The organism is Lutibacter agarilyticus (genome assembly GCF_900188235.1).
GTDB lineage: Bacteria > Bacteroidota > Bacteroidia > Flavobacteriales > Flavobacteriaceae > Lutibacter > Lutibacter agarilyticus.
Map to the genome: position 1 here is coordinate 57,672 of NZ_FZNT01000002.1, position 57,671 is coordinate 115,342.

The window sequence follows — 57,671 nt, forward strand, 5'->3', positions numbered from 1 at the left end:
AAAGGATTTTTTATTTAAATGTGGAAGTAAATCTTTTGCGTACAACACTCCTACAATTTCATCAACATTCTCATGATATACAGGATTTCTAGAATAGCCTTTGTCTACAATTTTTGAAATCACATCCTCGTATAATTCAACATCAGAAAGTGCAAAAATATCAATTCGAGGTGTCATTATTTGTCCTGTTTCTGTATTTCCAAAACTTACAATTCCTTCTAATATTTTTTGCTCTTCTTTTGTAGTTGCTTCATCAGAAGTTAATTCTAATGCTTGTGATAATTTTTCAACAGAAAGACTTGATTGTTTTTTATCGAACTTCTTTTCAATAATATTAGTTAAAGTCATTAATGGTGTACTAATAACAGACAACAAGGCACTTAAAATATTAAGAGGTAGCGCCATGAAAGACGCGAATTTTAATGCATTTCTTGAGGCATATACTTTTGGCAACACCTCTCCAAACAATAAAATAAGAAAGGTCACCAATACAACTTCAATTAAAAACCGAAGCAACATAGACTCAATTTGATTGAAAATGTTTTCGCCTATATAAGCAAAAATAAGTACAATTAAAATATTAATAAAATTATTAGAAATTAATATGGTTGCTAATAATTTTTGTGGTTTTTCTAACAATGTAAATACTGTTTTCTGCTTACTAGATTTTGACTCAGCTGCTTCACCTAAATCCAGTTGGGATAAGGAAAAAAAAGCAACTTCGGCTCCAGAAATAAGTGCAGATAAAAGCAGTAATAAAAAAAGTACTGCTATACTTAGAAATAGCCAATAGTTAATAGATTGGACTAAAAAAATAAATAAAAACGTGGGTTCAGGATCCAATTATTTTCAATTTAATTAAACTTAAAACGGTAAATCGTCATCTTCTTTAACAGTGTTTTCAGTACTATTTCTTGTTGCAGTAGCACTTGGTTTTGGCTCAACTTTATTAGATGGTGTAGTTTCTTTTTTCGTACTCAAGAAAGTCATGTCAGTCACATGAATTTCGGTAGTATAACGCTTTGTACCATCTTCACCATCCCATTGACGGTTTTTAATGCGCCCTTCACAATACACTTTATCACCTTTACTTAAATACTTTTCACAAATTTCTGCTAATTTATTACGCACAACAATATTATGCCAATCTGTAGTTGTTACTTTTTCGCCAGTTTGCTTATTTGTATAGCTTTCATTTGTCGCCAAAGGAAAACGCCCTATAGCGTTTCCACCTTCAAAATAATGTACTTTTACCTCATCACCTAAGTGACCAATTAAGATTGCTTTATTTACTGTACTAGCCATTTTTTGTAATAGATTAATAATCAAAAGTACTAAAAATTTTAGTTGGTTTTATATTGCTTTAAAAAATTATCAATCAATGTTGAAACAGGGAAATTGTTTATTTCGCTCCAATTTAAATTAAACTTTGAAGAAGCTGGTGTTTTAATAACCCAAAAATTGGTGAAAATATGTTGGTGAGATAGTTTATGTGGCAGCATACTAGAATTAAAAAGCTGAATGGAAACGTTTAACTTATTAAAAAATTCTTTAAAAACCTCATGCTCAATAATTGCTTTTTCATCAATTGGCTGTAAACTTTCTATGAGCGGAAATTCATACAAGTTCAACCAAATACCTTTTTCGCGTTTTACCAATGTTGTTTTATCATCTTCGGTTTGAATGACTAAATAATTAAAATAGCGATTTCTAATTTTAATTTTATTTTCTTTTACTGGTAATTCTTTCACCTTATTATTAGCCAATGCCAAACAACTAGCATTTAACGGACAAATTTCACAATCTGGGTTTTGAGGTTTACACATACGTGCACCAAATTCCATAATAGCTTGGTTGTGCGTTCCTGAGTTTTTTGGATCAATTAATTCTTGCGCCAATATTTTAAACTCTTTTATTCCTTTTGTACTATTTATAGGAGTATTTATATTAAAATAGCGCGCTAAAACCCTATAAACATTCCCATCAACTACAGCTGTAGCTTCATTAAAACAAATAGATGCAATAGCTGACGCCGTATAATCACCTACACCTTTTAACTTTATAATATTATTATAGGTGTCTGGAAAATCTCCATTAAGTTCATTTACAATATATTTAGCCGAAAAATGCAAGTTACGCGCTCTTGAATAATAACCCAATCCTTGCCAGAGTTTGAGTACCTTTTCTTCACTGGCTGAAGCCAACTTTTCAACTGTAGAAAAATGTTCAACAAATTTAAAATAATATGCCATTCCTTGGTCAACTCTGGTTTGCTGTAAAATAATTTCAGATAACCATATATAATAAGGATTTTGGGTTTTTCGCCAGGGCAAATCCCTTTTGTTTTGTAAGTACCACTGTACTAGTGTCTTAGAAAATTTCATTATTGTAACATTAAAATGCAATGATACATTATTTAAATGATTAAATTTTAGTGAATTAACGTTTTGAAATTGATTATTATATACTATCTTTGCCGTCTTAAATTTATAATAACATATATAATTAAAATAGAAATGACGAAAGCAGAAATCGTATCAAGTATTTCAGATAAATCTGGGATTGAAAAAGCAGATGTTTTAGCAACTGTAGAAGCGTTCATGGAAGAGGTAAAAAGTTCTCTTGAACAAGGAGATAATGTTTACTTAAGAGGTTTTGGTAGTTTTATCATTAAAACAAGAGCTGAAAAGACTGGTAGAAACATTTCAAAAAATACGACAATTAAAATTCCTGCTCACAATATTCCTTCATTTAAACCTGCAAAAGTTTTTGTAGAAGGTGTTAAAACAAAAGTGACAGTAAAATAATTAGATTCAAAAGAAATTATTAACAAAAACAACATTTTATTATGCCAAGTGGTAAAAAAAGAAAAAGAGCGAAGATCTCTACTCACAAACGTAAAAAAAGAGCAAGAGCAAATAGACACAAAAAGAAAAAGTAAGCTAAGCTTACTTTTTCTTTAACTTTTAATTAAGTTCATTGAAATAAATATTTGCATACCGCAAATATTGTTGGGAAAATCCTGTAAAACTTATTATAAATAGTTTAAACAGTTATGTTTAAACATAAAAACAATTCAGAGTGAAAACAGAATTAATTATACGATCAAACTCCTCTGATATTGATTTTGCCTTATTAAAAGATGGTAGACTAACAGCACTAAATAATGAATCAAATGGCAATAATTTTTCCGTAGGAGATATTTTTCTAGCTAAAATTGGAAAAGTACTCTCAGGTTTAAATGCATCATTTGTAAATGTAGGTTATCCTAAAGATGGCTTTTTACATTATCATGATTTAGGAGCACAACTCACTTCTTTAAATAAATTTATTAAAGGTGTTAGTACAGGTAAAATTAAAGATTACACTTTAAAAAATTTTAAACTTGAAAACGATATTGACAAGAATGGGAGTATCGTAAACGTATTAAAAACAGGTCAAAGTTCATTAGTACAAATTGTAAAAGAACCAATATCTACCAAAGGACCTCGTATGAGTTCTGAAATATCAATAGCAGGTAGGTATTTAGTTTTAGTTCCTTTTTCAAATAGAGTATCCGTATCTCAAAAGATTATGGACACCGACGAAAAAGAACGTTTGAAAAGGCTCATAAAAAGTATCAAACCTAAAGGTTTTGGAGTTATTATAAGAACTGTTGCCGAAGGTAAAAAAGTAGCTGAACTTGATAAAGATTTACAAAATTCTTTAGAAAGATGGGTTGTTATGTGTAAGAAGATTAAAGATCTTAAAACACAACAAACACCTATAAAAGTATTAAGTGAATTAAACAGAGCTTCTTCTATTTTAAGAGATTTGTTTAATGATTCTTTTACAAGTATTGTTACAAATGACGAAATACTGTTTTTAGAAATTAAAGAATATTTACAAGAAATTGCTCCAGAAAAAGAGTCCATTGTAAAATTATACAAATCAAAAGTACCTATGTTTGAAAAATTTGGAATTGAACGTCAGTTGAAAACATCATTTGGACGTACAGTTTCAATGAGCAAAGGAGCTTATTTGGTAATTGAGCATACTGAAGCACTGCATGTAATTGATGTAAATAGTGGAAACCGTTCAAATAAAGCATCGTCGCAAGCCGATACTGCTTTAGAGGTTAATTTAATTGCGGCTACAGAAATTGCCAGACAATTACAACTACGTGATATGGGGGGTATTATTGTTGTTGATTTTATTGATATGCACACAGCTGAACATAGACAAAAGCTCTATGATCATTTAAAAGCTGAAATGGCTTTTGATAGAACAAAACACAAAATATTACCACCAAGTAAATTTGGTCTTGTTCAAATTACAAGACAACGCGTTAGACCTGAGTTGGTTATAAAAACACGCGAACCTAACCCTAGCGGTGAAGGTGAAGTTGAAGCTCCAATTGTTATCATTGATAAAATTGAAGCTGAACTAGATAAACTTATTATTTTAAAGGAGCATAAAAAGATTATTTTAAACACACATCCTTTTATAGCTGCTTATTTAAAAAAAGGCATACCATCCATTCAACAAAAATGGTTTGCTAAATACAAAAAGTGGATTAAAATTTTACCAAGAGATGCTTACCAATATTTAAGATTTGACTTTACCGATAATTCTGGTAAATTACTTAAATAGGCAATAAACAATATCTATAAAAGTCCTGCTTTATTGCAGGGCTTTTTTTTAAAACCAAAACCCAACATTAAAATACCAATAATTTTCTTTATGGTCTGGAGACCAAGCGTAATGTATTTCAACGGGTCCTAGGAATGTTTCTACTCCGTACCCAGCCATATATCCAGATTTGGTGTTTTCAAACAACCTTCCTTCATTAAACAAATCATTCTCCACCCTTGCAAAATTTCCTACTAAGGAAATATAGTTTTTTGGTATAAACTCATACCTTGCTGTTAAACCCGATCTTAAAAAAGCATCTTCATTTAATTCAGAAAAATCGTACCCGTAAAAAGGTATAAAATTATTAATAAAATTTTCACCATAACCACCCACATTATAATCTAGCGCTCTGTTGTCATTTTTCCCAATGGTAAAGCCTGCTTGAGATATAAAGTGAAAAGTTAACCTATCAAAAAAAGTAAAGGCTATACCAAAATCAGCTTTAAGCTGTGAGAAAGGACTGAAATTTTTATTATAATTTGTTGACGTTACGTAATATAACATACCTGCATCTAAAAATATACCTTCCTTAGGAAAATAACTTTTATCATACGTGTCAAATTTTATATATCCTAAAAAATTTAAATAACTGGACTTGTCAAAATAAAATTTCCCATTGTTACTTGTACTAGGTTGCCCAAATAATTCTGAAATAGTTTCTGTATCTGCAACCAACCTTTTAAATTCTATACCTGCACCAATTGCAAATTTTCTACTAAAAACTGTTTGCACATAAGCCTGATTGGTAAAATCTTCATAATTTAAATTAATTTTACTGGCTTCAACATCTTCAAATTTCACATTTGAATTGAAATTATTATACCTAAACCTTAAACCAAAACTCCAATAAAAACCATTGTCAATAAAATAATTGATATTGTATCTTAAATTGTCACCTAAAATTAAATCTGCTGAAAATATATCATTCTTAAACAATAAGTGTTTAGAAGTAAAGTTTACTAAAACTCCTGTTTTATATAAATCATCATAATGAATACCTAACTTTAGATAATCCTTAATATCGGTTTCTTTTACACTAAATTTAACGGTATTCCCAGTGCCATTTTCATCAATTTCATATTGTATCAATTCAAAATTGTCTGTAGAAGATAAATTATCAATACTCTCTACTAACCGTTTATAACTTGTAGAATCTTTCTTTTTTAAATTTAACTTCCCTAAAATATAGGCTCGTGTATAGTGCTTGTTTCCTGTTATTTGTATTTCAGAAATATGAATTTTTTTAAAATAATCTTTTTTAATGGTTAAAAACTCCTTTTTAATTTGACGCTTCGCAATGGCTCTAAATACATCCATATTAGCCAAACCAACAGAGTCACCTTGTTGCATTATTTCTTCTGCTTTATCAAATGAAACTACTGCATAATTATCAAGATTAGGCTTTAACAACACATCTACTTTTTTATGTTTATCTTCCAATGTTTTATACATTTGAAAACCTACTATTTGGTTCAATATTTTTAATGCCGAATTTAACTGCTCTTTATCATTTAAACCACTTTGAATATCTACACCAATAATTATATCAGCGCCCATGGCCTTTACCTCATCAACAGGGAAGTTATTTACAACACCTCCATCAGTTAATAACTTCCCATTAATTTCAACAGGAGCTAACAATGTTGGAAAAGACCCACTTGCTTTCATTGCCAAAGGCAAAGAACCTTTATCTAAAACCACCTGCTTACCAGTTTCTAAATCAGTTGCTATACATAAAAAAGGAATTGGAAGTTCGTTAAAATTGTGTATTTCTCCTACGTGTTGAGTTAATTTCGAAAATAAATTAAGTACATTTTGCCCTTCAGAAATTGCAACAGGAATACCAACACTTCTTTTTCTTATAGGCAAAGTTAATGCGTATTTTTCACCATCCTCCTTTTCGTAAAAAGGTTTTGATTTACGGGGAGAATCGTTAGATAAAATAGTTTCGTAATTTATAGATTTAACAATAGAATCTAACTCTGAAGCTTTGTAGCCTGAAGCATACAAAGCCCCAACAATTGCTCCCATACTTGTTCCTCCAATATAATCAATTCGCACACCTGCTTCTTCCAATGCCTTTAAAATCGAAATATGCGCAAAACCTTTGGCCCCACCTCCACTTAAAACCACACCAACTTTAACATCTTTTTTTTCAACAATTTCTTGTGAAAAAGCGATGTGAAAGCAGCATAAAAAGAATATGATGGCTAACCTTTTCATTATTATTTTTTCATTTGAAAATAATTATAAACTTTTAGTGCTCTTGAATTTCCTACTACTTTTTCTAAATCGTTAAATGAAGCTAAAGAAACTCTTTTTGTTGACTTAAAATGTTTTAATAAAGATACAACAGTTTGTTTACCAATCCCAGAAATTTGCTCTAACTCATTATTTAAAGCACTTTTACTGCGCTTATTTCTATGGTGTGTTATACCAAAACGGTGTGCTTCATTTCTTAATTGTTGAATAATTTTTAAGCTTTCAGATTTTTTATCTAAGTACAACGGCACTGGATCATTCGGGTAAAATATTTCTTCTAAGCGTTTTGCAATTCCAATAATTGCAATTTTATCTCTCAAGCCTAATATGTCTAAACTCTTTAATGCAGAAGATAATTGTCCTTTTCCACCGTCTATTACAATTAACTGGGGTAAGTCCTGCCCTTCTTCTTGCAAACGTTTATAACGTCTAAAAACAACTTCTTCCATAGAAGCAAAATCATCTGGACCTTCAACTGTTTTTATATTGAAATTTCGATACTCTTTTTTACTTGGTTTTCCGTTTCTAAACACCACACAAGCAGCAACGGGGTGTGTACCTTGAATGTTTGAATTATCAAAACATTCTATATGCCGTGGTTGTTTAATTAAACCTAAATCCTTTTGCATTTGCTCCATTATACGGTTAACATGCCTTTCTGGATCTACAATTTTTATTTGCTTTAACTTATCTTGCCTAAAGTATTTTGCATTTCTAATGCTTAACTCTACAATGCGTAATTTATCGCCTAATTTTGGTACTGTAACCTTTATATTTTCACCTAAATCAACTTTAAAAGGCACATAAATTTCTTTTGACTGAGAATTAAAACGTTGCCTAATTTCAATAATTGAAAGTTCTAATAATTGCTTATCACTTTCATCTAACTTCTTTTTAATTTCAGAAGTGTGTGATTGAATAATAGATCCGTTTGAAATTTTAAAAAAGTTAACATAACTATAGCTTTCATCTGAAACAATTGAAAACACATCAACATTTGTAATAGACGGATTTACAACCGTTGATTTTGCTTGATAATTAGCCAATAAATCTATCTTTTCTTTAATTTTTTGCGCCTCTTCAAACTCTAAATTGTTTGCAAAACGCATCATTAATTCTTGAAAAGAAATTATGGCGTCTTTAAAATTTCCTTTTACAATATTTCGAATTGCAGCAATATCTTTATTGTAATCTTCTTCAGTTTGCAAACCTTCACAAGGTCCTTTACAGTTTCCAATATGATAATCTAAGCATACACTATATTTTCCGGTTGCAACATTTTTTTCACTTAAATCAAAATTACAAGACCGCAATAAATACAATTCCTTAATTAAATCTAACAAGGCTTTAGCAGTTCTAACTGAGGTATACGGTCCATAATATTCTGAGCCATCTTTGATCACATTTCGGGTTAAAAACAACCGTGGAAAACGTTCTTTTTTAATACAAATCCACGGGTAGGTTTTGTCATCTTTCAGCATCACATTATATCGTGGCTGATATTTTTTAATCAAATTATTTTCCAACAACAAGGCATCGGTTTCCGTATTTACAACAATGTGTTTTATATTGGCTATTTTTTTAACCAGCACTCTTGTTTTGCCGTCATCGTGCGTTTTGTTGAAATATGAAGCGACACGTTTTTTTAAATTTTTGGCTTTACCAACGTATATTATAACATTATCCTTATCAAAATATTGATAAACACCTGGTTGATTTGGGAGTGATTTTATTTGTACTTCTAATTCCAATGTAAATTTCTATTTAAAGAATAAAAATAATCTTTTTATTTAACTTATTATTATACAAACCAGACGTTTAAAAACTATTATTCTAACAAAAATTATGTAATTTTGCGAAAAACTTAAAAAACACACTTTTTAAACGGTTATTTTATATATAATACAAAATAAGACACATGAAATATTGGAAAAAATTATCGAGACCCCAATTAATAAAAAAAATTGATACCGCTTTAGAATCAACAGTAGACTTTGAAAGCAGTAGGTATTTAGGGTATCCGGTTTCTCATTTAGATGAAAACGTTTTTAATACTAGCGGAACTTCTTTAGACAATGCCCCTATTTTAAAATCTTTTATTGCCAATCCAAATAATATTGGCTGCCATACTTTAGGTAAAAGTGAAGAGGCTTTTAAAGGTTCACAAGAATTAGAAAAAGAGGTAATTCGAGTGTTAGCTGTTGATATTTTTAAAGCCAAAGAAGATGAATATGATGGGTATATTGCTACCGGTGGAACTGAAGCAAATATTCAAGCATTATGGGTTTATAGAAATTTATTCAAAAAAGAATTCAATGCTAGCTTAGATGAAATGGTGATTTTATCTTCTGAAGATACACACTACTCAGTTCATAAAGGTTCAAATTTATTAAGTGTAGAAAATGTTTCAATTCCTGTAGATTTTAATTCGAGAGAAATCATTGCTTCAGCATTAGATACCATTGTTGGTAAATTAGCTTCCGAAGGAAAAAAATACTTTATGGTGATTTCAAATATGGCAACTACCATGTTTGGATCTGTTGATAATCCAGATGTGTATGCTGAAATTCTAACAAAACACAACGTTAACTTTAAAATTCATGTAGATGGTGCTTTTGGCGGATTTATTTACCCAATTACCAATAAACAATCTACCATTAATTTTGAAAATCCAAATGTAACATCCATCACTATTGATGCACATAAAATGCTACAAGCACCTTACGGAACTGGTGTATTTTTATGCCGAAAAGGTTACATTGAAAATGTATTAACAAAGGAAGCTCAATACGTTGACGGAATGGATTTAACACTCTCTGGAAGCCGATCAGGTGCAAACGCCATTGCTGTTTGGATGATTTTATTTAGTTACGGGTATTATGGTTGGTTCGAAAAAATAAACACTTTAATACTAAGAACCGAGTGGCTTTGTGATCAATTAAACACTTTAAATGTAGCCTACTTTAGAGACCCTTTTATGAATATTGTAACGATAAAATCAAGCTATGTTCCTGAAGATTTAGCACATCAATTTGGATTGGTGCCTGATACGCACGACGGTGAAAATAGCTGGTACAAAGTAATTGTAATGGATCACGTTGAAATTGATGATTTATTAAAATTTGTGGAAGAGTTAAAAGTTTCTCAATTGCAAAAGATTAATTAAAAATTTAATTTATATCCTAAAAAAGCCCGCTTTAAAGCGGGCTTTTTTAGGATATAAATTCCTATATTTTCAAACTCACTATTTACTATAAACCCCAGAAAATATGAGCACATAATACATTCCTGTTAAAATAAACACAATACCTGCAACCATTCGCATCCACTTTTCAATGGTTTTTATTTTATTATAAAACAAACCAATGCTACCGGTAGCAAAAGCTAATAAATAGGTAAAAAGTAGTACCGGTAAACCGGTTCCAACAGCAAACACAATAGGTAAATACAATCCTTCAACGCTAGAGATTGTCATTGGAATTAACATTCCAAAATACAAAGCACCACTATACGGACAAAAAGCCAACGCAAATATTGCTCCTATAACAAATGAACCTAAGATACCTTTGTCAGAAAATTTATGCGATAGTTTTTCAGTAAAATTACTTTTTCCTAGAAAGTTTAGTTTAATAACGTTCAACATAATTAAACCAATAACAATTAATAAAGGACCTAAATATTTTTCTCCATTTTGTTGAAAAAACTTCGCAATATGAAATTTACTCACTCCAAAATATAAAATCAGCCCAATTAAAGTATAGCTAAAAGCTCTTCCCAAGGAATACATAATTCCGCTTAAAAAAACTTTCTTTTTACTACTTATATTTTTTGAAATAAATGCTGTTGCCGTAATATTTGTAGCCAAAGGACACGGACTAATAGCCGTCATTAATCCCAAAACAAAAGCTGACAAAATTGGAATGTTATAATTTTCTAGAAGTGCTTTTAGAAATTCCATTTAGATTTTTGCTAACTCAGCTTCAAGTTTAGATTTCAATTCGGCAGAAAATTCTTCTTGGTTATTTCCGCTCATAAAGGCAAATTCAGTTAAATCAATTTGAGTTTCTTTTCCTTCAACTATTACATTTAAAAACAACGATGTACCAGTTGCTTCAAACTTTTCAGCAATTTTAACGTTTTCTTCCTCATCAACATTCACTGTTTTAAAAGTAATTTTTTGAGCTGTTAATTCCTTTGAAAAATAAGTATCTAATGTATATTTTGTATTTGCTTCAATGGCGTTGCAAGTCATACAACGATGTGTTGAGTGAAAATCAATCACTTCAATTTGATTGGATAACTGTTCAACTTTTTTGGTTTCTTTTTGAGCTTTTTCTTTACACGAAAACAATAACCCAATTACTAAAACTAATAAACTTAACTTTTTCATTTTTACTTTATTTATATTAAAAAATTATATTAAAAACATAACCTGAAATTATAATGCACACGGTGACTACCGAAAAAAAGATTCCGATCAACTTAACGGTCATTACTTTTTTTAACAACATAGCTTCAGGTAACGAAAGCCCTACAACTCCCATCATAAAAGCAATGGCTGTACCTAACGGAATTCCTTTTGCAACCAACACCTGAACAACGGGCAAAACACCTGAAGCTCCTGAATACATTGGCACTGCCAACAAAGCTGCTATGGGCACTGCAAACCAATTATCTTTACTTAAATACTGTTCAAAAAAACCTTCAGGAATATACCCGTGCATCAATCCACCAATAGCAATACCAACTATTACATACGGTAAAATTCCTTTTAAAATAGTTTTTGTTTCATTCCAAATTGAAGGTAATTTATCTTTAAATGAAGTGTGTTCAATTTCAAATTTTTGAGTTTCTTTTTTACTGTTTTCCAACACTTGTTGTACCCAAGGCGACAGATATTTCTCCAATTTTAATTTTTGAAGAATAGCTCCTGAAATTGTTCCTAACAAAATACCACTCACCACATAAATTATGGTTGTTTTTATACCAAACAAACCTATAAACAAGCCAATTGCTACTTCATTTACCAAAGGTGAAGTTACCAAAAACGCAAAAGTAACTCCTAATGGAATTCCTCCTTTTACAAAACCAATAAATAATGGAACAGATGAACACGAACAAAACGGAGTTACTACTCCAAATAAAGAAGCCATTAAATATTCAAATCCGTATAGTTTTTTACGCGATAAATAATTACGGACTTTTTCAACCGGAAAGTAACTATTTACAATTCCCATAAAGAAAATAATTACAAACACCAACAGTACTATTTTAATAGTATCGTAAATAAAAAAGTTAAGTGCTTCGGTTAAATGTTTTCCTTCTTCTAGCTTGAAAACACTAAAAACCAACCAATCTGCTAACTGTTGAATCCAATCGAACATTATTTTTTATTTTTTTATGTTCCGTCACTTCGAGTGAAATTATTAAAACTACGTTTCTCGAAGTGATTCATAATTTAGTATCGAGAAGTCATTGTAGCAATCAATAAGTTCTCGATACAATTTTTCTACATTTCATTTTGAAAAATCACTCGAACTGACGTAAAAATTATTTAGAGTAATATTTTTTCTTCAACCACAATGAAATATGCACCAAACCAATTAACACAGGCACCTCAACCAATGGCCCAATAACACCTGTAAATGCTTGTTGCGAATTAATTCCGAAGACTGCAATAGCAACAGCAATAGCTAACTCAAAATTGTTTCCTGTAGCTGTAAAAGCAACAGCTGCGTTTCGTTTATAATCTATTCCCATAACTTTCCCTGTAAAGAAACTCACAAAGAACATTATCACAAAATAAATTACCAACGGTACCGCTATTTTAATTACATCAAAAGGAATTTCAACTATTAAATCGCCTTTTAAACTAAACATTAGCACAATAGTTGCTAATAATGCAATTAAAGTAATTGGCGAAATAAATGGAATAAATTTTCTGTTATACCAATCAATCCCTTTAAATTTCACCAAGTATTTTCTACTTAAAAAACCAGCTAAGAACGGAATTCCTAAATAAATAGCCACACTTTTTGCGACTTCGTAAATAGAAATTTGTACATCAAAACCTTCTAAACCAAAATAACCTGGCAACACTGTAATAAACAACCAAGCATAAAAACTATAGGTGAATATTTGAAAAACACTATTTAAGGCAACCAACGTAGCTGTATATTCTCTACTTGCACCACCTAAATCGCTCCAAACAATAACCATTGCAATACACCTAGCCAAGCCAATTAAAATTAAACCCGACATATAACCTGGTTCATCTTTTAAAAAAACTACCGCCAATACAAACATTAAAATGGGCCCAACAATCCAATTTAAAAACAAGGAAATAGACATTAATTTAGTGTCTTTAAAAACCGTTGGAATTAAACTGTAATCAACTTTTGCTAGTGGCGGATACATCATTAAAATCAAGCCAATTGCTAGCGGAATATTTGTTGTACCAACCGAAAATGAATCGGTTACAGTAGCAATTTGTGGAAAAAAATAGCCCAAACTAACACCAATTGCCATTGCAAGAAATATCCAAAGAGTTAGAAAGCGGTCTAAAAATTTAAGTCTTTTTTTCATTATGTATATTTTATAGTATGATAAGATTCTGAAATAACACTTCGACTTTGCTAAGTGACCAATTCAAAATAATGTTTTCTAGCTTTTTTGAGTACTTATTTACTTTTTAATTTGAGAAAATACATATAACATTTCTGAAGCTATTTGATTACTTCGTTCTGTATATTTTTCAGCCTGCTGAGGCGTATTATCGTAAACTTTTGGGTCGTTATATCTAACAGCAATTCTACTTTCACAACCAGAAATAAACGGACAATTTTCATCCGCGTGATCGCAAGTCATTAACGCAGCAAATTCACTTTTTGGATTGAAAGCATTATCATACGTTTTTGAAAAACCAATAATTGGATGTTCGTTATCAGCATATTTAATACTGTAAACTGGGTTTTCGGCTTCAGCTAATTTCACAATTTGAAATCCGGCAGCCGCCAATGCTTTAGCTGCCATAGGAAACATAGCTGTAGCTTCGGTTCCACCTGAATAGCAATACACATTTTTAACACCGTGATAATGTGCCGCTGCTTGCGCCCAAACTTGTGACAAATGGCTTCTACGTGAATTATGCGTGCATATAAAATTTAGATTTATAGATGCATTTTCAGAAACTTTGGCTTGAATAAAATCTATAAAAGGTTGTAGCTCTAACTTTCGTTCAGCTGAAATTTGTAGATTTTTTACTACATTTATTGTGTTGGTTATTTCTTGATATACCATATTTTAAATATTATTTATATAAGTACCTAAAACCACGCTTCGACTCCGCTCAGCAACTAGTTTAGGTTAACAGGGAAAAATTTAACAACAACCTGAAGTTTTATCTTCAGAAGAACAACAAGCATCTGAACTATCATCAGAACAACATGAATCACCTGCACTTTCTTCAGAACAGCAAGCATTATTTGCAAAATTATCTATTAAAAGTGCCTGCATTTCATCTTTGCTTGGCACCCTACCTTTTAAAACCACTTTTTCATCAATAACAATAGCTGGTGTAATCATTACATCGTACATCATAATCTCAGTAATTTCAGTTACTTTAATTATTTTAGCTTCAATATTTAATTCGTTTACAACATCAACCACTACTTTTTCTGCGCTTACGCAACTTGGGCAACCTGTACCTAATACTTTAATTATTTTCATAATTTTTAATTTTATATTTTTTACTTACACGAAATTTCATTCATATTTCTACTGAAAAATTCATTGAATAAAGCCTTCGCTTTTATCCAGTTTTGTTGATTTATACAGTACTTAATTTTTGGTGGATTCACTGTTCCTTGTATCAAACCTGCATCTTTCAACTCTTTTAAATGTTGTGAAATTGTAGATTGTGCCAAAGGCAAAACCTCTAACAAATCACCTGTATAACAACAACTTGCATTATCTAAATGATTTAAAATTTTAATACGAGTAGGATGTCCTAAAGCTTTAGCAAATTTTGCTAATTCCTCGGTTTCAACTTGGTAAACAATATCTTCTTTTGTTCTTTTCATAAGTTCATCGCAAATATACGATTAGTATTTAAACTTCCAAATATTATTAAACCTTTCCTTTTTATTGAAGTCATACTAACAACCTTAAATAACTAAAATGCTAAAAATTAACAAAATGAATTGGACCTTCATGTTTCTATTAATTATTACCGCCTGTAGCAATAACGATAATCTTTTAAATGAAGACGATGAAGATAATGCAACCCTACCAACTCCAGATAAACCTTACGCAATTGTTGATACTGGAGTTACAGATTTTTATAGTGATGTTGCGCTAATTTCAAAACCAAGCACAAGTAATGCTTTTTATGGTCAAGATGCTTCCTATGCTGGAAATCAACCTTCATACACAAATAACAATAACGGAACTATAACCGATAATGTAACCGGTTTAATATGGGAACAAAATATGGAAGAAAAAATAACTTTTGAAGAGGCTTTTTTAAAAGCTGAAAATTCAACTTTAGGCGGTTATACCGATTGGCGTGTACCAACTATTAAAGAGCTATATTCACTAATTTTATTTACAGGTAAGGTAAAAGGCGAAGTTGCTATTGAGTTTTTTATTAACACCAATTACTTTGATCAACCACTTGGAAACACATCCATAGGAGAACGAGAAATTGATGCTCAAACTTGGTCATCTACCGAATATGTTTCTACTACAATGAATTCAGACGCAACAGTTTTTGGAGTAAATTTTGTTGATGGCAGAATTAAAGGGTATCCAAAATACCATCCTCGAACAAAAGCTGCAAACACTATGTATTTTAGAATGGTTAGAGGAAATACTAATTATGGAAAAAATAATTTTATAGATAATGGAGATGGAACCATCAGCGATTTAGCAACGGGTTTAATGTGGCAAAAATCTGACGATGGAACTTCAAGAGATTGGGAGGAATCTTTAACTTATGCCGAAGGTTTAACACTTAGAAATAAAACTGACTGGAGATTACCAAATGCTAAAGAACTACAAAGTATTGTAGATTATTCTAGGTCTCCAAAAACTACCAATTCACCAGCCATTGACCCACTTTTTGATTGTACTGAAATTTCAGATCCAGAAGGTAATACAGGTCATTATCCATTTTATTGGACAGGAACAAGCCATTTAGATGGCGCAAACCCATATTCAAGCGGTGTTTATATTGCTTTTGGAGAAGGACAAGGTGAAATGAACGGTACGTTAATGGATGTGCACGGAGCCGGTTGTCAACGTAGTGATCCAAAAAGTGGAAATATAAATGATTACCCTCAGTTTTTTGGCCCTCAAGGAGATGTAAGATATGTATATAATTATGTTCGTTGTGTTAGAACAATCCAACAATAAACCCTAAATCAAGATGCTTCATATTAAAAACAGTAAGTTTTTCACGTTTCTAACAACCATAATTATCATTTTTTCTTGTTCTGAAAAGAATGATGATTTGATTGATTCGGAAATAGAAGACGAAACCAATACTGAAATAGTAAACAAAAAACCAAACATACTATTAGTAATTGCAGATGACATGGGTTTAGATGCTTCTCCTGGATATTCCATAGGAGCTATAAAACCAGCAATGCCAAACCTTCAAACTTTAATAAACACGGGAGTCACCTATAATAACGTTTGGTCTAACCCAACTTGCTCTCCAACTAGAGCAACTATTTTAACAGGAAAATACGGTATTAATAATGGCGTGTTGGCTGTAAATAATATTTTAAGCACTACTGAAATAGCACTTCAAACATATATAGATACCAATTTAAATGGTGAATATGCTTCAGCAGTAATAGGAAAATGGCATTTATCAAACAATAAAAATCACCCCGAAAATATGGGGATTAAATATTATTCGGGCTTTTTATCGGGTGCATTAACCGATTATTGGAATTGGAAATTTACCGAGAATGGTATACAAACAACGGTAACAACTTACAACACTACCGCATATACAAATACAGCCATTGATTGGATTGAAAACCAAACAAAACCTTGGTTTGTTTGGTTAGCCTATAATGCCCCTCACGATCCTTTTCATTTACCACCTACAGATTTACACACACAAGGTAGTTTACCAACTGACCAAACAAGTATTGATGCAAATCCGCTACCCTATTATTTAGCTTCATTAGAAGCTGTAGATGCTGAATTTGGAAGACTTTTAAGTTCATTAAACAAAGAAGAAAAAGAAAACACTGTAATTATTTTTATTGGCGACAATGGCACACCAAATAAAGTTGCACAAGAATACAATACTAGAAGAGTTAAAGGTTCTTTATATCAAGGTGGAATAAACGTTCCAATGGTAATTGCAGGTAAAAATGTAACTAGAGTACAGGCTGTAGAAAATGCGTTAATTAATACAACCGATTTATTTGCTACCATAGCAACCATTTCAGGTATAGAAGTTGATAAAATTAACGATAGTAAGAGCTTTTATGAAACCTTCTCAAATTCAACTGCGCAAACAAGAGCGTATGCTTATGCGGAAGATGAATTAAATGTAACCATTAGAAACAATACTCATAAATATATGCTATTTAGTGATGGTTCTGAAGCTTTTTACAATTTAAAAGAAGATACTTTTGAAACCACCAATTTACTTAATGCAAGTAAGTTACCTTTAAGTAGTTTAGATGAAGAAATTAAAACACTTTTGATTGAAAAATTAAAAGAGATTAGGCCGTAACTTCCTCTTTTGGAAATGCTTTTTTATTAAAAATTATCAATAGTCCAACACCTATAGAAATAGCTGAATCGGCAACATTAAAAATAGCGTTAAAGAAAGTAAATGGTTTTCCACCCCAAAAAGGCAACCAACTTGGTAAATCTCCACTCCAAATGGGAAAATAAAGCATATCAACTACTTTCCCAAAGAATAACTCACCGTAAGGTTTTTCAGCAAATAGAGTAGCCGTTGCATTGTAAGGTGTATCAAATAGTACTCCGTAAAAAACAGAATCTATAATATTCCCCATAGCGCCAGCAAAAATTAATGAAATAGCTACCAATAATACTGTGTGTGCTTCATTTTTTATTGACTTATACAACCAGTAACCGATTCCTGAAATTGCAAATAACCTGAATATTGTTAAAAATAATTTCCCTGTTCTACCTCCAAATTCGGCACCCCAAGCCATTCCGTTATTTTCAATAAAGTGAATTCTAAACCAATCAAAAACCACCACTTCTTCACCATATAAAAAATTGGTTTTAATGTAAATTTTACTAATTTGATCAATAATTAAAATTAGAACAATAAGGAAGATTGATTTTTTCAATGGAATAAATTTTAAAAAATTTTTTATTAAAAAAGAGACGTTCTAAAAAGTAAATTCAAGTCAACCTGAACTTATTTTAGGGTATCACAAACATTGAAAGCCTATAAACATGATATTCTGAAACAAGTTCAGGACGAGGTTTATAATTTCACTTTAGCAAGTCTCTTTTTTATAAATAAGTTACTTATTTTGTAATTACTGCATTCTTTTAGCTTCAATACTTAAAGTTGCATGTGGAACCAATTTTAAACGTTCCTTTTGAATTAATTTACCTGTAACACGGCAAATTCCATAGGTTTTATTTTCAATACGCAAGATGGCATTTTTTAAATCTCTAATGAATTTTTCTTGACGGATAGCCAACTGTACATTTGCTTCTTTTGACATGGTTTCAGAACCTTCTTCAAAAGCTTTAAACGTAGGCGAAGTATCATCCGTACCGTTATTACTGTCGTTTTTAAAAGCACTTTTTATCAATGCTAAATCTTCTTCAGCATGGGCTATTTTTTTCTGAATTAACTCTTTAAATTCTGCTAAGTCTTTATCTGAGTATCTATTATTTTCATTCATAACTCACATTTTTTCAATTAATATTTTGGTCTGTACATCATCAAAGGTAATTTCAACACCTTTTTCTATTTCTTCAAGAAACACTAATTCGTTTGTTAGGGTTTCAGATTTTATATATGCTTCATTCGCTTTAATCGAACGCTCTAATATATCATTTTTTTGGACAATTAGCTTAATTCTGTCATTAACTTCTAAACCAGATTCTTTACGTAAATTTTGAACTCGGTTTATCAGCTCACGTGCATTACCTTCATTTCGTAAATCTTCAGTAATTGTAACGTCTAAAGCAACGGTTAAACCACCTTGATTTGCTACCAACCACCCTTCAATATCTTGTGAAGTAATTTCAACTTCTGCCTGAGTTAAATCTACAACTTTTCCATTAATTTCTAAAGAAATTTGTCCTTCTTTTTCAACAATTGCAATGTCTTCTTGTGTTAGTTTTTGAATCGCTTGTCCAACAAATTTCATGTCTTTTCCAAACTTAGGCCCAAGTACCTTAAAATTAGGCTTTATGGTTTTCACAAGAATCCCCGAAGCGTCATCAATCAACTCAATTTCCTTCACATTTACTTCCGATTTTATTAAGTTTTCAACAGCTAAAATTTCTTCTCTGTCTTTTTCATCTAAAACAGGAATCATAATACGTTGTAATGGCTGACGTACTTTTATCATCTCTTTTTTACGCAATGATAATACCATTGATGATATTTTTTGCGCTTGTTGCATTTTGTGCTCTAAAACACTATCAACCAAAGATTCGTTATACCCAGGGAATTCACCTAAATGTACAGATTCAAAGTTTTCCTTTCCTGAAACTGAAATTAAATCTTTGTACAAATTGTCCATAAAAAATGGAGCTATTGGCGCACCTAACTTTGCCACTGTTAATAAACAATTATACAATGTTTGGTAAGCTGAAATTTTATCTTGCCCGTACTCACCTTTCCAAAAACGTCTTCTACTTAAACGAACAAACCAGTTACTTAAATTTTCACCTACAAATTCTTGAATAGCTCTGGCTGCTTTTGTTGGTTCGTATTCTTCATAGAATTTTTCTACATTTTTCACCAATGTATTTAATTCAGAAAGCACCCAACGATCAATTTCAGGTCTATCTTCAATAGCTATATCATCTTCAGCATAGGTAAAACTGTCTAAGTTTGCATATAAAGAGAAGAATGAATAAGTATTGTACAATGTTCCAAAGAATTTTCTACGAACTTCATCAATTCCTTCAATATCAAATTTTAAGTTATCCCAAGGATTTGCGTTTGAAATCATATACCAACGTGTAGCATCAGCACCATATTTATCCATTGTTTCAAACGGATCAATAGCATTTCCTAAACGCTTACTCATTTTTTTACCTTCTTTATCTAACACCAATCCGTTAGATACTACATTTTTATAGGCAACAGAATCAAACACCATAGTTCCAATGGCGTGCAATGTATAAAACCATCCACGAGTTTGGTCAACACCTTCCGCTATAAAATCTGCTGGGAAGAATATCTTCTCGTCGATTAATTCTTTATTTTCAAACGGGTAGTGCCATTGTGCGTAAGGCATTGAACCAGAATCAAACCAAACATCAATTAAATCGCTTTCACGTTTCATTGGTTGTCCTTTTGGAGAAACCAACGTTACTCCATCAACTACATTTTTATGAAGATCTATTTTATCATAGTTTTCTTCACTCATATTTCCTACTTCAAACTCAGCAAAGATATCAGCTTCCATAACACCTGCTTCCACAGATTTTTTCATTTCAGCTTTTAGCTCTTCTACAGAACCAATCATAATTTCTTCGGCACCATCTTCAGTTCTCCAAATTGGCAAAGGAATTCCCCAGTAACGAGAACGAGATAAATTCCAATCGTTTGCATTTTTTAACCAGTTTCCAAAACGCCCTTCTCCGGTAGATTTTGGTTTCCAGTTAATTGTGTTATTCAACTCAAACATACGATCACGTTTATCTGTAACCTTTACAAACCAAGAATCTAATGGATAGTATAAAATTGGCTTGTCAGTTCTCCAACAATGTGGGTAGCTGTGACGGTATTTTTCTACGTGAAATGCTTTATTTTCTTCTTTTAATTGAATTGAAATTTCAACATCTAATGAGCGTTCTGGTGCATCACCATCAGTATAATATTCATTTTTAACATACTTACCTGCTAAATCGCCCATATGCTTGGTGAATTTACCTTGTAAATCTACCAAAGGAACTGGGTTTCCGTTGTCATCTAACACCAACATTGGCGGTACTTCAGGTGAAGCTTGCTTTGCAACTAGTGCATCATCTGCACCAAAAGTTGGAGCGGTATGTACAATACCTGTACCATCTTCAGTAGTAACAAAATCTCCAGCAATTACTCTAAATGCATTCTCAGGATTTTGATAAGGTAATGCATACTGCATTAATTGCTCATATCTTGATTCTAAAATATCAGCTCCTTTAAATTCTTGAACTATTATAAATGGAATTTTCTTATCGTTTGCTTTGTATTCTGAAAGTTGTGCTTCATTTTCAACAGCAAAGAATTTTTTCCCAAATTGTTTTCCAACTAAATTTTTAGCTAATACAACACTAATTGGTTCAAAAGTGTATTGGTTGAATGATTTTACCAATACGTAATCTATTTTTTTACCAACCGTTAAAGCTGTGTTTGAAGGCAATGTCCAAGGTGTGGTTGTCCAAGCTAGAAAGTGTACATCTCCATCAACTTTTTGTAAAAATGCTGGTAATGTATTTTTTATTGCTTTGAACTGCGCAACTGCTGTTGTATCTGTTACATCCTGGTAAGTTCCTGGCTGATTTAGCTCGTGAGAACTTAAACCAGTACCTGCTTTTGGCGAATATGGCTGAATGGTATAGCCTTTATAAATAAGCCCTTTTTTATACATTTGAGCTAGCAACCACCAAACAGTTTCCATGTATTTTGGTTTGTAAGTTACATATGGGTCTTCCATATCAACCCAATAACCAACACGTTTTGTTAGGTCGTTCCAAACATCAGTATAACGCATAACTGCCTTTTTACAAGCTTCATTATACTCTTCAACCGATATTTTTTTACCAATATCTTCTTTTGTAATTCCTAATTCTTTTTCAACACCTAATTCAATTGGCAATCCGTGTGTATCCCAACCTGCCTTACGTTTTACCTGAAACCCTTGTAAGGTTTTATAACGACAAAAAATATCTTTAATAGCTCTCGCCATTACGTGATGTATCCCTGGTAAACCATTTGCTGAAGGAGGTCCTTCAAAAAACACATAAGGTTTATTTTCATCTCGAGTAGTTATACTTTTTTCGAAAATATGCTCTGCTTCCCAAAACGCTAAAGTTTCATCTGCTACCTTAGTGAGGTTCAAACCCTTATATTCTCTAAATTTTTTGCTCATTTTTACCTTAAATTCAATTAGGACGCGAAATTACGTATTTTCTTGAAAATATCATTGCTATAAATGGCAAAAAATTATTAGGCTAAAGTGTTGTGTTTTGTAGTTTTATGTGCAATTTTTTGAAATCTTAAAAACCCTCTTTCAAAGTTTAAAAAATTGTTAGAAATATTGACTGTAAAATTCAATCAATAATTATAAAATATCTATTAAATCTAAGGGTTTGCATAATATATAATTTGCCCCGCTTAAAATTAATTCTTCTTTTGATCTATACCCCCACAATACCCCTACAGCAATCATATTTGCATTTTTTGCTGTTTGCATATCAACATCTGTATCTCCAACATAAAGTACTTCTTCAGCCTTTAGGTCTAAGTTTTTACATATTTCTAAGGCTCCAAATGGATGTGGTTTTTTAAGTGCTTCATCAGTTAAACCAAGTACTGGATTAAAATAATTTGGAAAAATAGCAGCTACAATTTTCTTAGTAAATTCATCGGCTTTGTTTGACAATACACTTAGTTTTAGATTGTGCGAAACCAAGCTATCAAGCAATTCACCAATTCCTTCATAAGGTGTTGTTTTATGCGTACAATTATCACGATACACTTCAATCATTGCATCAAAATATTTTTCAATTTGTGATTCATTTTGATGAGTTGATGGTAACGATTTAACAACAAGACTTCTAATTCCACTACCTATAAAATTCTGATAGTCTTTATAACTATGCGTAGGAAAATTAGCTCTTTCAAGCACCATATTCATTGCATCTGAAATATCATAAAGTGAATCTACTAGTGTTCCGTCTAAATCAAAAATAACTGCTTTATACTTCATCTTTTTCTTTTTTTATTTTATTGAAACAATATACTTACAGGTTGTTATAAACCTTACATACCTCTTTCCTTCTGAATTTGCTCGTAGGCTTTTTGAACTTGCTTAAATTTTTCTTCGGCGCCTTTTACATGCTCATCTCCCAAATGTTGTAATTTATCTGGATGGTATTTTTTAACCATTTTTCTGTAGGCTTTCTTCACCTCATCATTAGATGCTGTTTTTTCAATCTCTAAAATTTTATACGCGCTATCTGAGCTATCATAAAACATGGCTTTAATAGATTCAAAATCGTGCTGATTTACATATAAATACCCTGCAATGGTTTTAATTATATTTACTTCAGCTTCATTTACATTTCCATCGGCATTGGCAATTCCAAACAAAAAATGCACCAACTGCAAACGCGATGCATGCGTTAAATTTTGTCTAATTTGAACACATACTTGTCGTGTTGAAATTTTATTATTCTTAATAAATCCTTTGAATAATTTAAACGCATGATTGGCTCTTTCTTCACCATACATTTTTTTAAAATAATCTCTAACAAAGGCTAATTCTCGTTGATCAACTTTTCCATCAGCCTTAATAACTGTTGAAGACAGCAGCAATAAACTTATCTCAAAATCGCCCGACTGCACATTTCCTGCGGAAGAACTATACTGTTTTGCTTGCACGATATCTTCTTTTGAAAACCCATCAATAAAATTTCCAACAACAAATCCTAAAATACTTCCTATTGGTCCTGCAACTGCAAAACCTAATCCGGCACCTAACCACTTTATAAAATTCCCCATATTTTTTTAATAATTTTCAAAGATACATGTAATTGTTAGTATACCTAAATTGGGTTGTTGTTACAGCTGTTAAAATATTTATAAACTTTAATTTCTACTTCGCTATAAATAATACATATCAACTCATTTAAAAATCCTATAAAAACTAGCAATTTGAAAACAAAAAAATATGTAGGTTTGCATAACTAAATACGTCTAACAAAAAAAATAAAAATATGTATCCACCAGAATTAGTAAAACCAATGCAATTAGAATTAGAAAATGCAGGTTTTTCATCGTTACACACAGCACAAGAAGTTGAAGAAGCATTGCAAAAAGAAGGGACAACTTTAGTAGTTGTAAATTCAGTTTGCGGATGTGCTGCAGGAACTTGTAGACCAGGTGCTGTAGCTTCATTAGAATTTGACAAAACACCAACTAACTTAGTAACTGTTTTTGCAGGTGTTGATGCTGAGGCAACTCAAAAAGCACGCGAACATATGATTCCGTTTCCTCCATCGTCACCAGCAATTGCTTTATTTAAAGATGGGGTTTTAGTTCATATGCTGGAACGCCACCATATTGAAGGAAGACCTGCTGAAGCTATTGCTTCAAATTTAGCAGGAGCTTACGATGAGTATTGTTAAAAAATAGTATTGAAATTTCAGTACAAAGTATTGAGAAAAATCCATTCATTATTGAATGGATTTTTTATTTTTAGCCTATGAATAAAACAGCGATTATTGCCAATACTGAAGAATTTGTAAAGAAAAGATTAAAAAATGCCGAAGGTGGTCACGATTGGTTTCATATTTTACGCGTTTGGAACAATGCCAAATTAATTGCAAAAAACGAACGTGTTGATAAGTTTGTTGTTGAACTTGGTGCTTTACTTCACGATATAGCTGATTCTAAATTTCACAATGGAGATGAATCTATTGGACCTAAAGTAGCGCGTGAATTTTTAGAAAGCGAAAAAGTTGAAACAGCTGTAATTATTCATGTGGAACAAATTATTTCTAACATTTCTTACAAAGGTGGAAATTTCAACCAAACTTTTACTTCACCTGAATTAGATGTAGTTCAAGATGCAGACAGATTAGATGCTATTGGAGCCATTGGAATTGCACGCTGTTTTAATTATGGTGGATTCAAAAACAGAGCGTTATACGACCCAGAAATTCAACCAAATTTAAATATGACGAAAGAGGAATATAAAAAGTCTGATGCACCAACCATCAATCATTTTTATGAAAAATTACTATTGCTAAAAGATAAAATGAACACCTCAACCGGAAAAAAAATTGCTGAAGAACGCCACCAATATATGGAAACATTTCTTCAGCAATTTTATAATGAATGGGAGGGTTTAAAATAAAACCTCATCCAATTTATTTTATTGAATTCATTAAAATTCTAAATCTACTACTAAGTCAAAATCATCGTAAATAGCTTTGTCTTTTAGACCATCAAAAAAACTAGCAGAACCATATTTTACATCGTATTTAGTTCTATCAATTTTTAAAGAAGCGTTGGCTTTATTTCCATATACAGACATTGTAAAAACAATTGGGTTTGTTTTACCTTTAATAATTAAATCTCCTGTTACTTCATAAGAATTTTTACCTGTAGCTTTTACATTTTTAAAATCTAACGTTGCTGTTGGATTGTTTTCAACACCAAAAAAATCATCAGATTTTAAATGTCCTTCAAGCTTTCCTTTGTATTCACCTTCTAAATCTGTACAAATAATTGTATTCATATCAATTTCAAATTCACCACCCACTAATTTTTCATCACTAAATGTTAACGAACCTGATTTTAGAGCAATAACACCTTCATGCGAACCTGTTACTTTGTAACCTTTCCATACAACTTTACTACTTTCAAGTTTTACATTTTTTTTCTCTTCATCTAAAGATTTAAAAGAAAAAGCAACAACTGCTATCAAAACTACAACTGCTAAATTTTTAATTTTATTTTTCATTATACTATGTTTTTAAATTATAATACAAATATGCGTAGATATATACCTTAAAAAAATAAGGTAGTTTATGAAATGAAGTTAAACTAGTTTAACTTTTACGATTCTAAAGCTAACTGACTTTTTATTTTACTTAAGAATTCCTTTGTAATTCCGAGATATGAAGCAACCATATATTGAGGAACACGTTGCTCTATTGTTGGGTACTGCTTTTTAAATTGCAAGTATTGTTCTTTAGCTGAAAGGCTAAAATTACCAACAATTCTTTTTTGTGATGAAACCAATGCCTTCTCCAGCATTTTTCTAAATAATCGTTCTAGCTTTGGAATTTCTTTGTACAATTCTTCTTCATAATCATATTGAAACTGTATTACCTCAGTATCTTCAATACATTGCACATTAAAATCGGAACCTGACTGAGTTATATAACTTCCAATATCTGATGTCCACCAATCTTCAATTGCAAATAACACAATATGTTCCTGACCTTTATCATCCAAAAAAAATGTTTTTGTACAACCCGAAATTAGAAAATTAATTTGTTTGCAAACATCTCCCTGCTGAACAACATATTGCCCTTTCAAGTATTTTCGATAATTTAATTTTGAAAGTAAAAAAGCCTCCTCTTCATTAGTTAAACTAATGTATTTTTTTATATACTTTAATAATGGCGCTGCTTTTATTTCCAACATAACTTTTTCGTAATTTTATTCAAAATTTGGCTTTCGTTTCTCTAAAAATGCTGTGGTACCTTCCTTAAAGTCTTCGGTTCCAAAACTCAATCCAAAATTTTCTATTTCAACAGCAAAGCCATTTACACAATTGGTAAAATTTGCATTCACCGATTTAATTGCAGCTGAAATTGCCACAGGTGAATTTTGCATAATTTTACCTGCTAACTTTTCACATAAAGGCAACAATTCAGCTTGTTCAACTACGTAATTTACCAAGCCCCATTCTTTAGCTTCATCAGCTGAAATCATTCCGGCAGTCATAATCATTTCCATTGCTTTTCCTTTCCCTACTAATTGAGACAAACGCTGCGTACCTCCATACCCTGGAATTACACCCAAACTCACTTCAGGTAATCCCATTTTGGCATTGGTACTTGCTACTCTAAAATGAGATGCCATTGCCAATTCTAATCCGCCACCAAGTGCAAAACCATTTACGGCTGCAATCACTGGAGTTCCTAAATTTTGAACAAAATCAAATAGTATTACTTGACCTTTTCTTGAAAGTTCAGTCCCTTCTTCAACAGAGAAATCTGAAAATTCTTTAATATCAGCACCTGCAACAAATGCTTTTTCACCGCTACCCGTAACTATAATTACTTTTATGGTTGAATTTTCATCTAAACTTTTAAAAGCCACATGTAACTCTTTAATAGTTTGTTTGTTTAAGGCATTTAACTTTGAAGGTCTATTAATAGTTATAATTGCTAAGTGCTCTTTTTCCTCAATTAATACGTTTTCTAAATTCATGGTCTTATTTTTTTGGTAAAATTATTTTAAAAACTGTTCCTTTATCAGTTTCTGTTGTATAAGTTATACTGCCATTATAGGTTTCAACAATGTTTTTAACCATTGGCAATCCTAAGCCCATACCACTTGATTTTGTGGTAAATCTAGGTTCAAATATTTTAGCTCTATCTTCTTCTAAAATTCCTTTCCCATTATCAGCTACCAAAATTACTACACTATTATTTTCTTCTAATACTGAAACTTCAATTTTCTTAAATTCAACATCTTCTAACGCCTGGGTTGCATTTTTAACCAAATTTGTAACTACTCTTATTAACTGTGTTTTATCTAATTCGGCAATAATTTCTTCTTCTTTTGAAAAAAAGGAAATATAATCTTCCGTAAAAATATCTAAGGCGTGATTTACAACATCAACCACATTTAATGCTTCTTTGTTTTGAGTTGGCATTTTAGCAAAATTCGAAAATGCTGAAGCAATGGAACTCATAATATCTATTTGCTGAATTAATGTCTCACTAAACTCATTCAATTTATCATAAATTTTTGGGTCGTTCGCATCAAATCTACGTTGAAAACTTTGCACCGTTAACCGCATTGGTGTTAGTGGGTTTTTAATTTCATGCGCCACTTGTTTTGCCATTTCACGCCAAGCCTGCTCACGCTCACTTTTCGCCAATTTTAAAGCACTCTCCTCCAACTCATTAACCATTTCATTGTAGGCGTTTACTAAGGTAAAAATCTCGGTACTAGCATTGTTTAAAATAATTTTTTCGTTGCGTTTATTCAAACGGGTATGCGCCATTTTATCTGTTACTTCTTTTATAGAACGCGTAATGTAACTTGAAATAAAATACGCCAATGCTATTGCCAATAAAAACATTAAAGCATACACAAAGCCCATTCTAACTAAAAACTCTTCCAAATCTTTATCTTGAGCGGTATTGTCCTGCACATACTGTAAATTTAAAATTCCAATTGGCTTGAACTTTGTATCGGTAATGTAGGTATATGAGGATTGAAAACTATTTCCTTTTACAACCTTCGTATTTATATACCTGTGCTTATAATTTGAAGAAATCTTTTCTAAAATAGTATCTGATAAAACTACTGGCGCATCATTTTTCACAAAACCTGCATGGGAGCTAATAGTTAACCTTCCACTTAATTCATAAATATTAATTTCTAAATTTTCAATATCTGAAATTTCATAAATTTTATCTTTAAAAATATAGGCCAGATTTTTAGTTTCTAAAGGGTAGGTATTTCCTGTATTAAACCAATAATTAATAGCTGCTTTTACAGAATCCTCTTTTCTTTCTAATCGACCTTGATTGTACTCGTCATTCTGTTCTTTGTATTGGTAAATTGTAACTGCCGCAATTAAAACGGAAGCCAGTAATATTAACAATATCATGGCTAAGAATATTCTGTGACGAAGAGATAGCTGCTTAATTTTCATGGTTTATTTTGAAGTAAATATACTGATAATTTTACAGCCTATTCACAATAAACATACCAAAACCTATTTGTAGCGAAGTTTAAAAAACAGGATAATTAAAGTTAAAATTGCAGTAATACTATTGGCAACAATCATAGCAAAGCTATTTAAGTGAATACCATACAACAACCACAATATAATACCCACAAACATGGCAATATACATTGTTAAAGAAATATTACCGGCCGATTTTGTTTTCCAAGTTTTATACACCTGCGGAATATAAGCCGAAGTTGTTAAAAAGGCAGCTACTAAACCTACTATTTCAAATTTATCTATCATTGTTATATATAAAGTAGGCTGTAAAATTAAACAAAAAGCTTTCATAAAATATGAAAGCTTTTTGTTTAATTGAATATTTATTTAAAAGAATTTTATAAAATTTCTTTACAAACTATTTCTCCTTTAACAATATTTAATCCTTTTTTTAGATATGAATTTGAATCACAAGCATTTGCCCAGCCTTTATTTGCTATTTGCAATACATAAGGCAATGTAACATTGGTTAATGCAATTGTTGATGTATAAGGAACTGCACCTGGCATATTAGCTACACAATAATGTACTACATCATCAATTATATAAATTGGATCTTCGTGTGTAGTTGGTTTTGTAGTTTCAATACAACCCCCTTGATCTACAGCAACATCAACTATTACAGTCCCTGGCTGCATTTCTTTCAACATATCACGTGTAATTAATTTTGGTGCTTTTGCTCCTGGAATTAATACCCCACCAACAATTAAATCGGCATCTTTAATATGTCTTCTAATATTATATTCACTTGAAAACTCTGTAATTACATTGTTCGGCATTATATCATTAATATAACGCAATCTATCCATATTAATATCTAAAATATTAACAATAGCACCCAATCCGGCCGCCATTTTTGCAGCCTGCACACCTACAACTCCACCTCCTAAAATTAATACTTTCCCTGGTCGAACACCCGGTACACCACCTAGTAAAACCCCTTTTCCTTTAATTGGTTTTTCTAAATATTTAGCACCTTGTTGAATAGCCATTCTACCAGCTACTTCAGACATTGGAGTTAATAAAGGCAAAGTACCTTTATTATCATCAACAGTTTCATAAGCAATACAAACTGCCTTACTTGCAACCATTGCATCTGTTAATGTTTGATTTGAAGCAAAATGAAAATATGTAAATATAATTTGACCTTCTTTAGCCAAGCTATACTCTTCTTCAATTGGTTCTTTCACTTTCACAATCATATCAGCAATTGCATACACCTCTTCAATTGTAGGAAGTATGTTAGCACCAGCATTTATATAATCACTATCACCAAAACCACTATCAAATCCTGCTCCTTTTTGAACATAAACTGTATGGTTATTTTTGGTAAGTTCAAAAACTCCTCCAGGAGTAATTGCCACTCTACTTTCGTTGTTTTTTATTTCCTTAGGAAGTCCTACAATCATTTTTATTGAAGTTTTAAATATTCTACAAAAAAATCAAAAAAAATCAAATATAAACACTACAATATTAGTAGCATTACATATTATATTATCCTAACCAACTATGTTAATTATCTTCCCTGGAACTACAATTACTTTTTTAGGTGTTCTACCTTGTAATTGTTCTATTGTTTTTTCGTGTGCCATTGCCGCAGCTTCAATTTCATCTTTACTTAAATCTAAAGATAACTCCATAGTAAAACGCATTTTACCATTAAATGAAACAGGATATACTTTACTACTCTCCACCAAATATTTAGGCTCAAAAATTGGAAAATCAGCCGTTGAAACCGAAGTTTTATGTCCTAATTTAGCCCACAATTCTTCAGCAATATGCGGTGCATACGGTTCAATAATTATAGCTAAAGGTTCTAAAATAGCTCGCTTGTTACATTTTAACGCTGTTAACTCGTTAACGGCAATCATAAATGTTGAAACCGAAGTATTGAAAGAGAAATATGCAATATCTTCTTCAACCTTTTTAATGGTTTTATGTAAGGTTTTAAACTCTTCTTTTGTTGGCTCATCATCTGAAACTGAAAATTCACCATCAACAACATATAATTTCCACAGTTTTTTTAAGAAACTATACACTCCTGAAATACCTGAAGTTTTCCAAGGTTTAGATTGCTCTAAAGGGCCTAAAAACATCTCAAACAAACGTAAACTATCAGCGCCGTATTCTTCACAAATTTGATCAGGATTTACCACATTGTATTTAGATTTCGACATTTTCTCTACCTCTCTACCAACAATGTATTTTCCGTCTTCCAACACAAACTCAGCATCTTTATATTCTGCTCGCCAGTTTTTAAACGCTTCAATATCTAATTCATCAGAAGTGTTTACAAAAGCAACATCTGAATGAATTGGATGTACTTTTAAATCTCCAATTAATCCTTTGGAAACAAATTTATTTTCACCTTCTACTCTATAAACAAAAGCAGAAGTTCCTGTAATCATCCCTTGGTTGATTAACTTTTTAGCATATTCATCAACAGGTACAATACCTTTATCAAATAAGAATTTTTGCCAAAAACGTGAATACAATAAATGCCCCGTTGCGTGCTCGCTACCACCAATATACAAATCTACATCTTGCCAATATTCAACCGCTTCTTTACTTACAAATTCCTCTGTATTTGTAGGATCCATATAACGGTTAAAGTAAGAAGAACTTCCTGCCCAACCTGGCATGGTATTTAGTTCTAACGGACACACAGTTTCATTATCTATTAAATCGTTGCTAACAATTGTATTGGTTTTAGTATCCCAAGCCCAAACAGTTGCATTTCCTAAAGGTGGTTTTCCATCTTCAGTAGGTAAATATTTTTCAACTTCTGGTAACACAATTGGCAAATACGCTTTGTCAATCATTTGTGGCAATCCGTTTTTATAATACACAGGAAAAGGTTCTCCCCAATAACGTTGACGACTAAAAACAGCATCACGTAAACGGTAGTTTATTTTCCCGTAACCAATTCCTTTCTCTTCAATTTCATAAATGATTCTTTTCATCGCTTTTTTATACGTTAAGCCATTTAAAAAATCAGAATTTGCTATTTTAACACCTTCTTTTGCAGAACAAGCTTCTTCAGAAATATCAACACCTTCAAAAATGTTTGGTATTTCCAATCCGAAATGATTTGCAAATGCATAATCACGTTCATCTCCACAAGGAACCGCCATTACAGCACCTGTTCCGTAACCTGCCAACACATAATCTCCAATCCATATTTGTACTTTTTTACCCGTAAAAGGGTGCAAAGCATACGCACCTGTAAACACACCCGAAATGGTTTTAACATCGGCCATACGCTCTAATTCACTACGTTTTGCAGTTGCTTTCTGGTATGCTTCAACCGCATCTTTTTGTGCTGCAGTCGTAATTTTTGAAACTAGTTCGTGTTCTGGAGCTAAGGTCATAAAACTTACCCCGTAAATGGTATCAGGGCGTGTTGTGAAAACTGAAATTTCATATTCCGAACTATTTGCAGAAATTGTTTCATTTTTCCTTTCAACCTTTGGTGGTACTGTTGGAAATTGCAAGGCATAATCTATATTAGACATTACAATATTTATGTTTTCTAAAACTTCTTCTTTAGAAAAACGCTTTACACTAAAACCTTCACTTTCAAAATATGCAGTTCTTACAGCTTCATCCTCTTTTCCTGAAAATTCAATAATTATTTTTTTAGTCAAGCATACAAAATCTACCAAAAAAGTACCAATGGTATATTTTGCTCTAAACTTCGATTTTGTTTTTTTCTTTCTTAATTCGTTCCATAACAACTCTTCTTCTTTAGTTGAAGTTGCACGTTTTTCTTTCAGCGCTTCAATTTCTTTTAATGAAAAACTTACTTTTTTACTTTCAGAAATAGCCTCTGACAACACTTTAAAAGAAACCATTGCACCTTCTGAACGACCAATCCAGTAGGTTTGCGAATCTTTCAACGGTTGTGGCCAATCAATTTTATCTAACCCGTCTAATAAACGTTGCGCGTACGCAGTAATTCGCATACTCCATTGCATCATTTTTTTACGAACCACAGGATGACCTCCACGTTCTGAAACACCATTTACAATTTCATCGTTTGCCAATACGGTTCCTAAAGCAGGGCACCAATTTACCTCAGTTTCTGATAAAAAAGTCAAACGGTATTTTAACAATATATGTTGTTGCGCTTCTTCTGAAAAACCATTCCATTCTTCCGCAGAAAAAACAGTAATTTCATCGTCACAAACAGCCTGCATCGTTGCATTTCCTTCTACTTCAAAAATTGAAATTAAGGTTGAAATATCTTCAGCTTTATCGCTTGTTTTATTGTACCAAGAATTGAACAATTGAATAAAAATCCACTGTGTCCATTTATAATAACTAGGATCAGAAGTTCGCACTTCACGAGACCAATCAAACGAAAAACCAATTTTATCCAATTGTTTTCTGTAAGTTTTAATATTGGAAGCCGTAGTAATTGCTGGGTGTTGCCCTGTTTGAATAGCATATTGCTCTGCAGGCAATCCAAAAGAATCGTACCCTTGTGGATGCATTACATTAAAACCTTTATGACGTTTGTAACGCGCATAAATATCAGAAGCAATATAACCTAGCGGATGCCCAACATGTAGCCCGGCACCTGACGGGTAAGGAAACATATCTAACACAAAAAACTTTGGTTTATCTGATTTATTTTCGGCTTTAAACGTTTGGTTATCTGCCCAATATTGTTGCCATTTGGCTTCTATCTCTCTAAAATTATAATCCATGGTCGCTTTCAAATTTTGAAAGCGCAAAGTTACGGTTAATCTACAAAAGAATAAAGTCTAATTTTAAGTAATAACATTTCAAAAAAAAGGTCTATAAACCGAGATTTATAGACCTTAAATTGAAAAAGAACAAATTATCCTTTTACAGGCACGGTAACAATAACATTTCCAAAACCTAAATACATAGTAGCATTAGTATCTTTTCCATCAAAAGCAATTGAAAAGGCTTCAACCAACTCGTTTGACTTTGATACAGTTCCCATTACTCTAACAACATCTTCGCTTTCATTGTAAAAATAAGATCCCCAAACATTTTCAGCAGTACTTAAAATAACAGTCCATTCCTTTTCTCCTGGAATTGTAAATAATGTGTATTTACCCGCTTTTACAGCTTCACCACCAAAGGTTACATCTTTATAAAATGTAATTTCAACAGCTTCATTTGCACCCGTTCTCCAAACCTTACCGCTTGGCGCCAATTCTTCAACAGTTCTTCCTTTTAACTGCGGTCGACTGTATATAACTTTCACCATTTTATTAGATTCCTTATAGCTTGCTGGGTATGCAGCTGCGTCCATTGGACTTTTATCTAATTTCGCGAATTTCTGAGCAGTTATCTCGTTAGAAAACATTAATACGATTGCCAAAACAGCAACAAATAATACATTTTTTTTCATTTTAATAATTTGAGTTAATAGTTAAAAATTTTACGCTTTGTCTTGTAAAAGTAACTTTCCATACAAAAAACAGTATTAATTTTTTGTTAAAGCCAAAAACAGGTTGTTTTAAAGGGGTATTCTAGTTGCATTTCATTGTTCTAGATTGGTAATAATGCTTAATTTCGCCAATCAATAATTTTCAGTTTTTTTGAATAAAAACACATACAAAGCGCACTTAGCCTTATTAGGCGCAAATGTTATTTATGGTATGAACCATATTATAGCAAAAGATGTAATGCCTGAAAAATTAGGTCCAACAGCCTTTATTTTTCTTAGAATTTTAGGTGCTAGCTTACTGTTTTGGACGATTAAAAGCTTTATTAAAGAAAAAATTGACAAAGAAGATTATTTTAGATTGATAGTTTGCGGTATTTTAGGAATTGCCATTAATCAGCTGTTATATTTTCACGGACTCAATTTAACTTCACCTATTGATGCTTCTATTATTTATACTTCTGTACCGGTTTTAGTATTAATTTTCAGTTATTTTTTATTGAAAGAACAAATAACTCGAACCAAAATATTAGGCATTGCTATTGGTGGAACAGGCGCATTGTTACTTATTTTATATGGAAACAAAAATGAAGGAACAAGTACACTCTTAGGAAATGGATTGATTTTTTCAAATGCTATTTTTTATGCTTTTTACTTGGTGTATGTAAAACCATTAATGAAAAAATATCAACCTATAACAGTAATTAGTTGGGTATTTTTAATTGGATTTCTATTTATGATTCCGTTTGGATTAAACAGTGTAATCAACACGAATTTTAGCGCATTTACACTAAATACCTATTTAATAATTGCTTTTGTAATTATAGGAACCACATTTTTAACCTATTTATTTAACATTTATGCCCTCACCAAAGTACCTCCATCAGTTAATGGAAGTTATATTTATTTACAGCCTGTTGTTAGTTTTGTAATGGTGAGTATTTATGCTTTTGTTTTAGGTAAAAATGAATATGCACAAGACATAAATCTTACAAAAATTATTAGTTCTATACTGGTAATTGCAGGTGTTTATTTAATTAGCAAAAAAGAGTAAATATTTAATTACGAATGCCAAATGACCGATTCAATAATTAAGAAATGGATTTATAATTAAAATTTCGTAATTTATAATTGCCAATTCTTAATTACCCGCTCTTGCTTTATTTTCCTGCGGAAGTAAGGCGTAATAAATTAAATCGTTGGTTGGAGTTGGCACACCCAACTCTTTTCCTAAACGCACAATTGTACCGTTTTGCGCTTCTAATTCTGAAGGTTTTCCTTCCATAATATCACGTTGTAACGATGCTGTTGTTTCATAAGGCAACGACTCAATAATTTCAAATTGCTTCGCTATTATATTTTCTGGTAAAGAAACTCCTTTAGCTTTTGCAATAGCATAAATTTCTTCAGCAGCTTTTAGCATCATATTTTTAATATATGGCGAAGCTAACATTTCGCCATGCGTTGCTCTTGTTAAAGCACCCAACGCACTTACGGTAGTAATGTATAAATATTTTGTCCAAATTTCTTTTTGAATATCTTCGGCTAATTTATTGGTTATTTTAGCTTTATTTAATACTTTTTCTAATTGAAGTACTCTTGCTGTTTTTTCGTTATTTAGCTCTCCAAAAACAATGGTTGGTTCATAAGCAACGTGATTTATAACACCATAATCTTCAACAAAACTAACCACTTTACACAAACCTCCTAACACATGCTTTTTATCAATTACTGAGCTTAAAACTTCAGCATTTTCGCAACCATTTAGTAATGAAATAACCGTGGTATTTGCATTTAAAACGGGCTTAATAATTTCTGCAACTTCTTTAACTTGCCACGTTTTTACACACACTAAAATTAAATCTATGTTTTCAACTTCTGCAATATTAGCAGTTGCATTTGCAGGGTTCACCAAATAATCTCCGTTTACACTTTTAAGCTGTAAGCCATTGTTTTTAATTGCTTCTAAATGTTTGCCACGTGCTATAAAAGTGACATTATTTCCTGCCTGAGCTAAACGTGCTCCAAAATATCCTCCAACTCCTCCTGTACCGTAAACTACTATATTCATTTTTGAAATTTTAACTTCAAAAATAATGATTTATTATAAAGACATAAGCTTTAAACCTAAAAAATAAGTTCTAGGCATGGATGGGCCATAAATATAATTACTATCTCGATTTTTACCTGAGTCAAAATCTGATTGATAGTCATCGAACATATTTTTAACACCACCATACAACTCGATTCCTGTTTTTAGCTTTTCAATATTAAACGTATAAGTGGATTTGAAACCTAATTCTGCGAAACTTTTAGACTTCACAAATTCATCTGTTAATAGTTCTGGAGCTCCAGCTAAGTGCAAAACATCCATTTCTCCAGTATATAGAAAGTTAATTGCAGTATTAAACTTTTTTGAAAAAGTAAACGTCATGGTAGCATAACCATACGCTTCAGGGGTCCTTAAAAATTCATTTTTTGAAGGTAAATTTTCTGAGTAAACTACAGCTTCACTAAACTTACTAGATTGTAACGTAAACCCTGTTTCTAATTGAACTTTTTTATTATAATTTGCTCGTAATTCTAAAGTAACCCCTTTTACAGTTGCTTCATCTCCGTTTCGTTTCTCATAAACTTCTCCAAATTCATCTTCTCCTAATGGATGCTGATAAAATGCATCGGTTAAATTGGTGTAAAAGCCTTCTAAAGTAAAACCTGCAATAAAATTTTCTGAAGCTTTATCGTAATTAATAGATGTAGTTAAACTTTGAGATCTTTCTTCCTTTAAGTTATCTGCTAATCGGATTCTTGAAATTCCTCCACCTGCAAAAGCAATGTGTAAATCAGCATCAAAAGCTTGTGGAGCTTTAAAACCAGTTCCATAAGTAAATCTTAACTGAGTTCTTTCTAAAGGTTTATATAACAAAGAAACTCTTGGACTAAACACAAAGTAATTTAAAAAATTATGTTTATCTGCTCTTATTCCAGCTAGTATATTCCACTTTTCAGAAACTTCCCAATCGCTTTGAGCAAACAACCCTAAATTAGTTGTTTTTTGATCTATTAAATAATTATAAGCTTCAATTTCATCATAAACTTTATCTTCTACAAATTCAGTTCCAATAGATATTGTATTAAAGCCATTCAAAAAACTTAAGAACTTATGGTTGAATTGCATTCCTCCTTGATACGTTTTCACATCTGAAATTCCATACGGAGGGTTTTCTAAATGGTTTTGAATTTCATTTTCTTCATCTGGAAATATACCTGTATAATGATCTCTATTTGTTTTTTGAGCTGAAAAATAAGTTATTAATGAAGTATTATCGTTATTAAAGTTAATTTGATAATCTAAAGTTCCCATTAAAACATGATGTGTTCTTTCTTCAGATTGTTGTGTTAAAAAAGCTGGTTTATTAACCATTTCGCCTCCATATCTATACTCGTTTAAATAACCAAAACTCATTTCAATTTTTTGATTATAAGAAGGCATAAAAAATGAATTTATGCCAAATGATGTATTTTTTAGTTTTGGTAATTCTGAAAAATTATCATCATTCGCATCATACATTGTTCTATTTCTATGATTCAAAAACACAGACAACCCAGCATTTTCACTCATATTTACAACCGTAGTATTTGCGTTTAATATATTTTCAAAAGCAGCATTTTTAATACTTTGATGCGTATAACTTACTTCAAAACTATCATTTTTAGGTGTTTTTGTAATTACATTCACAGTACCTCCTATTGCTCCAGAACCATACAAAGCAGAACCACCACCACGAACAACTTCAACCCTATCTATCATATTTGCAGGTATTTGCTCTAAACCATACAACCCTGTAAGTGGACTAAAAATTGGCCGACCATTAATTAATATTTGGGAATAACCACCTGCAAGTCCATTCATTCTTAATTGTGTGTAATTACATGTTTGGCAATCGGTCTCTACCCGTAAACCAGTTTGAAAACGCAAACCTTCAGATAAACTACAAGCCTGTACATCATTTAGTAATTTACTATCAATCACATTTACAATTACTGGTGAATTGGTTTGTTTTTTAAATGTTCTTGTTCCTGTAACAACAACCTGTTCTAATCCAAACAAATCTTCTTCTAACTCAAAGTTTAAAATTTTTGTTTCATTTATATTAATTGAAACCTTAAGCTCCCTTGATTTGAACCCAATAGCGCTTGCTACAACTATAAAATTTCCTTTAGGAACAGTAAATTTAAATTCCCCATTCATATCTGCTGAAGACCCTATTGTTGAATTTTTTATATAAACTGTTGCTCCTGGTATTGGATTATCACCTCCAGACACAATACCTTTAATAATTGACCCGCCATTAGTGTTTTTTTTTGCAAATACCGCTATACAAAATAGCAATATTACTATATTAATAGATGTTTTCAATGTTTTTAATTTTTTGGCAAATCTATAATTATTTTTAGACTTGTCTAAATATTTATTTATATTATTAAAAAATGTATATTTGCATTTAATGGAATTAAAATTATCACAAACCGAAGAAAACTACATAAAAGCAATCTACAGTATTGAGGTACATACTGGTAAAAGTGTTAGCACTAATAAGATTGCCGAGAAACTAAAAACCAAAGCTTCTTCAGTATCTGATATGATTAAAAAATTATCAGATAAAAAATTAGTTTATTACAAAAAATATCAAGGAACTAAATTAACTTCTGAAGGAAAATCAATTGCTGTAAAAATTGTACGTAAACATAGAATTTGGGAAGTTTTTTTAGTAAATAACCTAGATTATACCTGGGATGAAGTACACGATTTAGCTGAACAACTTGAGCATATAAAGTCTAATACTCTAATTAACAAGTTAGAAGCTTATTTAAATTTCCCTACACACGACCCACACGGAGATCCAATTCCAGATAAAGATGGAAATATTGAGCACCACAAAAACATTATGCTATCATCAGCTAAAGTTGGAGAGAATTGCACTGTTATTGGCGTAAAAGATTCATCTTCTTCATTTTTAAAGTTTTTGGACAATACCAAAATTAAGCTAGGATCTCAATTAAAAATAATTTCAATTGAAGAGTTTGACAATTCTATGATTATAGAAAATAACAACTCTCAGAAATCAATATCTCATCAAATTTCAAAAAATTTATTTGTAAAAAAATTATAAAATGGAACAAATCATCACCTATTTCGAAAGTATAGACCCAATTTTAGCGGCATTTTACGCAACCCTTTTTACATGGGGATTAACAGCTGCTGGTGCAGCATTGGTATTTTTATTTAAAGGGTACAACAGAGCCGTTTTTGATGGAATGCTAGGTTTTACTGGCGGTGTAATGGTAGCTGCAAGTTTTTGGAGTTTATTGGCTCCTGGAATTGAAATGAGCCCTGGAGATGGATTTGTAAAAGTGATTCCTGCTGTAGTTGGTTTTGCATTGGGTGCGCTCTTTTTATATGGATTGGATAAAGTATTGCCACATTTACATATCAACTTTAAAGAAAGTGAAAAAGAAGGAGTTAAAACACCTTGGCACAAAACTACCTTATTAGTATTGGCCATTACTTTACATAACATTCCTGAAGGGTTAGCTGTTGGTGTATTGTTTGGTGGAGTTGCTGCTGGTTTTGATGGTGCCACAATAGGAGGTGCAGTTGCATTGGCAATTGGTATTGGCTTGCAAAATTTTCCTGAAGGTTTTGCTGTTTCTATGCCCATTAGAAGACAAGGCGCTAGTAAATGGAAAAGTTTTATGTACGGACAATCATCTGCTTTAGTTGAACCTATTGCCGCTGTTATTGGTGCTTGGGCGGTAATGACTTTTCAACCTGTATTACCTTACGCACTTTCATTTGCTGCTGGCGCAATGATATTTGTGGTTGTTGAAGAAGTTATTCCTGAAACACAACAAGATAAATACACCGATATTGCAACGCTTGGATTTATAGGTGGATTTATTGTAATGATGACTTTGGATGTTGGTCTTGGATAAATTATAAACTAGCAACTGCAATTTGTATTGCAATTCCCTTTCTTTTTAGATTTAAAGAAATACTTCTTTATTAAAAAAGCTATGGCTAACCCTAACGCTATGTAAACTAAAATATCTTGCATTAACTTAAAATATTAAACGCTATTATCGCTGATAAACAAGCCAAAATTCCCATACCAACTAATTGCAATATTGGCCATTTCCAAGTATTGGTTTCTTTTTTTACAATAGCTAAAGTACCTATACATTGCATTGCAAAAGCATAAAAAAGCAATAACGATATTCCTGTTGGAAAATCAAATACTTTTTTACCTGTTGTTGGATTTACTTCGGCAGCCATACGCTGTTTAATGGTGCTTTCATCTCCATCGCTATCTACATTGTAAATAGTTGCTAAAGCACCTACAAACACCTCTCTTGCAGCAAATGAACTTATTAAAGCAATTCCTATTTTCCAATCATACCCCATTGGCTTTATAGCTGGCTCAATTGTTTTACCCATATAACCTATATAGGAATGTTCTAATTTATACGAAGCTATTTTCTTTTGAAGTTCTTCTTTTGAAATGGTACTATTTTCTTCTTGAGCAGCAACCGTTTGTTCTGCATTTTTAAAAGATTCAGGCCCGTTAGAAGCTAAAAACCATAAAACTATTGAAATAGCTAAAATTATTTTTCCAGCACCAAAAACAAATGCTTTTGTTTTTTCGACAACTTCATAAAAAATATTTTTAATTGAAGGGATTTTATAGTTAGGCATTTCAATTACAAACAATGTTTTGTTTTTAATTTTCAATACATGATGTAATAAAATTGCCGATAAAATTGCAGCTGCAAAACCAAGTAAATACAAGGCCATCATTGTTAATCCTTGTAAATTAAGAAATCCAAATATTTTTTTATCAGGAATAATTAACGCAATTAAAATTGCATAAACGGGCAACCTTGCTGAACATGTTGTAAACGGAATAACTAAAATGGTGATTAAACGCTCTTTCCAACTGCTTATATTTCGTGAAGCCATAATGGCTGGAATAGCACAGGCTGTTCCTGAAATTAATGGAATCACACTTTTCCCACTCATTCCAAATCTTCTCATTATTTTATCCATTAAAAAAACAACACGACTCATATAGCCTGTTTCTTCTAAAACGGCAATAAATGTAAATAAAATGGCTATTTGAGGAATAAAAATAATGATCCCTCCTATTCCTGGAATAATACCTTCAGCAACTAAATTGGTAAAAGTACCTGGTGGTAAAACTGATTTTGCCCACGAACTTAAACTTGCAAATGCACTATCAATTAAATCCATTGGGTAACTTGCCCAGTCAAAAATTCCTTGAAAAATAAATAATAAAATTGCCGCGAAAATTACATAACCAAATATTTTATGCGTTAAAACTCTATCTAAAACCCCTCTTAAATCGCTTGCTTTAGATGCATCAACGTTAAAAGTGTTTTTTAAAATTTCATTAATAATTTGATACCTTAAAATTGTTTCTTTATGCTGATATCTTCTTATACAAGCGGCATCCTCTCTAAATTTTAAAACTAAAACTCTTTCTTCATCTGTTAAAAAATCAAACTCTTCATCTTGTGTAATTAATAACCAAGATTTATACAATGGAAAGTTTGGAAATGCCTGTTTTAATTTTGTGAAATAGTCTTTATCAATTCTATCAGTAATATTTGCAATTGGTGTTTTATCTAAATTTTTATAGTCTAAAATTTTAGCTTTTAACTCTTCAATCCCAATTTTTTTTCTAGCACTAGCTAAAACAATCTTTGTTTTTAATTGTTTTTCTAATTTTTCAACATTTAGATTTATCCCTTTACGTTTCATTTGATCAATCATATTGATGACCAAAATTGTTGGGATTTTTAAATCTTTTATTTGCGTAAATAAAAGTAAATTTCTTTTAATATTTTCAACATCTATTACTACAACTACAACATCAGGATAAGTACTATTATTCTCGTTCAACAAAGTATCTAACACCAAAGTTTCATCCATAGATGTTGGGTTGATACTATATGTTCCTGGTAAATCGGTTATTTCAGCTTTTTTTGTACTATTTAATTTACAAATACCTTGTTTTTTATCCACGGTAATACCTGGATAATTTCCAACCTTTTGTTTTAACCCTGTTAATTGATTAAATAATGATGTTTTTCCTGTGTTTGGATTACCTATTAAAGCAACTTTTACAACCCTATCATCGCTCATTCGTTGTACCGTTTGTTACTTAACTAAAGTTATTTTTTCTGCAGTTTCTTTTCGAATAGCCAAATGGCTGCCATTGACTTTAATATACAAAGGATCGTGCATAGGTGCTTTTTGAATTAATTGCACTTCAATACCAGGTAAACATCCCATTTCCAATAATTTTAAAGGGATATTCTCTAAACAAAGTCTTTCAATAAAAGCCTTTTCTCCTATTTGTAAATTTGCAATGGTTTTAAACATTATTAAGAATTATTATAAATAATATATAGCAAATATACTAAATTAGAATGATTCTAAACAATGATAATTGTCACTTTAATTTGATTCAGCCTGCAATATCCTGATATCAGCGGTTAAACGCTCAATGTCTTTTAAATCTGTACCGTCATAAAAACCTCTAATTTGCTTCTTTTTATCTACCAACACAAAGTTTTCAGTATGTACAAAATCCTGCAAACCTCCATCTCCTTCATCCAAAACAGCAAAATAACTTTTTCTGGCCAGCTTGTAAATATGCTTTTTTGAACCTGTTGTAATATTCCATTTTGAATCAATAACACCTTTTACATTTGCATAAGCTCTTAAAACTGAAACACTATCAATTACAGGAGTTACAGAATGCGATAAAAACATCACATCATCATCGTTTTTAAAAGTTTCTTGTAAAACACCCATATTGGTAGTCATAACTGGGCAAATAGTTAAGCAACGCGTAAAAAAGAAATCTGCCACATATATTTTACCTTCATAATTTGCTTGAGTAATAGTATCCCCATTTTGATTGATTAATTGAAAATCGGATACTTTGTGGTTACTTCTAATATGCACTAAAGATTCATCCACCAACCTTGGATTCACATCTGCAGGGTTAAAAACAGGTAATTTTTTTTCAGGGGTTAATAACGTATAGATTGCATAAATCATGATTACCGAGAAAACACCCATAATAGCCAATGTAGGTATTGACTTTTTAAAAAATTTTAAATCCATTTTTCTATAAAATTAGAAAACAAATTTAGCACAATTAGCAAACATACTTACTTTACTCTTCTAAAACTTTGTTAAAAGGAGGTGAACTTTATTTTTAGACTTTTTCAACTGTATTTAAAAACGTACATTTGTGCGATTTTATTTTGAAAAAACATATATGGAAATATTAATTAAGGCATCACAATTTATTTTAAGCTTATCTTTTTTAATTGTTTTGCACGAATTAGGACACTTTATTCCTGCTAAATTATTTAAAACACGTGTAGAAAAATTCTACTTATTTTTTGATTATAAATTCTCTTTATTTAAAAAGAAAATTGGAGATACTGTTTACGGTATTGGTTGGATTCCACTAGGAGGTTATGTAAAAATCTCGGGAATGATTGACGAAAGTATGGATACCGAGCAGTTAAAACAACCTGCTCAACCTTGGGAATTTAGATCTAAACCAGCTTGGCAACGTTTAATTATTATGTTGGGTGGTGTAACCGTGAATTTTATTTTAGGTATTGTAATTTATATTATGATTGCTTTTACTTGGGGAATAGATTACGTAAGCCCTGAAGGCGTAAAAGATGGTTTTGCTGTTAATGAACTATTTAAAGAATACGGATTTAAAGACGGTGATAAAATCACAAAATTTAATGGAGAAATTCCTTTAGATGTTACAGATGTTAACAAACATTTATTTTTAAGAGGATTAACTTCTCTTGAAGTAATTCACGAAGACGGAAATACAGAAACAATAGCCATTCCTGAAAACATTGGCAGTATTATGTGGGAAAATGGCGTATTGGAGCCATTCACAGCAAGAACACTTCCTGTAATTGACACCGTTGTAGTTGATACTCCTGCTGAAAAAGCGGGCTTGTTAAAAGGTGATCGTATTATTTCTGTAAATAATACACCTATTGCATATTGGCAAGATTTTACAACAAAAATACGAACTTCTGAAGGCGAAGTTGCCATTGTTGTTGAACGAAATGGTATCAATAAAAATATTGCTATTTCTCCTACTGAAGACAGAACTATTGGGGTTTCAAATTTCAGACAAAACTCTGTAGATTATCAACATAAAGATTACACTTTTTTAGAAAGTATTCCTGTAGGTAACAATATTGCAGTTTGGCAATTGAAAGATTACATTACTCAGTTCAAATATGTTTTTACTAAAAAAGGAGCAACTAGTATTGGAGGTTTTATAGCCATTGGAAATATTTTCCCTGCAACTTGGAGCTGGCAAGCTTTTTGGAGCATTACAGCCTTTCTATCTATTATGCTTGGTTTTATGAATTTACTACCAATACCCGCACTTGATGGAGGACACGTAATGTTTACTTTATACGAAATGATTACAGGTAGAAAACCTAACGATAAGTTTTTAGAATACGCTCAAATAACTGGATTTATAATTTTAGTTGCGCTACTTCTTTTAGCGAACGGAAATGATATTGTGAAGTTATTTTCATAAGAAATATAACACTTAAAAAAAATGCCGAACAAAAATTTGTTCGGCATTTTTTTTACTCATATTTTAATGTTGTTACTTTATTGAAATAATTTCGAATTAAAATCCTAAAATAAGCTTTGCTATTAAAAAGTAGATTAAAATACCAAAAATATCATTACTAGTTGTTATAAATGGCCCTGTAGCAAGCGCAGGATCTATACCTCTTTTATCTAAAATTATAGGAACAAACGTTCCAATAATAGAAGCAATAATTATTACTGAAATTAAAGAAATAGCAACTGTCAATCCAACCTTAAATTGAAAACCTAAGAAAAACATTCCGGCAGACATTAAAAGAGCTGCAAGTACAAAACCGTTTAATAAACTTTGTAAAACTTCTTTAATAAGCCTTTTAAATAAAGAACCTCTTAAGCTATCATTTGCTAAACCTTGCACAATAATTGCTGAAGATTGCACACCTACATTTCCTGCCATTGCAGCAATTAATGGTGTAAAGAAAAATAACACAGGATAATTGTCCATAGCCTCTGAAAAGCCACCCAAAATTGAAACACTTACAAACCCTCCAAACAGCGCTAAAACAAGCCAAGGTAAACGTGCTTTTGTTAATTCCAAAATAGTATCATCAGCTTCAACATCCTTTGAAATACCCGCAGCCATTTGGTAATCCTTTTCGGCTTCTTCTTTTATAACATCAACAATATCATCAATGGTAATTCTACCCACTAAACGCCCAATTTCATCAACAACAGGAATAGCTTCTAAATCGTACTTTTGCATAATTTTAGCAACCTCGTCTGCTGCTTCATGCACATTTACAGAATCTACGTTTTTAATAAAAACATCTGTAATTGGAGATCTGGTAGAAGTTGTTAATAAATCTTTGAGCGACAAACGACCTTTTAAAATATCATTGTCATCAACAACATAAATAGAATGAACGCGTGTAACTTCTTCAGCTTGGGCTCGCATCTCTTTAACACAAGTTAGCACATTCCAATTTTCGTTCACTTTCACCAATTCCTTTGCCATTAAACCACCGGCAGTATCTTCATCGTAACGTAAAAGTTCAACAATTTCTTTGGCGTGCTCAACATCATCAAGATGTGCAATTACTTCTTCTTTTTGTTTTTCAGAAAGCTCTCCAATAATATCTGCTGCATCATCGGTATCTAACTCATCAAGCTCTTCTGCAATTTCTTTTGAAGAAAGTCCTTTTAATATATTTTCACGATCATCTTCATCAAGTTCTGCAATTACATCAGAAGAAACATCATTTTCAAGTAACTTAATTAAATAAATTGCTTCGTCTGTTTCTAACTCTGTAATTAATTCAGCTACATCGGCATAATGAACTTCTTCTAAAAGATGTTGAAGTGTTTCATTTTTTCCTTCAGTAATTAACTGTTGAATTTTTTCAATGTACTCTTTGGTAATTTCAAACTGCATCTTTTTCTATTTTAGAAGTCAAACTAATGAATTCTTGAACTGATAATTGTTCAGGACGTTTGCCAAAGATACTATCTTCTCTTAGATTATCAGATAAATTCATAGTTTTTAAACTATTTCGCAATGTTTTTCTACGTTGCTGAAAGGCTGTTTTTACTACTCGAAAAAATAATTTTTCATTTACCGGAAGTGTGTAATTTTCTTTTCTAATTAAACGTATTACTCCCGAATCAACTTTAGGAGGCGGGTTAAAAACAGTTGGCGGAACAGTAAATAAATATTCAACATCATAAAAGGCCTGTGTTAAAACAGATAGAATCCCGTACACTTTACTACCTTCTTTTTCGGCAATTCTTTGCGCGACTTCCTTTTGAAACATTCCTGAAAATTCAGGTATTTGATGGCGATTTTCTAAGGTTTTAAAAACTATTTGTGTTGAAATATTATAAGGGAAATTCCCAATAATTGCCACCTGTTCTTCACCAAAAAACTCGGTTAAATCAATTTTCAAAAAATCTTCTGAAATAATTCTGTTAGCTAAGTTTAAGTAATGCGCTTGTAAATACTCAACCGACTCTGTATCGATTTCAATAACATGTGTAATCAATGGTTTTTTGAGCAAATATTTGGTTAAAACACCCATACCAGGACCAATTTCTAACACATTTTTGTATCCTGTTTCTGTTAAGCTATCAGCAATTTGCTGTGCAATTAATTCATCTTTTAAAAAATGTTGCCCTAGGTGTTTTTTTGCTCTTACGCTCATAAATTTAGTTTTTTGTAGCCATGCTAAACTGCTCGCTAATTACTTTTAATTCGGTTCTAAAAGCCAAAATTTGATCTTTAAACAAACTCACAGCCTCATTTCTAAGCCTTGAAGCATCATCTTGGTAATATTCTTCTAGCGTATCTAAACTATCTGTTGTGTATTGTACAGCATAAGTTGTACCTCCCATTTCCTCTTCAACCAACACTTGACTCATTTTAGCGTTGCTAAATTTACCTGTATTTAACATATCAGGAATGTGTTTTGATTTCATCCATTGAAGCCACTGGTCATGCACCTGTTCAGACACATTTGTTGTTACGTTGTATATATACATTTTAAAATTGTTTTATTATTTTTAATTGATATTATCTCCCCTTAAATTTCTGAATTTTTTCCGAGCATCTACTAAAAATATACTCGATGGATATTCAAAAATTATAAGTTGATAATATATTATTGCTTTTTCAGTATCATTTAATTTGTTCACATACAATTCAGCTAAATTGTAAATGGCATTGTCAACTAAAATATCATCTTTATTTAATTCAATAATTGCCAAATAATTAGTTTCAGCTTTTGTAAAATTAGCTGTTTTTTCAAACAATGTTGCTTGTAAAAACAAAGCTTCGTCTACTATAGAATGTTCTTTATAATTATCTAAAACTACCTGCAACGTATCAATAGCTTGTTTGTTTTTATGTTGGTAAGCCAACAATTCAGCAGTTGCATATTTTTGCAAAGCCACTCTTAAACTATCTTTTACAACATTATCGGTAATTAATAAATTTAAACCTAAGGCATCATTAGAAATTAATTGTGATGTTGAATTTTTCAACACTTTTAATTGTGATTGCGCCCATTCAAAATCGCCTTTAAAATAAGATGTTTGCGCTATTTTAAAACGTGCAGTTTGCCCAATCTCATGATTCTTTAAACTATTTTGAACTTGTGTATAATAAATTAAAGCAGTGCTGAACTGATTTGTAAATACTAAAATATCGGCTAATTTGGTTTTTACATAACCGTTTTGAAATTCATTTAAAGGTAATTTCAATATTTTTTTTAATTCGGAAATAGCCTTTTTAGGTTCATTCTTTTTAAAGGCTACAAATTCAGCATGAGTTACTTGAATATTTAAAGTAGCAATACTAGTTCCGTACTGTACAAATATTTCTTGAAATTGCGCTTCAATCTCGGTAAGTTCAGTATCAGAATCCATACTAATTTGAAGCAGGTACAACTTCGCTGTTAGCTCTACTTCAACATCGTTTGTGTTTTCTAACACATAGTTAAAACAACTTTTAGATACTTCAAAATCTTTATTTTCATAAGCAATTCTTCCAACTTCAATAATTGGATTTAAATCTTCAGAAACTCTTTTATAAACTGCTTTTTCTTGAATAAAAGCCTTTAAATACTCTTTTTGCTGCAAAAACAACCAACTTAACAATTGATTCCAACTATTTTTAGGATTGTTTTGAGAGCGCTTCAACAATAGTTTTTTTAAAGAAACATTATGTTCATTTTCAGGATCATCGCTTAAAAAACTACCCATATAATTTTTTGCTCTTGGCAAATAAGCCTCATCACGTTCAATCATATCTAAATAGGTATTGAACATATTTGGAATGTCGGCTTTTTCACCATAAATAGCAGCAATTTGGAAATTATAATTCGCCGAAGGATTTAATTGCATTGTTTTTTTATAAGCCACCAACGCATAATCTAATAAATGATTACCTTGAAATGTTCTTCCTACTGAATAGCCAATTGTTGGTTTCTCATCAATAGCATTTAATGCTTTTTCATAAAAAGGAATCGCCAATTCATTTTTGTATTGAAGTTCTAAATTATATCCTAAATCAACATACAAATATTCCTGATTAGGTAATTTATTTAATTGTGAATACATTAATTTTTCAGCAGTTTCAAACTCTTCTAACAACTGATAACAATCAATTAAATAATTGGTATAGCTTGTATTGTACGGATTTTTTTCTTGTAATTTTTTATAAATAGAAGCTGCTTTTTCGTACTCGCCATTTCTAAAATACTGATACGCCAATTGCTGTTCTTGTGCAACTATTTGCAAAGAAAAACAACAGATAATTATGAGTATTATTAGACGCATTTACGCTTTATTATAGATTCAAAGATAACCAAACAAGTGTTAAAGTTTTTATAAAATCGGCTTATTTTGAAACCTCAATTGTAACATTTTGGCACAAAATTTGTCTTCATTATAAAAACAAACAAACTTTTATTATGAAAGAACTAATTAAACAATACGAAGCAGCAAAAGAAAAAGCATTAACATTTATGAATAACGGTCAATTACACGCCTATTTTGAAGCGTTGGTAGAAATGAACCACTATAAAAGATTAATGATTGCTGTAAGAGCTAATTAATTATATCAAATCCGCAATACGGCACTAAAACTTTAGGTATTTTTATTCCTTCAGGTGTTTGGCAATTTTCTAATAAACCTGCTAAAACCCTAGGTAATGCTAAAGAACTACCATTAAGTGTATGTGCTAATTCGCTTTTACCTTCGCTATTTTTAAAACGAAGTTTTAATCGGTTTGCTTGGAAATTTTCAAAGTTTGAAACTGAACTAATTTCTAACCAACGATCTTGCGCGGTTGAGAATAGCTCAAAATCATACGTTAAGGCTGATGTAAATCCTATATCTCCACCACACAAACGTAAAATACGGTAAGGCATTTTTAATTCTTGTAAAATATCTTTTACATGTGCTACCATACCTTCTAATGCTTCGTAAGATTTTGAAGGGTGTTCAATACGTACAATTTCAACTTTATCAAATTGGTGCAATCTATTCAACCCACGAACGTGTGCTCCGTAAGAACCTGCTTCACGTCTAAAACAAGGTGTATAAGCTGTTTTACAAATAGGAAATTCACTTTCTTTTAAAATAACATCTCTAAAAATATTGGTTACAGGAACCTCAGCCGTGGGAATTAAATATAAATCGTCCTGCGCATCATGGTACATTTGTCCTTCTTTATCTGGCAATTGACCTGTGGCTATACCAGAAGCTTCGTTCACCAAATGCGGCACTTGAACCTCATCATAACCTGCAGCAGCATTTTTATCTAAAAAGTAATTGATTAATGCTCTCTGCAATTTGGCACCTTTGCCTTTATACACAGGAAAACCGGCACCTGCAATTTTATTTCCTAACTCAAAATCAATAATATCGTATTTTTTGGCTAATTCCCAGTGAGGCAAAGCACCTTCGTGCAATACAGGAATAGTACCTTCTTCAAAAATGTTTACATTATCTTCTTCTGAAGTTCCCCCTGGAACAATTTCATTAGGAATGTTTGGAATTAAATATAATAAGTCTTGTAACTCCGTTGCTTTATTTTGAAGTGTTTCGGTTAACTCTTTTGATTTTTCTTTAAGTTGAACCGTTTTTTGTTTTAAAATTTCTGCTTTTTGGCGTTCACCAGTTTTGAAAAGCATTCCAATATCTTTCGATAATTTGTTGGATTCGGCTAATACTGCATCTAATTCAGTTTGTGTTGCTCTTCTTATTTCATCGGCTGAAATGGTTTTTTCAACTAATTCTTCTGCATTTTTTAAATTCCTTTTTGCTAAACCTTTTAAAACAGCTTCCTTGTTTTCTCTAATAAACGCTACTTGTAACATTGTTTTCTCCTTTAATTAGTCCGCAAATTTAAGAAATTGCGATTAAAAGAAGCTAATTAGTTGTATTTGATTTTAAAGAAACCGTTTCATGAATTTCCGAAACTAGTTGAGGTATTTTTTTCATTATAAAATCTACGTCAATTTTCACTAAATCTCCTTCCATTTTTGTGAGATTAAAAACACCTCTTTCAATAGGAAAATAACCACTTTCACCTTTACAAAAACACAACCTACCGTAATGCATTTTTATATTTTTTAAGGCTTCATTTTGCAATTTAAGATCTTCATTTAAATTTAATTCTGCATAAACAATTTCCGTATAATTGCTATCTTCAGTTTCTGAAATAGGATTTTTTGTGAACGTATATTTAAAGAGCGTTTTGCTGCCTTCAGAAATAACAGGATACAAATTTCCAAATTCATCTTTTTTGAAAGTAATGGTTTTATTCGGAATTAATTCCAACACACAATTACCATTTTCAGGACAATTTTCACTTTGAACAAAAATTGTTTCGCTTGCAGTAATTACTGAATTTACAGGTTTTGAAGTTTTGCAAGACACTAAAACTACAACGCAAATAATTAAAAGGTTTTTCATATAATGAATTTACAAAAATTTCTATTCAAAAAAAGTGCCATTGATTAATTCTAATGATTTTTCTTTATCTTTCTTTAATTGTTGTTGTAATGCCTCAACCGATTCAAATTTTTGCTCGTCGCGTAAAAAAGTAAGGACTTCTATTTGAATTCTTTTTCCGTATAAGTTATCATTAAAATTAAAAAAATGAATTTCTATGGTTTGATTTTTCCCACTTACGGTTGGTCTAAAACCAATATTCATCATTCCAAAAACCTGTTCATTATTTAATGTAGATTTCACCAAGTAAGCACCTGTTTTTGGTATTAATTTATAGGTTTCTTTTATACATAAATTTGCTGTTGGAAAACCTATTTTTTCGCCTAAATTATTACCTTTTACAACTTCACCGGTCAACATAAAACAATATCCTAAAAAGTTATTTGCTTTTTCAATAGCTCCATTTTCAAGCGCTTTTCTAATTTTTGTAGAACTCACTGCAATGTTATCAATATCTTTTTGTGAAATTTCATTTACTTGAAAATCGTAGGTATGCCCATACTCTTCTAACTGTTCAAAATTACCTTCTCTATTTTTTCCGAAGTGATGATCGTAACCAATAATTAATTTTGAAATATTTAAGGTATTTACAAGTATTTTTCGAACAAAATCTAATGCCGTTAATTTTGAAAACTCCTCGGTAAATGGTTGAATAACTAGTGCTTCTAACCCAATTTTTTCTAATAATTGTATGCGCTCATCAATGGTGTTAATTAACTTAATGTCAATATCTTTTTGTAAAACCATTCTTGGATGAGGAAAAAAAGTAAGTAACAACGATATGGCATCTTTTTTTTGAGCACTTTTCACTAATTTTTTAATTACTTTTTGATGCCCCACGTGTACACCATCAAAAGTACCAATGGTAACAAACGTTTTCTTAGTTGAATTGTATTGGGATAAATCGTTGAAAATTTTCAATGTTGAAAAATATAGGTTATTTGAAGTTGTAAAAATACTGTAATTAATTAAAAAAGAATACAATCAAATTAATTAATATTGGTATTATAATTGTATAAGAATAATATCTGTTATCTTTGTTAATCTAAAAAATTTCTTCGACTAGATCTTTACTAATGAAACTAATACATCATAAATTACTATTTTCAACCCTGTTATTCTTTGGTTTGGTTGTCAATATTTCGGCACAGACACCTGATAAACTTTGGTTTAAAAGTACTGATTTTCAAAACAATTCTAAAACTAAAGTTGAAAGAAGAAGCACTCCAAACAATTACAAAGTGTATAATTTAGATCTTGAATCTTTAACCGATAAGCTTAAAAACACACCACAAAGAAAAGATAAAAAAGCAACATCGAATCTAATTATAGACTTCCCTTCTGCTTCAGGAGAAATAGAAAATTATGAGATTTTTGAAGCTTCTGTTTTAGATGAAGTTTTACAAAAAAAATATCCTTCTATTAAATCATATGTTGGAAAAAACACAACTAATTCTGCTGAAACCATTCGATTTAGTGTTTCTAAAATAGGGTTGCACGCTATGATTTTACAAAACAAAGAAGGTGCTGTATTTATTGACCCGTTTACAACAGACCATAAATCTTATATGGTTTATTCAAAAAAAGAGGTTCCATCTATAAATCCTTTTGTTTGTATGTTTGATGATGTGAACGATAAAACTACAACAGCTAAAACGGTTCTAAGTTCAAAAAGTTTAAACGCTAACGACAGCCAAATGAGATCTTACAGATTGGCAATTGCAACCACTGGAGAATATTCCCAATTTCAATTAACCTACCACGGAATAAGTTCAACAGCAACCGAAACCGAAAAAAAAGAAGCCATTCTTTCAGCAATAAACGTAACTATGACACGTGTTAATGCGATTTTTGAGCGTGATGTTTCTTTAACTATGAAATTAGTGACCGATACTGATAAAGTTATTTTTTTAGACCCAAATACTGATAACCTTACCAACGATGATGGTAGTGTTTTAATTAATGAAAGTCAAACAGTAATTGACGCTAACATTGGCTTTAATAATTATGATATTGGACACACCTTTAGCACCGGAGGTGGTGGTTTAGCGCAATTAAACTCACCTTGTACTTCATCAAAAGCTAGAGGTATTACAGGTTCAAGCTTCCCTATTGGAGATACCTATGATATTGATTTTGTAGCCCATGAAATGGGACATCAATTTGGCGCAAATCATACTTTCAACAGTAATGAAGGTAGTTGTAGCGGAAATAAAAACGACATTACATCTATCGAGCCTGGAAGTGGTTCAACAATTATGGCGTATGCAGGCTTATGCGCTCCTGACAATGTTCAATCACAGAGCGATGATTATTTTCACTTGGTTAGTATTCAAGAAATGTGGGCAAATATTAGTGCTGGAAATAGCAGTAGCTGTGCCACTTTAACAAACACAGGAAATTCTGCACCTGTAGTAAATGCTTTAAACACATATACTATTCCAATCTCAACTCCCTTTGCTTTAACTGCAGAAGCTAGTGACCCTGATAGTGATACCTTAACCTATACTTGGGAACAGTTAGATCCTGAAAATGCTGTTGCACCACCAGTTGCAACTTCTATTGAAGGTCCATCATTTAGATCTATTACTCCTAGTACTTCTCCAACTCGATATTTCCCCAATCAAAATACGGTAATAGCTGGCAAATTATTCGATACTTGGGAAGTATTGCCTAGTGTTAGTAGAACTATGAAATTTAGTGTAAATGTTAGAGATAATAATTTAAGTGGAGGTCAGTCATCCAGTCAAGAAACTACCATTACATTTGATGGTACTACAGGACCTTTTAATGTAACATCTCAAACAAGTTCAGAATCTTGGAATTCAAATGAATCACAAACCATTACTTGGAATATCGCAAACACCAATAATGCTCCTGTAAATTGCTCAACAGTTAATATATTACTTTCTACTGATGGCGGTTATACTTTTCCTTTTGAATTAGCAACTAACATACCTAACAATGGTACATATACATTTTCTGTGCCAAATATTACTACTAATTTAGGTAGAATTAAAGTTGAAAGTGTGGGCAATATATTTTACGCTATTAACAAAGCCAACCTTAGTATTCAAGCCAAAGAGTTCCAACTAGACTTTAGCAATTCAACAGCTAAAGTTTGTAAACCATCTAGTGCTGTTTATAATTTTACCTATACTACTTTTTTAGGTTTTAATGAAGAAACTACATTTTCGGCTACAGGTAATCCTGCAGGATCAACTGTCACTTTTAGTCCTACAACAGCAACTTCAAACAACACAAATATTGAAGTAACTGTTAGCGGCATTAGCAACCTTACTATAGGAACCTATGAAATTAATTTGAAAGGAGTTTCAGCAACAAGTGCTATGGAAAAATCTGAACTTGTAACGTTAACCGTGTTCGACAGTACAATTACTACACCTACTTTAACAAGCCCGGAAAATAATACTGTAGATTTATTAAATCCGTTTGTATTTGAATGGAGTGCAGATGAAAATGCCGAATCGTATCAAATTCAATTAGCGACAGATGCTAGTTTTAATTCAATTGTTGAAGAAAACAATACATTAACAACAAATACCTTTACAGCAAACTCTTTAGACTTTAATACCACTTATTATTGGAGAGTAAAAAGCAGCAACAACTGTGGTGAAAGTGCTTTTTCAGAAGTATTTAATTTTTCTACTGCTAATGTTATTTGTAATACATACAATTCAACAGATAAATCGTTAGAAATTCCAGATAATGATCCTAATGGTGTAAACTCAATTATTACGGTAATAAATAATCAAACTATAACCGACATAAATGTAACTGTAAATATAACGCATCCTTATGTTGAAGATTTAACCTTAACATTAACAAGCCCAAACGGAATTGCAATTTTACTGTCTGTTAGTAATGGAGGTGCCGGAGACAATTATACAAATACCGTTTTTGATGATGATGCAACTATAAAAATTAGCGATGGCTTTGCGCCTTTTACAGGAAGCTTTATTCCACAGTTACCATTAGCTAACCTAAACAACATTGAATCTAAAGGTGATTGGACTTTAAATGTTGCCGATAATGGTGAAGCTGATACTGGTACTATTTTAAATTGGAGTCTAGAAATTTGTGGTCTCAACATTGAAGTAATTAATGATGATGATAATGATGGTATTACAAATGATATTGACCAATGCCCAAATTCTACACCAGGTTCAAAAGTTAATTCTGTAGGTTGCTTTACTGTTGCTGAAGGTAATTTTAATATTGAAGGTACAGGAGAAACTTGCCTAGGAAAAGCGAATGGCCAAATCGTAATTTCTACTACAGAAACACATAATTACACAGCAACAATAAACGGAACAGATTACAGTTTTACAAACTTCCAAACAATCAATGACCTTCCTGCAGGAACGTATGATTTTTGTATTTCAATAAATGAAGAAAACTACGAACAATGCTTTACTGTTGTTATTGAAACTGGAGCAACTATTGCTGCAAAAGCAACCATATCATCTAATAAAGCTGCCATAATTATTTCAGAAGGAACAGCGCCTTTTAATATTTTAGTAAATGGAAAGCAAGTATTTAAAACTTCTAATACTTCGTTTGAAATTGATGTGACTCATGGCGATTTAGTAGAAGTAAAAACAGCCATTGAATGTGAAGGAGTTTTCTCTAAAAACATTGACTTAATTGAAGGTGTTTTAGCATATCCAAATCCTTCAAAAGGAAGATTCCAAATAACAGTTCCTTATAGTAAAAAAGACATTACGGTTAAAGTTTACAATGTGCAATCTCAATTAATTTCAACTAAAAACTACTCGGTTTACAACGGTAAAATTCTATTAAATATTGAAGCAGTACCTACTGGTGTTTATTTTGCAAAAATTATGTTAGATGAACCTGTTTCTTTAAAATTAATAAAACAGTAACAGTTAAAATTATATATGGATTCTAAAAAAATAGACGGTAAACAACGAAGTAATATTAAAATTGGAAGTACTGTTGATGTGGTACAAAAAAACCACCAAAGAACTGGTGAATTAACCGAAGGAATTGTAAAGCGTTTTTTAACAAAATCTCCTAATCATCCTCATGGAATTAAAGTTCAGCTAGAAGATGGAATAGTTGGTCGTGTAAAATGGGTGCATAGTTAATTGTTAAATATTGCTTTTAAAAATAAAGCAGTTGCTGTTACATCTGAATTAAATCCCAACTAAAAAACCCACCTAACTTTTCAGCTAAGTGAGTTTTAAAATCAACTAAAACCAAACCTTTAAGGTTCATTTTTATGGTGTTACTACAGTATCTATGGCGTGAATTACCCCGTTAGAAGCGTCAACATCTGCAATAATAACTGTAGAAACTTTTCCTTTTTCGTCAGTTAAATTAACTTTTCCATCCTTTAAAGTAGCCGTTAATTTACCTCCTTGTACAGTTGTAATTACAAAGCTTCCATTATTAGCGTTTATAGCTTCAACCACATCTTTAGCTCTAAACTCACCTGCAACCACATGATAGGTTAAAATTGAAGTAAGAATTTCTTTATTTTCAGGTTTTAGTAAATCACCAACAACGCCCTCAGGCAATTTGTCAAAGGCAGCATTTACCGGTGCAAATACAGTAAAAGGTCCTGCGCTACTTAAAGTTTCTACTAAATTAGCAGCTTTTAAGGCAGCAACCAGTGTTGTGAAGTTTTCATTTCCCAGTGCTACTTCAACAATGGTTTGTTTGCTTTCCTCTTCTATTTCAGAAAAAGGGATTATTTCAATTTCACTTTTATCTATAGCAAATACAGTTGTAATTGTCATAAACATTAATACGAGTACAGATATTTTTTTTATAGTTTTCATAAGATATATTGTTTAATTATTTTCAAATATACTTAAACATTTTAATATATTGTTCATTTTTCTTAATTATTTATTAAACAAAAAGTTAAAATTTAAATTATGAAATTAACAAACGGGTATTTAAACTCAATAAAACACTGTACTACAGCATATTAAAGATGTGTTAAGAAAATGATTTCAAAACAGGAACTATTTCTTTGAATAAGTATTATTGGTTTTATCAATATCAGCCATGAAGCCTAAAGGGTCAATTTCAACTTTAGCAACTTCTTTTTTAGTTGTAAAAGTATATGTTGGGTAAGCCCAAGCCCAATCT

Annotated in this window: 54 protein-coding genes (2 of these 54 cut by a window edge); 14 read left to right on the plus strand and 40 right to left on the minus strand. The window is 31.4% G+C overall.

Annotated elements, in window-relative coordinates; translation table 11 throughout:
• The 3 genes in view from CHB67_RS02970 to mutY are tightly spaced (at most 38 nt apart) and all read right to left on the minus strand, a layout consistent with a single transcriptional unit that may run on beyond the window.
• Window positions 1-843 carry the 5' portion of a gliding motility-associated protein GldE gene (locus CHB67_RS02970; RefSeq protein ID WP_089380269.1) on the minus strand. It extends 468 nt beyond the left edge of the window, so only the first 843 of its 1,311 coding nucleotides appear in the window; the start codon lies at window positions 841-843; its stop codon lies beyond the left edge, outside the window.
• A gap of 21 nt (window positions 844-864) precedes the next feature.
• Window positions 865-1,305: a single-stranded DNA-binding protein gene (locus tag CHB67_RS02975; RefSeq protein ID WP_089380270.1), complete on the minus strand. Its 441-nt coding sequence runs from the start codon at window positions 1,303-1,305 to the stop codon at window positions 865-867.
• A gap of 38 nt (window positions 1,306-1,343) precedes the next feature.
• Entirely contained in the window at window positions 1,344-2,384 is a 1,041-nt protein-coding gene (mutY, locus tag CHB67_RS02980; protein ID WP_089380271.1) for an A/G-specific adenine glycosylase, read from the minus strand.
• Between the two features lie 120 nt (window positions 2,385-2,504).
• Here mutY and CHB67_RS02985 point away from each other — a divergent pair, with 120 nt between their 5' ends.
• Complete coding sequence (locus CHB67_RS02985; protein WP_394335351.1) at window positions 2,505-2,807, plus strand: HU family DNA-binding protein; 303 nt, start codon at window positions 2,505-2,507, stop codon at window positions 2,805-2,807.
• 274 nt (window positions 2,808-3,081) lie between these two features.
• A complete protein-coding gene (locus CHB67_RS02990; RefSeq protein ID WP_089380273.1) occupies window positions 3,082-4,632 on the plus strand; it encodes an Rne/Rng family ribonuclease in 1,551 nt (516 codons plus the stop codon).
• Window positions 4,633-4,680: 48 nt separating this feature from the next.
• On the opposite strand, the gene CHB67_RS02995 is transcribed toward CHB67_RS02990, so the two are convergent.
• Both CHB67_RS02995 and uvrC read right to left on the minus strand, forming a co-directional pair.
• On the minus strand, window positions 4,681-6,897 hold the full coding sequence (locus CHB67_RS02995; RefSeq protein WP_089380274.1) for a patatin-like phospholipase family protein: 2,217 nt from the start codon (window positions 6,895-6,897) through the stop codon (window positions 4,681-4,683).
• Between the two features lie 2 nt (window positions 6,898-6,899).
• The gene (gene uvrC, locus CHB67_RS03000) at window positions 6,900-8,687 is read right to left on the minus strand and encodes an excinuclease ABC subunit UvrC (protein WP_089380275.1); all 1,788 of its coding nucleotides are present in this window, start codon (window positions 8,685-8,687) and stop codon (window positions 6,900-6,902) included.
• Window positions 8,688-8,854: 167 nt separating this feature from the next.
• Here uvrC and CHB67_RS03005 point away from each other — a divergent pair, with 167 nt between their 5' ends.
• Window positions 8,855-10,102, plus strand: coding sequence for a pyridoxal phosphate-dependent decarboxylase family protein (locus CHB67_RS03005; protein ID WP_089380276.1), 1,248 nt, complete (start codon window positions 8,855-8,857; stop codon window positions 10,100-10,102).
• 78 nt (window positions 10,103-10,180) lie between these two features.
• Here CHB67_RS03005 and CHB67_RS03010 read toward each other — a convergent pair whose 3' ends face one another.
• The 7 genes from CHB67_RS03010 to CHB67_RS03040 all read right to left on the minus strand — a co-directional run bounded on the left by CHB67_RS03010 (window position 10,181) and on the right by CHB67_RS03040 (window position 15,017).
• Window positions 10,181-10,894 carry an aromatic aminobenezylarsenical efflux permease ArsG family transporter gene (locus CHB67_RS03010; protein WP_089380277.1) on the minus strand — a complete coding sequence of 238 codons (714 nt, stop codon included), beginning with the start codon at window positions 10,892-10,894 and terminating at the stop codon, window positions 10,181-10,183.
• The gene (locus tag CHB67_RS03015; RefSeq protein ID WP_089380278.1) at window positions 10,895-11,326 is read right to left on the minus strand and encodes a nitrophenyl compound nitroreductase subunit ArsF family protein; all 432 of its coding nucleotides are present in this window, start codon (window positions 11,324-11,326) and stop codon (window positions 10,895-10,897) included.
• Window positions 11,327-11,342: 16 nt separating this feature from the next.
• The gene (locus tag CHB67_RS03020; protein WP_089380279.1) at window positions 11,343-12,320 is read right to left on the minus strand and encodes a permease; all 978 of its coding nucleotides are present in this window, start codon (window positions 12,318-12,320) and stop codon (window positions 11,343-11,345) included.
• Between the two features lie 166 nt (window positions 12,321-12,486).
• Window positions 12,487-13,521, minus strand: a complete 1,035-nt coding sequence (arsB, locus tag CHB67_RS03025; protein WP_089380280.1) for an ACR3 family arsenite efflux transporter — start codon at window positions 13,519-13,521, stop codon at window positions 12,487-12,489.
• Between the two features lie 99 nt (window positions 13,522-13,620).
• Window positions 13,621-14,235: a low molecular weight phosphatase family protein gene (locus CHB67_RS03030; protein ID WP_089380281.1), complete on the minus strand. Its 615-nt coding sequence runs from the start codon at window positions 14,233-14,235 to the stop codon at window positions 13,621-13,623.
• Window positions 14,236-14,316: 81 nt separating this feature from the next.
• A complete protein-coding gene (locus tag CHB67_RS03035; protein ID WP_089380282.1) occupies window positions 14,317-14,664 on the minus strand; it encodes a thioredoxin family protein in 348 nt (115 codons plus the stop codon).
• A gap of 20 nt (window positions 14,665-14,684) precedes the next feature.
• Complete coding sequence (locus tag CHB67_RS03040; protein WP_089380283.1) at window positions 14,685-15,017, minus strand: ArsR/SmtB family transcription factor; 333 nt, start codon at window positions 15,015-15,017, stop codon at window positions 14,685-14,687.
• 115 nt (window positions 15,018-15,132) lie between these two features.
• Between CHB67_RS03040 and CHB67_RS03045 the strand changes: the two genes are divergently transcribed.
• Together CHB67_RS03045 and CHB67_RS03050 are read left to right on the plus strand one after the other, a co-directional pair.
• On the plus strand, window positions 15,133-16,350 hold the full coding sequence (locus CHB67_RS03045; protein WP_217900247.1) for an Lcl C-terminal domain-containing protein: 1,218 nt from the start codon (window positions 15,133-15,135) through the stop codon (window positions 16,348-16,350).
• A 13-nt stretch (window positions 16,351-16,363) separates the two neighbouring features.
• Window positions 16,364-17,695, plus strand: a complete 1,332-nt coding sequence (locus CHB67_RS03050; RefSeq protein WP_089380284.1) for a sulfatase-like hydrolase/transferase — start codon at window positions 16,364-16,366, stop codon at window positions 17,693-17,695.
• On the opposite strand, the gene CHB67_RS03055 is transcribed toward CHB67_RS03050, so the two are convergent.
• The 5 genes from CHB67_RS03055 to CHB67_RS03075 form a co-directional block, all read right to left on the minus strand.
• On the minus strand, window positions 17,685-18,293 hold the full coding sequence (locus CHB67_RS03055; protein ID WP_089380285.1) for a lipoprotein signal peptidase: 609 nt from the start codon (window positions 18,291-18,293) through the stop codon (window positions 17,685-17,687). The two genes, CHB67_RS03050 and CHB67_RS03055, sit on opposite strands and share 11 nt — an antisense overlap.
• A gap of 189 nt (window positions 18,294-18,482) precedes the next feature.
• Window positions 18,483-18,857 (minus strand): TraR/DksA family transcriptional regulator, encoded by a 375-nt coding sequence (locus tag CHB67_RS03060; RefSeq protein WP_089380286.1) that lies wholly within the window; start codon window positions 18,855-18,857, stop codon window positions 18,483-18,485.
• A 3-nt stretch (window positions 18,858-18,860) separates the two neighbouring features.
• Window positions 18,861-22,268, minus strand: coding sequence for an isoleucine--tRNA ligase (gene ileS / locus CHB67_RS03065; protein WP_089380287.1), 3,408 nt, complete (start codon window positions 22,266-22,268; stop codon window positions 18,861-18,863).
• Window positions 22,269-22,460: 192 nt separating this feature from the next.
• Complete coding sequence (locus CHB67_RS03070) at window positions 22,461-23,108, minus strand: HAD family hydrolase (protein WP_089380288.1); 648 nt, start codon at window positions 23,106-23,108, stop codon at window positions 22,461-22,463.
• Between the two features lie 53 nt (window positions 23,109-23,161).
• A complete protein-coding gene (locus tag CHB67_RS03075) occupies window positions 23,162-23,902 on the minus strand; it encodes a TerB family tellurite resistance protein (protein ID WP_089380289.1) in 741 nt (246 codons plus the stop codon).
• A gap of 215 nt (window positions 23,903-24,117) precedes the next feature.
• Between CHB67_RS03075 and CHB67_RS03080 the strand changes: the two genes are divergently transcribed.
• Together CHB67_RS03080 and CHB67_RS03085 are read left to right on the plus strand one after the other, a co-directional pair.
• A complete protein-coding gene (locus CHB67_RS03080) occupies window positions 24,118-24,528 on the plus strand; it encodes a BrxA/BrxB family bacilliredoxin (RefSeq protein WP_089380290.1) in 411 nt (136 codons plus the stop codon).
• 77 nt (window positions 24,529-24,605) lie between these two features.
• The gene (locus CHB67_RS03085) at window positions 24,606-25,259 is read left to right on the plus strand and encodes an HD domain-containing protein (protein ID WP_089380291.1); all 654 of its coding nucleotides are present in this window, start codon (window positions 24,606-24,608) and stop codon (window positions 25,257-25,259) included.
• 30 nt (window positions 25,260-25,289) lie between these two features.
• Here CHB67_RS03085 and CHB67_RS03090 read toward each other — a convergent pair whose 3' ends face one another.
• The 8 genes from CHB67_RS03090 to CHB67_RS03125 form a co-directional block, all read right to left on the minus strand.
• Window positions 25,290-25,868 (minus strand): YceI family protein, encoded by a 579-nt coding sequence (locus tag CHB67_RS03090; protein ID WP_089380292.1) that lies wholly within the window; start codon window positions 25,866-25,868, stop codon window positions 25,290-25,292.
• Window positions 25,869-25,963: 95 nt separating this feature from the next.
• Window positions 25,964-26,557, minus strand: coding sequence for a Crp/Fnr family transcriptional regulator (locus CHB67_RS03095; protein WP_245813407.1), 594 nt, complete (start codon window positions 26,555-26,557; stop codon window positions 25,964-25,966).
• 15 nt (window positions 26,558-26,572) lie between these two features.
• On the minus strand, window positions 26,573-27,349 hold the full coding sequence (locus tag CHB67_RS03100) for an enoyl-CoA hydratase/isomerase family protein (protein WP_089380293.1): 777 nt from the start codon (window positions 27,347-27,349) through the stop codon (window positions 26,573-26,575).
• 4 nt (window positions 27,350-27,353) lie between these two features.
• Entirely contained in the window at window positions 27,354-28,808 is a 1,455-nt protein-coding gene (locus tag CHB67_RS03105) for a sensor histidine kinase (protein ID WP_089380294.1), read from the minus strand.
• 63 nt (window positions 28,809-28,871) lie between these two features.
• Complete coding sequence (locus tag CHB67_RS03110) at window positions 28,872-29,129, minus strand: SemiSWEET family sugar transporter (protein WP_217900248.1); 258 nt, start codon at window positions 29,127-29,129, stop codon at window positions 28,872-28,874.
• A gap of 92 nt (window positions 29,130-29,221) precedes the next feature.
• The gene (gene ald, locus CHB67_RS03115; RefSeq protein WP_089380295.1) at window positions 29,222-30,292 is read right to left on the minus strand and encodes an alanine dehydrogenase; all 1,071 of its coding nucleotides are present in this window, start codon (window positions 30,290-30,292) and stop codon (window positions 29,222-29,224) included.
• Window positions 30,293-30,382: 90 nt separating this feature from the next.
• Window positions 30,383-33,595, minus strand: coding sequence for a class I tRNA ligase family protein (locus CHB67_RS03120; protein ID WP_089380296.1), 3,213 nt, complete (start codon window positions 33,593-33,595; stop codon window positions 30,383-30,385).
• Between the two features lie 134 nt (window positions 33,596-33,729).
• Window positions 33,730-34,272, minus strand: a complete 543-nt coding sequence (locus CHB67_RS03125; RefSeq protein WP_089380297.1) for a DUF2911 domain-containing protein — start codon at window positions 34,270-34,272, stop codon at window positions 33,730-33,732.
• Between the two features lie 190 nt (window positions 34,273-34,462).
• On the opposite strand from CHB67_RS03125, the gene CHB67_RS03130 reads away from it, so the two are divergent.
• The gene (locus tag CHB67_RS03130; RefSeq protein WP_089380298.1) at window positions 34,463-35,362 is read left to right on the plus strand and encodes a DMT family transporter; all 900 of its coding nucleotides are present in this window, start codon (window positions 34,463-34,465) and stop codon (window positions 35,360-35,362) included.
• A gap of 87 nt (window positions 35,363-35,449) precedes the next feature.
• Here the strand turns inward: CHB67_RS03130 and CHB67_RS03135 are convergent, their stop codons facing one another.
• Window positions 35,450-36,379, minus strand: a complete 930-nt coding sequence (locus CHB67_RS03135) for a ketopantoate reductase family protein (RefSeq protein WP_089380299.1) — start codon at window positions 36,377-36,379, stop codon at window positions 35,450-35,452.
• Window positions 36,380-36,412: 33 nt separating this feature from the next.
• Window positions 36,413-38,728 (minus strand): TonB-dependent receptor, encoded by a 2,316-nt coding sequence (locus CHB67_RS03140; RefSeq protein ID WP_245813408.1) that lies wholly within the window; start codon window positions 38,726-38,728, stop codon window positions 36,413-36,415.
• An 88-nt stretch (window positions 38,729-38,816) separates the two neighbouring features.
• Here CHB67_RS03140 and CHB67_RS03145 point away from each other — a divergent pair, with 88 nt between their 5' ends.
• Window positions 38,817-39,482, plus strand: a complete 666-nt coding sequence (locus CHB67_RS03145; RefSeq protein WP_089380300.1) for a metal-dependent transcriptional regulator — start codon at window positions 38,817-38,819, stop codon at window positions 39,480-39,482.
• 1 nt (window position 39,483) lies between these two features.
• Entirely contained in the window at window positions 39,484-40,305 is an 822-nt protein-coding gene (locus CHB67_RS03150; RefSeq protein ID WP_089380301.1) for a ZIP family metal transporter, read from the plus strand.
• Between the two features lie 8 nt (window positions 40,306-40,313).
• On the opposite strand, the gene CHB67_RS03155 is transcribed toward CHB67_RS03150, so the two are convergent.
• The 4 genes from CHB67_RS03155 to CHB67_RS03170 all read right to left on the minus strand — a co-directional run bounded on the left by CHB67_RS03155 (window position 40,314) and on the right by CHB67_RS03170 (window position 43,525).
• Window positions 40,314-40,427, minus strand: a complete 114-nt coding sequence (locus tag CHB67_RS03155) for a FeoB-associated Cys-rich membrane protein (RefSeq protein WP_089380302.1) — start codon at window positions 40,425-40,427, stop codon at window positions 40,314-40,316.
• Window positions 40,427-42,535, minus strand: a complete 2,109-nt coding sequence (gene feoB / locus CHB67_RS03160) for a ferrous iron transport protein B (protein ID WP_089380303.1) — start codon at window positions 42,533-42,535, stop codon at window positions 40,427-40,429. Before feoB ends, CHB67_RS03155 begins: the two co-directional genes overlap by 1 nt.
• A gap of 15 nt (window positions 42,536-42,550) precedes the next feature.
• Complete coding sequence (locus tag CHB67_RS03165; protein ID WP_089380304.1) at window positions 42,551-42,775, minus strand: FeoA family protein; 225 nt, start codon at window positions 42,773-42,775, stop codon at window positions 42,551-42,553.
• A 75-nt stretch (window positions 42,776-42,850) separates the two neighbouring features.
• Window positions 42,851-43,525, minus strand: coding sequence for an SCO family protein (locus CHB67_RS03170; protein WP_089380305.1), 675 nt, complete (start codon window positions 43,523-43,525; stop codon window positions 42,851-42,853).
• Between the two features lie 157 nt (window positions 43,526-43,682).
• On the opposite strand from CHB67_RS03170, the gene rseP reads away from it, so the two are divergent.
• A complete protein-coding gene (gene rseP / locus CHB67_RS03175) occupies window positions 43,683-44,996 on the plus strand; it encodes an RIP metalloprotease RseP (protein WP_089380306.1) in 1,314 nt (437 codons plus the stop codon).
• A 96-nt stretch (window positions 44,997-45,092) separates the two neighbouring features.
• On the opposite strand, the gene mgtE is transcribed toward rseP, so the two are convergent.
• The 4 genes from mgtE to CHB67_RS03195 are packed head-to-tail and all read right to left on the minus strand — an operon-like array spanning window position 45,093 to window position 49,345.
• Complete coding sequence (gene mgtE, locus CHB67_RS03180; protein WP_089380307.1) at window positions 45,093-46,445, minus strand: magnesium transporter; 1,353 nt, start codon at window positions 46,443-46,445, stop codon at window positions 45,093-45,095.
• Window positions 46,435-47,211 (minus strand): 16S rRNA (adenine(1518)-N(6)/adenine(1519)-N(6))-dimethyltransferase RsmA, encoded by a 777-nt coding sequence (gene rsmA / locus CHB67_RS03185; RefSeq protein WP_089380308.1) that lies wholly within the window; start codon window positions 47,209-47,211, stop codon window positions 46,435-46,437. Before rsmA ends, mgtE begins: the two co-directional genes overlap by 11 nt.
• A 4-nt stretch (window positions 47,212-47,215) precedes the next feature.
• Complete coding sequence (locus CHB67_RS03190; RefSeq protein ID WP_089380309.1) at window positions 47,216-47,548, minus strand: DUF4286 family protein; 333 nt, start codon at window positions 47,546-47,548, stop codon at window positions 47,216-47,218.
• A gap of 21 nt (window positions 47,549-47,569) precedes the next feature.
• On the minus strand, window positions 47,570-49,345 hold the full coding sequence (locus tag CHB67_RS03195) for a tetratricopeptide repeat protein (RefSeq protein WP_089380310.1): 1,776 nt from the start codon (window positions 49,343-49,345) through the stop codon (window positions 47,570-47,572).
• Window positions 49,346-49,479: 134 nt separating this feature from the next.
• On the opposite strand from CHB67_RS03195, the gene CHB67_RS17135 reads away from it, so the two are divergent.
• Window positions 49,480-49,623 (plus strand): hypothetical protein, encoded by a 144-nt coding sequence (locus tag CHB67_RS17135; RefSeq protein WP_176461199.1) that lies wholly within the window; start codon window positions 49,480-49,482, stop codon window positions 49,621-49,623.
• Here the strand turns inward: CHB67_RS17135 and serS are convergent.
• From serS to CHB67_RS03210, 3 genes are read right to left on the minus strand one after another with little or no spacing between them, the layout of a single operon-like run.
• Window positions 49,616-50,890, minus strand: coding sequence for a serine--tRNA ligase (serS, locus tag CHB67_RS03200; protein WP_089380311.1), 1,275 nt, complete (start codon window positions 50,888-50,890; stop codon window positions 49,616-49,618). The two genes, CHB67_RS17135 and serS, sit on opposite strands and share 8 nt — an antisense overlap.
• A gap of 52 nt (window positions 50,891-50,942) precedes the next feature.
• Complete coding sequence (locus tag CHB67_RS03205) at window positions 50,943-51,488, minus strand: hypothetical protein (RefSeq protein ID WP_089380312.1); 546 nt, start codon at window positions 51,486-51,488, stop codon at window positions 50,943-50,945.
• Between the two features lie 21 nt (window positions 51,489-51,509).
• The gene (locus CHB67_RS03210; protein WP_089380313.1) at window positions 51,510-52,448 is read right to left on the minus strand and encodes a bifunctional riboflavin kinase/FAD synthetase; all 939 of its coding nucleotides are present in this window, start codon (window positions 52,446-52,448) and stop codon (window positions 51,510-51,512) included.
• A gap of 155 nt (window positions 52,449-52,603) precedes the next feature.
• Here CHB67_RS03210 and CHB67_RS03215 point away from each other — a divergent pair, with 155 nt between their 5' ends.
• Window positions 52,604-56,434 (plus strand): reprolysin-like metallopeptidase, encoded by a 3,831-nt coding sequence (locus CHB67_RS03215; protein WP_089380314.1) that lies wholly within the window; start codon window positions 52,604-52,606, stop codon window positions 56,432-56,434.
• A 15-nt stretch (window positions 56,435-56,449) separates the two neighbouring features.
• Window positions 56,450-56,659: a YwbE family protein gene (locus CHB67_RS03220; RefSeq protein ID WP_317045686.1), complete on the plus strand. Its 210-nt coding sequence runs from the start codon at window positions 56,450-56,452 to the stop codon at window positions 56,657-56,659.
• Window positions 56,660-56,791: 132 nt separating this feature from the next.
• Here CHB67_RS03220 and CHB67_RS03225 read toward each other — a convergent pair whose 3' ends face one another.
• Entirely contained in the window at window positions 56,792-57,355 is a 564-nt protein-coding gene (locus CHB67_RS03225; RefSeq protein ID WP_089380315.1) for a fasciclin domain-containing protein, read from the minus strand.
• A gap of 189 nt (window positions 57,356-57,544) precedes the next feature.
• A protein-coding gene (locus CHB67_RS03230; protein WP_089380316.1) for a M1 family metallopeptidase crosses the window boundary here: on the minus strand, window positions 57,545-57,671 show its final stretch. The gene runs 1,709 nt beyond the window's last position; 127 of the gene's 1,836 nt are visible here — the last part of the coding sequence; the start codon falls outside the window, past its right edge; it ends in the stop codon at window positions 57,545-57,547.

Bases quoted from the DNA above. Each gene is read 5' to 3' on its own strand.
- CHB67_RS03045 (WP_217900247.1), top strand. From the start codon at position 15,133: ATGAATTGGACCTTCATGTTTCTATTAATTATTACCGCCTGTAGCAAT.
- CHB67_RS03165 (WP_089380304.1), bottom strand. From the start codon at position 42,775: ATGTTTAAAACCATTGCAAATTTACAAATAGGAGAAAAGGCTTTTATT.
- CHB67_RS03020 (WP_089380279.1), bottom strand. From the start codon at position 12,320: ATGTTCGATTGGATTCAACAGTTAGCAGATTGGTTGGTTTTTAGTGTT.
- mutY (WP_089380271.1), bottom strand. From the start codon at position 2,384: ATGAAATTTTCTAAGACACTAGTACAGTGGTACTTACAAAACAAAAGG.
- CHB67_RS03035 (WP_089380282.1), bottom strand. From the start codon at position 14,664: ATGAAAATAATTAAAGTATTAGGTACAGGTTGCCCAAGTTGCGTAAGC.
- CHB67_RS03135 (WP_089380299.1), bottom strand. From the start codon at position 36,379: ATGAATATAGTAGTTTACGGTACAGGAGGAGTTGGAGGATATTTTGGA.
- CHB67_RS03010 (WP_089380277.1), bottom strand. From the start codon at position 10,894: ATGGAATTTCTAAAAGCACTTCTAGAAAATTATAACATTCCAATTTTG.
- CHB67_RS03075 (WP_089380289.1), bottom strand. From the start codon at position 23,902: ATGGGGAATTTTATAAAGTGGTTAGGTGCCGGATTAGGTTTTGCAGTT.
- CHB67_RS02975 (WP_089380270.1), bottom strand. From the start codon at position 1,305: ATGGCTAGTACAGTAAATAAAGCAATCTTAATTGGTCACTTAGGTGAT.
- CHB67_RS03095 (WP_245813407.1), bottom strand. From the start codon at position 26,557: ATGTTGGAAATAAAAGCAGCGCCATTATTAAAGTATATAAAAAAATAC.
- CHB67_RS03040 (WP_089380283.1), bottom strand. From the start codon at position 15,017: ATGAAAAGAACAAAAGAAGATATTGTTTACCAAGTTGAAACCGAGGAA.
- feoB (WP_089380303.1), bottom strand. From the start codon at position 42,535: ATGAGCGATGATAGGGTTGTAAAAGTTGCTTTAATAGGTAATCCAAAC.
- ald (WP_089380295.1), bottom strand. From the start codon at position 30,292: ATGATTGTAGGACTTCCTAAGGAAATAAAAAACAACGAAAGTAGAGTG.
- mgtE (WP_089380307.1), bottom strand. From the start codon at position 46,445: ATGCAGTTTGAAATTACCAAAGAGTACATTGAAAAAATTCAACAGTTA.
- CHB67_RS03120 (WP_089380296.1), bottom strand. From the start codon at position 33,595: ATGGATTATAATTTTAGAGAGATAGAAGCCAAATGGCAACAATATTGG.
- CHB67_RS03005 (WP_089380276.1), top strand. From the start codon at position 8,855: ATGAAATATTGGAAAAAATTATCGAGACCCCAATTAATAAAAAAAATT.
- CHB67_RS03145 (WP_089380300.1), top strand. From the start codon at position 38,817: ATGGAATTAAAATTATCACAAACCGAAGAAAACTACATAAAAGCAATC.
- CHB67_RS03170 (WP_089380305.1), bottom strand. From the start codon at position 43,525: ATGGATTTAAAATTTTTTAAAAAGTCAATACCTACATTGGCTATTATG.
- ileS (WP_089380287.1), bottom strand. From the start codon at position 22,268: ATGAGCAAAAAATTTAGAGAATATAAGGGTTTGAACCTCACTAAGGTA.
- CHB67_RS03090 (WP_089380292.1), bottom strand. From the start codon at position 25,868: ATGAAAAATAAAATTAAAAATTTAGCAGTTGTAGTTTTGATAGCAGTT.
- CHB67_RS03100 (WP_089380293.1), bottom strand. From the start codon at position 27,349: ATGAATTTAGAAAACGTATTAATTGAGGAAAAAGAGCACTTAGCAATT.
- rseP (WP_089380306.1), top strand. From the start codon at position 43,683: ATGGAAATATTAATTAAGGCATCACAATTTATTTTAAGCTTATCTTTT.
- CHB67_RS03030 (WP_089380281.1), bottom strand. From the start codon at position 14,235: ATGGTATATCAAGAAATAACCAACACAATAAATGTAGTAAAAAATCTA.
- CHB67_RS03220 (WP_317045686.1), top strand. From the start codon at position 56,450: ATGGATTCTAAAAAAATAGACGGTAAACAACGAAGTAATATTAAAATT.
- CHB67_RS03195 (WP_089380310.1), bottom strand. From the start codon at position 49,345: ATGCGTCTAATAATACTCATAATTATCTGTTGTTTTTCTTTGCAAATA.
- CHB67_RS03155 (WP_089380302.1), bottom strand. From the start codon at position 40,427: ATGCAAGATATTTTAGTTTACATAGCGTTAGGGTTAGCCATAGCTTTT.
- CHB67_RS03150 (WP_089380301.1), top strand. From the start codon at position 39,484: ATGGAACAAATCATCACCTATTTCGAAAGTATAGACCCAATTTTAGCG.
- CHB67_RS03070 (WP_089380288.1), bottom strand. From the start codon at position 23,108: ATGAAGTATAAAGCAGTTATTTTTGATTTAGACGGAACACTAGTAGAT.
- CHB67_RS03085 (WP_089380291.1), top strand. From the start codon at position 24,606: ATGAATAAAACAGCGATTATTGCCAATACTGAAGAATTTGTAAAGAAA.
- CHB67_RS03125 (WP_089380297.1), bottom strand. From the start codon at position 34,272: ATGAAAAAAAATGTATTATTTGTTGCTGTTTTGGCAATCGTATTAATG.
- CHB67_RS03110 (WP_217900248.1), bottom strand. From the start codon at position 29,129: ATGATAGATAAATTTGAAATAGTAGGTTTAGTAGCTGCCTTTTTAACA.
- CHB67_RS03190 (WP_089380309.1), bottom strand. From the start codon at position 47,548: ATGTATATATACAACGTAACAACAAATGTGTCTGAACAGGTGCATGAC.
- arsB (WP_089380280.1), bottom strand. From the start codon at position 13,521: ATGAAAAAAAGACTTAAATTTTTAGACCGCTTTCTAACTCTTTGGATA.
- CHB67_RS03205 (WP_089380312.1), bottom strand. From the start codon at position 51,488: ATGAAAAACCTTTTAATTATTTGCGTTGTAGTTTTAGTGTCTTGCAAA.
- CHB67_RS03215 (WP_089380314.1), top strand. From the start codon at position 52,604: ATGAAACTAATACATCATAAATTACTATTTTCAACCCTGTTATTCTTT.
- CHB67_RS17135 (WP_176461199.1), top strand. From the start codon at position 49,480: ATGAAAGAACTAATTAAACAATACGAAGCAGCAAAAGAAAAAGCATTA.
- rsmA (WP_089380308.1), bottom strand. From the start codon at position 47,211: ATGAGCGTAAGAGCAAAAAAACACCTAGGGCAACATTTTTTAAAAGAT.
- serS (WP_089380311.1), bottom strand. From the start codon at position 50,890: ATGTTACAAGTAGCGTTTATTAGAGAAAACAAGGAAGCTGTTTTAAAA.
- CHB67_RS03105 (WP_089380294.1), bottom strand. From the start codon at position 28,808: ATGAAAATTAAGCAGCTATCTCTTCGTCACAGAATATTCTTAGCCATG.
- CHB67_RS03080 (WP_089380290.1), top strand. From the start codon at position 24,118: ATGTATCCACCAGAATTAGTAAAACCAATGCAATTAGAATTAGAAAAT.
- CHB67_RS03225 (WP_089380315.1), bottom strand. From the start codon at position 57,355: ATGAAAACTATAAAAAAAATATCTGTACTCGTATTAATGTTTATGACA.
- CHB67_RS03015 (WP_089380278.1), bottom strand. From the start codon at position 11,326: ATGAAAAAGTTAAGTTTATTAGTTTTAGTAATTGGGTTATTGTTTTCG.
- CHB67_RS02995 (WP_089380274.1), bottom strand. From the start codon at position 6,897: ATGAAAAGGTTAGCCATCATATTCTTTTTATGCTGCTTTCACATCGCT.
- CHB67_RS03050 (WP_089380284.1), top strand. From the start codon at position 16,364: ATGCTTCATATTAAAAACAGTAAGTTTTTCACGTTTCTAACAACCATA.
- CHB67_RS03060 (WP_089380286.1), bottom strand. From the start codon at position 18,857: ATGAATGAAAATAATAGATACTCAGATAAAGACTTAGCAGAATTTAAA.